This is a genomic window from Sphingomonas sp. TDK1 (genome assembly GCF_001650735.1).
Lineage (GTDB): Bacteria > Pseudomonadota > Alphaproteobacteria > Sphingomonadales > Sphingomonadaceae > Sphingomonas.
This window is the reverse complement of sequence record NZ_LXVY01000005.1, coordinates 1-56592: the sequence shown is the minus strand read 5'-3', so window position 1 is coordinate 56592 and position 56592 is coordinate 1. Positions and strand designations below refer to the sequence as shown.

Below are 56592 nucleotides of genomic sequence, written 5' to 3'. Positions count from 1 at the left end.
GACCTGTCGATTTCGCACTCACGGTCGCCTGCATGGCGGCAACGCAGTCCGCAGCGGAACCCGGCGCGACATTGAGGGCAACGCCGCCGACGTCGCTTTTGTGCAGGATGTCGGCCGATACGACCTTGATGGCGACCGGGCCGTTGATCCTGCGCGCGGCGTCGTGCGCGCCGGCTGCATCGGCGACCAGATATTCGGTGGGCGATGCAATGCCGATGGCAGCCAGCAATGCCTTGCCATCGGCTTCGGAGAAACGTGCGCCGGCTTCGATGCGGGGGCTGCGCCCCTGCGCGCTTCGCGGGGGCAGGGGCGTGGCCCATGCGGCGTGGAACTGCGCGAGTGCCGCCAATGCCTTGATGGCCCGGGCAGGCTCCCGATAGCAAAGATAGCCGGCCTCTTGATAGGCATTCACGATCGCGTCGGGGGCGGTCACCGAAACAGCCATGGGAAGGTCCGCAAAGCGCTGCGCAGCTTCCGTCAGCCCGTGCAGCAAGGGCTTTTCAATGAACGGGAGACCGGCGATCAGGCCGACATTGCAATAGGCCATGTCGAACTCGCCTGATCCCAGCACGGCGTCGATCGCGCGCGCGAACATCGGAGGGTCGTTGGCAACCTGGCCGGTCAGATCGATCGGATTGAACGGCGCGCCATTGGGCGAAATCGCCACCAGTTCGCGCTGCACCTCGGGGGAAACCGCCGCTACCTCCAACTGCTCGTCCGCAGCGAAGTCCGCCGCCTGAACGCCGATCCCGCCGGAGTTGGTGAGAATGGCGAGACGCTTGCCGTGGGGGAACCGTCCGCGGCTTGCGGCATAGGCCACGTCGAGCATCTCTTCTGTCGTGCGGGCGCGGTACACGCCGAAACGCGCGAATACCGCGTCGTAGACTGCGTCCGAACCGACAAGCGAGGCAGTGTGCGACGCGGCCGCCCGCGCACCCTGATCGGTTCTGCCGACCTTGAGGACGATGACCGGCTTGCGGCGCGCATGCGCTGCGGCGAGCGCCTCGTAAAAGGCGGCCGGATCGCGAACGCCCTCGATATAGCCGACCACGACGTCGACGTCCTTGCTGGTCGCGAGATATCCCAGTGCTTCGCCCAGTCCGATGTCGGCCTCGTTGCCGGTCGTGATCCAGACGCCGAACGCCAGCCCGACATCGCCGGCGGATTTGACGACTTCCCCAGCATAGCCACCGCTTTGGCTGACGAGCCCGAGGCGGCCTGCCGTCCCCGCCACATCGTCGCAGATCCCGGAGAAAGAAAGGAAGCTGCGCGCATGAAGATTATAGGCGCCCAGGCAATTGGGGCCGAGCAGGCGCATCCCATGGGCACGGGCATCGGCGACGATCTGCTGTTGGAGCCGTTCGCCTTCGGCACCCAGTTCGGCAAAGCCGGAGCTGAAGATCACCGCCGCGCGCACTCCCTTGCGGGCGCAGGCCTGGATGGCGGGAAGCACCGCACCGGTGGGCAGCGCGATGATCGCACAATCCGGCGTCGTGGGTATGTCCTCGATGCGCGCCCACGCTTTCAGCCCCTGGACCTCGATTCTGGTCGGGTTCACCGGGAAGATGCCGCCCTCGAATCCCACCTGCACGAGATGACGCAGCGCCCGCCCGCCGATCCGGGTCACGTCGCCGGATGCGCCGATGACCGCCACCGATCGCGGGTGGAGCAAGGGCGTGAGGCTTTGCCGGGTGGCCATGCTACGCGTCCTTCCAGCTCCGGCCTTCGCGTGCCAGCCGTTCGAGAAGCTTGCCCGGTCCCCAGCGCGGGCCGTTGCGCCGTGCCGCCTCGAGCGCGGCCGCATAGATGCGTTCCAGGCCGACCTGTTCGCCCCAGAACATCGGTCCGCCCTTGTGGGCGGGGAAGCCATAGCCATTGACCCAGGCAACATCGATATCGCTGGCGCGCAAGGCTGTGCCGTCCTCCAGTTCCTTCGCGCCTTCATTGACCAGCGGGGCGAACAGACGGAATTCGATTTCGTCATCGGAGAAGGGGCGCCGCGTGATACCGAAGTCCTTCGAAACGGCCGCGATGATCGCGTCGGTTTCCGGGTCGAGCTGCTTGTCGCGTCCTTCGTAGCGATAGAAGCCCTTGCCTGCCTTCATGCCAAGGCGCCCTTGTTCCACCAGCCGTTCGAGGATCGGGGAAAAGCGCTCGCCTGCGGGCAGCGACGCCAAGCGCGCCTTGCGTACGAGAACGCCAACGTCGAGGCCGCTCATGTCCCGCATCGAGATGGGGCCCATCGGCATGCCGAACCGTTCCGCCACCCGATCGATCTGTTCGGGCGTCGCGCCTTGTTCCATCAGGAATTCGGCTTCGCCGGTGTAATATTGCAGCATCCGGTTGCCGATGAAGCCGTCGCAGTTCCCGGCGAGCACGACGTTCTTGCCGAGCGTCTTGCCCAGCGCCATGACCGTGGCGATCGTTTCGTCCGACGTCGCCGCGCCGCGGATATTCTCCTGCAGCTTCATGACATTGGCCGGAGAGAAGAAATGCACGCCGACAACGTCCTGCGGACGGGTGGTGGCGGCGGCGATGTCGTCGATGTTCAGCGACGAGGTGTTGGTGGCGAGGATCGCGCCGGGACGCATCACCACATCGAGCTTCGCGAAGATCTCCCGTTTGATGTCCATCCGCTCGAACGCGGCCTCGACGACCAGATCGGCATGCGCGAAGGTCGCATAATCGGTCGTCGAGCGGATGCGCGACAAGGCGCGTTCCATCGCCGATGGCGCGAGGGAGCCCCGACCGACCGAGGTCTCATAGGTACGACGGATCGTCGCCATTCCCTTCGCGATCGCGACATCGCTGATATCGGCAAGCCAGACGTCTATACCGGCATTGGCGAAGACCATGGCGATCCCGGCGCCCATCGTGCCGGCGCCGATCACGGCGGCGGTGCGCACCGGTTTCGGTTGCGCGTCGATGCCGGGAACCTTGCGCGCTTCGCGCTCTGCGAAGAAATAGTACATCAGTGCCTTGCGCTGATCGCTTGCGAACAGTTCCTGGAACTTGCGCGTTTCCAGCGCCAGTGCGTCACCGGCGGGCATGGTGCAGGCTGCTTCGATGCAATCGATCGCCACCAGCGGGGCAATCTTGCCGCGGGCCTTTTTTGCCACCTTGTTGCGGGCTTCGGCGAACAGTTCGGCCCCTATGCCCGTCACCTTGCCGTCCCGCGCGATGACGGGAAGGGTGGGCCGGCCCGACGCCACCATGGCGCGCGCGAACGCGACGGCACCGGCGCGAAGATCATCGACAACGGCATCGAGAATGCCGAGTTCGCGCGCCTGCTCCGCCGTCAACTGCTTGCCGGTGGTGATGATCTCGATGGCCGCTTCGACCCCGGCGAGCCGCGGCAGGCGCTGCGTTCCGCCTGCGCCGGGCAGAATCCCGAGATTGACCTCGGGCAGCCCGACCTTCGCGCCCGCGACGGCGACGCGTGCGGTGGCGGCCAGCGCCAGTTCGAGGCCGCCACCGAGGGCGGTGCCGTGGATCGCCGCGACCACGGGCTTGCGAAACGAATCGAGGCTGGCCTGGATGTCGGTAAGCTTGGGCCGGACCTGCGACTTGTCGGTACCCAGTTCGGTGATGTCCGCGCCGGCGACGAACGTCTTGCCGCTCCCGAGGAGGACGATGGCGTCGACGGCCGGGTCCGCAGCCGCGCGTTCCAGCGCGTGGCCCAGATCGACCCGTACCGCTGCGCTCAGGGCGTTCACGGGGGGATAGTCGACCGACAGTACGGCTACCGAGCCTTCGACATCATATTGGACCGTAGCCATCGTCTCTCCCTGCTCTGCTGCCGGGGTGCGCGCGATGCGCGTCCCGGCGTCTTTAGAACGGCGCCCCCAACTGCGATGGGCTCCCGCGACACGGATGTGATGCATGCGTCACACCGGCTTCGCTCCGCCGCCGTTGCCGCCAAGGAACGGGCCCGTTGCTTCGGCGGAAGCGACGAACATGCACTTTATATCTATCGAACGGCAGAAAATGCAATTAGATCTCGCATCGTGGATCAGGGCGCTTGGGCGCCGGAGGGGAAAATCAACGTGCGGGCGATCGACGATAGGGTAGAAGGCTGTACGCATCTCCCCGGCCTCGGCTCGGCAGGCGTGTCGCCGCCGGGGAGCGGAGGCGCCTGATGTCGATCGTGATGCCGGTACCAGACGCAACGGCCTTGAAGAATCGGGACGCGATCGCGGCGGCGCTGCGCGCCATCGTCCCCGGGGATGGCGTGATCGACGATCCCGACGCGCTGCGGCCCTATGAATCCGATGGACTGACCGCCTATCGGCAACCGCCGCTGGTGGTGGTGCTGCCGGACTCCGTCGAGCAGGTTTCGGCGATTTTGCGCTGGTGCCATGCGCAAGGCGTAAAGGTGGTGCCGCGCGGGGCCGGCACGTCCCTGTCGGGAGGTGCCTTGCCGCTCGCCGACGCGGTGCTGCTCGGCATGGGCAAGTTCAAGAAGGTGCTCGACATCGACTATGACGAGCGCATCGCAGTCGTCCAGCCGGGGGTGACCAACCTTGCGATAACACAAGCGGTGGAGGGCGCCGGATTCTATTACGCACCCGATCCGTCCAGTCAGATCGCCTGCTCGATCGGCGGTAATGTCGCCGAGAATTCGGGAGGTGTGCACTGCCTGAAATATGGCCTCACGACCAACAACGTGCTGGGCGTCGAGCTGGTGCTGATGGACGGCGAGATCGTACGCCTGGGCGGGCGCCATCTCGACCCCGCAGGCCTGGATCTTCTGGGGGTTGTCGTCGGATCGGAAGGGCTGTTGGGCGTCGTCACCGAAGTCACCGTCCGCATCCTGCCCAAGCCGGAACGGGCACGGGCGATCCTGCTGGGGTTTCCCGATGCCGAACAGGCCGGCGCGTGCGTGGCGCAGGTTATCGCCGAGGGCATCATCCCCGCGGGCATGGAAATGATGGACAAGCCGGCGATTCATGCGGCGGAAGCGTTCGTCAACGTCGGCTATCCGCTCGACGTCGGCGCCTTGCTGATCGTCGAAGTGGACGGTCCCGCAGCGGAATGCGACCATCTGATCGTCGAGATCGACCGCATTGCCGACGAGAACGGCGCCGTCACCCGTCGGATCTCCAACAGCGAGGTGGAGCGGCTCGCATTCTGGGCGGGGCGCAAGGCGGCCTTTCCGGCGGTGGGGCGACTGGCGCCGGATTATTACTGCATGGACGGCACGATTCCGCGCCGCCGCTTGCCCGACGTCCTGCGTCGCATGGAGGAACTCTCCGCGCATTATGGCCTGGGTGTCGCCAACGTGTTCCATGCCGGCGACGGCAATCTCCACCCGCTGATCTTGTACGATGCCAATCGGCCCGGCGAACTGGCCAAGGCCGAGGCATTCGGAAACGACATTCTGCGCCTCTGCGTCGAAATGGGCGGGGTCCTGACGGGCGAGCATGGGGTGGGCGTGGAAAAGCGCGATCTGATGCCCGCGATGTTCAGCGAGATCGACCTCCAGCAGCAACAGCGGCTGAAGTGTGCCTTCGATCCGCAGCTTCTGCTCAACCCCGGCAAGGTCTTTCCGCGCCTCCATCGCTGCGCCGAACTCGGCCGCGTTCATGTTCATGGCGGCCGGCACGCCTTTCCCGACATTCCGCGGTTCTGATGAATCAGGTTCAGCCCGACAGCGCCGAGCAACTGTGCGACGCGATCGCCGACGCGAAGCGCGACGGCGTGCGCGTCGAGATCCGTGGCGGCGGCAGCAAGGCGCGGATCGGTGCGCCGCGCGAGGCGCGCATCGTTCGCACCACCGGATTGTCGGGGGTGGTCGCTTATGATCCCGCCGAACTGGTGCTCACGGTGCGGGCTGGAACCCCGTTGGCCGAGGTGGAGGCACTGGTCGCTGCGGAGCGGCAGATGCTGGCGTTCGAACCGTTCGACCACGGGCCGTTGTTCGGCGCGCCTGCCGGTGCCGCGACCATCGGTGGCGTGATCGCTGCCGGGGTGGCGGGATCGGGGCGGGTGACTGCCGGTAGCGCGCGCGATCATCTTCTGGGGTTCACGGCGGTATCCGGACGATCAGAGGTCTTCGTCGCGGGCGGCAAGGTGGTGAAGAACGTCACCGGCTTCGATCTGTCCAAGCTCGTCGCGGGAAGCTGGGGGCGCCTCGTCGCGCTGACCGAACTGACGCTCAAGGTCCTGCCCCGTCCAAGGGTGTCGGTCACCTTGCGATTGGATGGGCTCGGCCCTGCGGCTTCGTGCACTGCGATGATGCGCGCGCTGGGCAGCCATGCGGAAGTCTCGGCTGCCGCCCGCCACCCCGATGGAGCGACGCTTTTCCGCGTCGCCGGCTTCGAGCCTTCGGTCGTCGCGCGCTGCGCCCTGCTTTCGCAAATGCTGCGTGAGTTCGGTCCCCTGCAGCGATTGGAAGAAGACATGGCGAATGCGTTGTGGCGGCAGGCCGGGACCGGATCCGGTCTCGATGGCGCGATGCTTTGGTGCATCCATGTCGGTCCGCGGTGCGCACCGGAGGTTGCGGCGAGACTTGCCCCCCATGCGCGGCGCCTCGCGCTGGACTGGGGCGGGGGGCGGATCTGGGCGAGCCTGGACGATCCTGTCGTGCCGGTCCGCTCGATCGCACGCGCGGCGGATGGAGAGGCGCTGTTGCTTCGTGCACCCCATGCCGTGCGGGCGACGATTCCCGCGCAGCATCCGCGCGCACCGGGCGTCGCGGCGCTGGAAGCGCGGGTTCGCCGGGCGTTCGATCCCGACGGCGTGTTCGAGACGGGCCGTTTCCTGGACGGGGAGCCGGCGCATGCAGACTAACTTCTCGCCGGCGAGCCTCGCCGATCCGGCGATGCGCGCATCCGAATCGATCGTCCGCAAATGCGTGCATTGCGGCTTCTGCACCGCGACCTGCCCGACCTACACGCTGCTGGGCGATGAGCTGGATTCGCCGCGCGGGCGCATCTATCTGATGAAGGATATGCTCGAAAACGAGCGGGAGCCCACCGAAAAGGTCGTCAAGCACATCGATCGCTGCCTGTCCTGCCTGTCGTGCATGACGACCTGCCCCTCGGGGGTGCACTATATGCACCTGGTGGATCATGCGCGGGCCTATATCGAGGCGCGCTATCGACGCCCCTTGTCGCAGCGGCTCTATCGAAGCCTGCTGGCACTCGTTCTGCCCAGTCCGCGCCGCTTCCGCGCTGCGTTGCGGCTCGCGGCCTTGGCAAGGCCGCTTCGCTCCGTTCTTGCGCGCTTCAACGCCTTCGCACCCATGGTAGCGATGCTCGATCTGGCCCCGCGAACGACACCGCCCGCCTCGTTGGCGCAGTCCTCGCCGGTGCCGCGCGCGCGGGGGCGTGTCGCCCTGCTCCAGGGCTGTGCCGAACCCTCGCTCCGCCCCGAGATTCGCGCGGCAACGGTACGGCTTCTCAACCGGTGCGGCTATGACGTGACCTTCGCATCGGGCGAGGTCTGCTGCGGCGCGCTTGTCCATCACATGGGACGGGAGGCGGCAGCCCTCGACGCGGCACGCAGGAATGTCGACGCCTGGACGCGCGAGATCGAGGCAGGCGGGCTGCGCGCGATCATCGTGACCACCTCGGGCTGCGGCACGACGATCAAGGATTATGGCTTCATGCTGCGCAACGACGCAGCCTATGCGGCGAAGGCCGAGCGGGTCTCCGCACTGGCGCGCGACGTCACGGAGTTCTTGGCCGAGATCGGCCTGCCGTCGGCACAGCCACGCGACATGGCGGTTGCCTATCACGCCGCCTGCTCGCTGCAGCACGGCCAGAAAGTCACGGACGCCCCCAAGGCGCTGCTGACGCAAGCCGGCTTCACCGTCGTGACACCGGCCGAAGCGCATCTGTGCTGCGGCTCGGCCGGCACCTACAATATCCTGCAGGCCGAGATCGCCGGCCAGTTGGGCGCGCGGAAGGTCGCCCAACTCGAACGGCTCGGCGCGCCGGTCATCGCCGCCGGGAACATCGGCTGCGCGATGCAGATCGGAACCCGGACCAAAACCCCGGTCGTCCATACAATCGAACTGCTCGACTGGGCGACAGGCGGTCCGGTGCCGCCCGCGCTCGATGCGATGAACCAGAACGGGAAAGACCGATGAGCCATATATCCCTTGATCAGGCGACCACGATCATTGCGGGCGCCTTCGCCAAGGCGCGCGAACTTGCGCTGAAACCCCTGGGCGTCGTTGTCCTGGACGCCGGTGGCCATGTGATCGCCTATCAGCGGCAGGATGGCGCCTCGACGGGGCGCTTTCAGTTGGCGCTCGGCAAGGCGGCGGGGGCGTTGTTCCTCGGCATGTCGTCGCGGAAGATCGGCGACATGGCGGGGGAGCGGCCGACGTTCCTCGCCTCGCTGGGGCCGATCGCCCCCAGCGGCGTCGTTCCTGCCGCGGGCGGCGTTCTCCTGGTCGACGGGGCGGGACACACGATCGGCGCCGTGGGCATTTCGGGGGACTTGTCCGATAGGGACGAGGCCTGCGCGCTCGCCGGCATCGAAGCGGCCGCCTTGCGCACACAAGGCTGACGCGGCCGACGATCCTGCGCGCTACCAGATCGCGTCGCCGCGCAGGATCGCTTCGGTTCCGCGGTCGGCGAAGATGCATTGTCCGATCAGCAGGCTGTTTTCTTCGGAAGCGAGGAAGCGCGCCAGAACGCCGATTTCCGTCGCCTTGGAGAGTGTCTGCTCCGCTTGCGGATGCATGGCCTGCAACCATGTTGCTATCGCGGGCGCTGCCAGGCCCTTTTGGGTGCGCGGGGTCTCGATCAGGCCGGGGGCGATCGCATTGATCCGGATCCCCGCGTCGTTCCACCGGGGATGGATGGCGGCGCGGCGCATCCACCGCGCTACTGCGGTCTTGGCGGCGATATAATATTGTTGCGGCGTCGTTTCGTCACCATAGCGGGCGACGATCTCGGTCTCGTCGCCGGACAAAAGCAATCCCACCAGCGTGGCATCGCTTGGCTCGAGCGACATGCGGGACGTGGTTACCACCACGCGGGGTGCTTTCGACATCGCGAGCAGCGGGTGCAGCCCATCGATGATATCGATGGTCCCGAAGTAATTGACCCGGAGAAGGTCCAGTGTCGGGCCGCCGCCTCCGGCCCATGTCACCACCGCATCTACCCCGTGCGGAGCACGTTCCTCGACTCTGCGGACGACTTCCTGCCGCCCTTCCGCCTGCGCCAAATCTGCATTGATATCGCATCCGGACAGGTCGACGCGCAGAACGCGGTCTCCGTCCGCTTCTAGTGCTAGGCAGGTCGCCTCGCCAAGGCCGCTGTTCGCGCCGGTTACCACCGCTATCCTGTTCATGCCGGAAACGTCCTGCGACTGTGAAGAGCATCGCGCGTCGGCGGAAAGTGCGGGTTCGAATACCGCATGTCGACGCTTGGCCAAGGTAGAGCCGAATGATCGTATCGCGCAATGCAATCTATCAACTGATTGATTTTTTGTGATGGGGTGTAAGATGGACGACACCAAGGGTGATCGCGACGATGGGCGATTGCGAACCTGTCCCTCTTTTTGTGCGCCCCGGAGGTCACGGCAATCACGCTGGTGATTTTGTCACGCTGGTGATTTTGTTCGGCGGCTAGTCGCCGATTGACCTCCGGCTGCCCTATAGACCCGCCGGCGAACGACGCACGCCGGTGCGCGCTGTGCAGGCGCTCTCGATTTGCATGCGACGCCCGCGGCGCACGGGGAGGGGGCGGCTGCCATCGGAGCAGAAGGTGCCCGATCCACCGGTGAAGCAATGCGCGCAGGTCTGCGCGGGAGGAGGATGGATGACGAAAGATATCTTCATTTTGGCGGGCGCCCGCACGGCGATTGGCGACTTTGGTGGCGGTCTGAAGGACATTGCCCCGGCCGAACTGGGCGCGACGGTCATGGGCGAGGCGATCCACCGCGCCGCGCTTGCGCCTGCGGATGTCGAGCACGTCGTCATGGGGCAGGTGATCCCGACGCTCCCTTCCGATGCCTATCTGGCGCGCGTGGCGGCGGTGCGGGCCGGCATTCCGCACGGGGCGCCTGCACTTACCCTCAACCGGCTCTGCGGCTCGGGGCTGCAGGCGGTGATTTCGGCGGCGCAGATGATTGCGCTTGGCGAAATCGGCGTGGCAGTGGCCGGTGGCGCCGAAAGCATGAGCCGAGCGCCTTATCTCGCCACGGGTGTCCGCTGGGGCACCAAGATGGGCGATACTGCCATGCTCGACATGATGGTGGGGGCGCTGTCCGACCCGTTCGACGCCGTTCATATGGGCGTCACGGCGGAGAACGTCGCCGAGCGCTTCGACGTCTCACGTGAAGCCCAGGACGCGCTCGCCGCCGAAAGTCATGCCCGCGCCGCCCGCGCCATCGCCGAGGGCCGGTTCGCGGCGCAGATCGTCCCGGTCGAGGTAAAGACCCGCAAGGGTATCACCGCCTTTGCCACCGACGAGCATGTCCGCGCCGAGACGACGGCGGAAAGCCTTGCGGCGCTGCGTCCGGCCTTTCGACGCGACGGATCGGTGACGGCGGGCAATGCCTCGGGCCTAAACGACGGTGCCGCGGCGCTGGTACTAGCCTCTGCGCGCGCGGCCGAGGCGCGCGGATTGCAGCCGATGGCCCGGATCCTCGGTTGGGGTCATGCCGGCGTCGACCCGCAGATCATGGGGATCGGCCCGGTCGAAGCGGTGCCGATCGCGCTGCGCCGCGCGGGCGTGACGCTCGATCAGATCGACGTGATCGAAGCCAACGAAGCCTTCGCCGCGCAAGCCTGTGCCGTCGCGGCGCAACTGGGTTTCGATCCGGCCAAGGTCAATCCCAACGGCAGCGGCATCGCGCTCGGCCACCCGATCGGCGCTACCGGCGCGATCATCTTGGTGAAGGCACTGTACGAGCTGCAGCGGACCGGCGGGCGCTATGGCCTCGTCACGATGTGCATCGGTGGCGGCCAGGGCATCGCCATGGTCATCGAACGCATGGAGGCGCACGCATGAAGGTCCTGGTACCGGTCAAGCGCGTGCTTGACTATAACGTGAAGCCCCGCGTCAAAGCGGACGGGACGGGCGTCGATCTGGCGAACGTCAAGATGAGCATGAACCCCTTCGACGAGATCGCGATCGAGGAAGCGGTCCGGCTGAAGGAGAAGGGCGCGGCGACCGAGATCGTCGTCGTCACGATCGGCGTCGCCAAGGCGGAAACCGATGTGCTGCTCACCGCGCGCGCGATGGGTGCCGATCGCGGCATCCTGATCCAGACCGACGAGGAGGTGGAGCCGCTGGCGGTTGCCAAGCTGCTCGCCAAGGTGGCGCAAGAGGAGCAGCCCGGGCTGATCATCCTCGGCAAGCAGGCGATCGACGACGATTCGAACCAGACCGGCCAGATGCTTGGCCAGCTGCTCGGCTGGGCGCAGGGCACCTTCGCCTCGAAGGTCGAGATCGACGGCGAGCGCGTGAAGGTCACCCGCGAGATCGACGGCGGTCTCGAGACCGTCGACCTCAAGCTGCCGGCGATCGTCACCACCGACCTTCGCCTCAACGAGCCGCGCTATGCGACGCTGCCGAACATCATGAAGGCGAAGACCAAGCCGGTCGCGAAGAAGACCGTCGCCGATTACGGCGTCGACGTCACCCCGCGCCTCAAGACGCTCAAGGTCGTCGAGCCGGCCAAGCGCCAGGCGGGCATCAAGGTGGGTTCGGTCGACGAACTGGTCGAGAAGCTCAAGGGCATGGGAGTCGCGTGATGAAGACGCTGGTTTGGGTCGAACACGACCATCAGAGCGTCAAGGACGCGACGCTCTCCACCGTCACCGCAGCTGCCAAGCTGGGGGAAGTCCATCTGCTCGTCGCCGGCAAGGGCGTTTCGGGTGTGGCCGAGGCCGCGGCGCAGATCGCCGGCGTGGGCAAGGTCCATGTCGCAGACGATGCCGCGTACGAGCATTTCCTCGCCGAGAATATCGCGCCGCTGATCGTCCAGTTGATGGGCGACCATGACGCGGTGCTGTTCCCGGCGACCACCACGGGCAAGAATGTGGCCCCGCGCGTCGCCGCCGCGCTCGACGTGATGCAGATCTCGGACATCCTCTCGGTCGAGGGTGCGGACACCTTCACCCGGCCGATCTATGCCGGCAACGCGATCGCCACCGTGCAGACCAGCGACAAGAAGCTGGTGATCACCGTGCGCGGCACCGCGTTCGACAAGGCGGCGACGACCGGCGGCAGCGGCACGGTGGAAGCCGTGGCCGCGGCGGGCGACAAGGGCCTCTCCACCTTCGTCGGCGCCGAGATCGCCGCGTCGGAGCGTCCGGAGCTGACCAGCGCCAAGGTGGTCGTCTCGGGCGGCCGCGCGCTCGGCTCGCAGGAGCAGTTCCACGCGCTGATCGATCCGCTGGCGGACAAGCTGGGTGCCGCGGTCGGCGCCAGCCGCGCGGCGGTCGACGCAGGCTACGCGCCCAACGACTATCAGGTCGGCCAGACCGGCAAGATCGTCGCGCCCCAGGTCTATGTCGCGGTCGGCATCTCCGGGGCGATCCAGCACCTTGCCGGCATGAAGGATTCGAAGACGATCGTCGCGATCAACAAGGACGAGGACGCCCCCATCTTCCAGGTGGCGGATATCGGCCTGGTCGGCGACCTGTTCACGCTGGTGCCAGAGCTGACCGGCAAGCTCTGATTGGGGTAGGGCATCATGGAAACCGTTCTCCTCCATCGCGAAGGGCCCGTCGCGCGGCTTACGCTCAACCGCCCCGAGGTCGGCAACGCGATCGATCCCGCGCTTGCTGCAGCGCTCGCCAAGGCTGCGCGTATCGTGGCAGCGGACCCGACCGTCCGATGTGTCGTGCTGACGGGCGCCGGGCGGCTCTTTTGCGCGGGCGGCGATCTCGCCGGAATCGCGGCGGCAGGCGATGGCGCCTCGCGCTTCCTGCACGATCTGGCGGACATGCTGCATGATGCGGTGTTTACGCTGGCCACTATGGCGAAGCCCCTTCTCGTTGTCGCGAACGGTCCGGCGGCGGGTGCCGGGCTCAGTCTGGTCCTGCTCGGCGATGTGGCGCTTGCCGCCCGAACGGCGCATTTCACCGCCGCCTATGCAGGCGTTGGGCTGACGCCGGACGGCGGCATGAGCTGGTTGCTGCCGCGTCTGGTCGGGCTGCGGCAGGCCCAGGCCATGCTGCTCACCAACCGTCGCGTCGATGCCGAGGCGGCCGAACGGCTGGGCATTGTTACCCAGACGGTCGAGGATGATGCACTGGACGCCGAGGCACATCGCCTCGCGGCGCGACTGGTGCGGTCGCCATCGGGTGCGATTGGCGCGGCGCGTGGTCTGTTGCTGGAAGGTGCAGTGTCAGCGCTCCGCTCGCATCTCGATCGTGAAGCCGCCACCATTGCAGCGGCGGCCGGAACGGCAGAGGGGCAGGAAGGCATTGCTGCCTTCCTCGACCGACGCACGCCGGATTTCTTGCCGGGCTGAACGCCGCCCAAATCTGTGCGCTGCCATCCGCTGCCGCCGCACGGATCACGGCCGGCTTCGGGCGCGACATCTCCCCTGTTCCGGAAATCGGAGAATGCCTTTGGCTGGCAGCAGAGGAATCCAGCGAAATCGAAGCTTAAGCGCAATGGACATTTCGCATTAGGGTCATGCCCCATTGATGTGAGCGTCGCGATCTGATTCAGGCTCCGCGAGGAGACTGGAATGAGCTACCTGTTTTGGCTGACGGACGGGCAGATGGATCGGCTGCGTCCGTTCTTTCCCAAGAGTCACGGCAAGCCTCGGATGGATGATCGCCGGGTGTTGAGCGGCATCGTGTTCGTCAACCCTGATGGGCTGCGGTGGCGTGATGCGCCGAGCGCCTGCGGCCCGTACAAGACGCTCTGCAACCGGTGGAAACGGTGGGCGCAGCTGGGGTGTTCACGCGGATGATGGAGGGTCTCGCTGCGGCCGACGCGGAACCGAAGACGGCGATGATTGATGCGACCTACCTGAAGGCGCACCGTACGGCCTCAAGCCTGCGGGTTAAAAGAGGGGATCTTGGCCGCCTTATCGGGCGCACCAAAGGTGGCATGAACACCAAACTCCACGCCATCGCCGACGCGAACGGTCGTCCGTTGAGCTTCTTCAGGACCGCCGGCCAGGTTAGCGACTACACTGGCGCAGCAGCGCTGTTGGACGATCCGCGCTAGCCGATCTGAACCGGAGCGAGCCCATCAGCGCCCATCAGCGCCGTTCCGTTTTCGGCGCCCGTCACCGAGTCTGAACCTGCCCGAGCCGGTCCTGTCCGGCGGGCGGGAGCCTCGACGTGACACCCACCAAATTGCTCATCGGCCAGATCGTTGTCGTCTTCGCGATCGTCATCGTGGGGGGCCGGGCGGCGACGTGGGCGGCGGCGATTCTAGCCTACCAGCCCGAGCTTGGGCTACCCTGGTTCCGGCTCGGCAATGTGCCGATCTACCATCCCTGGGCGCTGTTTGGCTGGCGGTATCACTATGATGCCTATGCCCCGACCGTTTTCGACAAGGCGGGCATGCTGGCCGGTGCCAGCGGGTTCCTCGGCTGCGCGGCGGCGATCTTCGGTTCGCCGTGGCGCGCGCGTCAGTCGAGCAACGTCACCACCTATGGTTCGGCGCGGTGGGCGAGCCCTCGCGAGATCGAGCGCGCCGGGCTGCATCGCGAAGCAGGCGTCATGCTCGGCACGCTCGGCGGCCGCTATCTGGGCCATGACGGGCCCGAGCACATCATGGCGTTTGCGCCGACACGGAGCGGCAAGGGCGTGGGCCTCGTCGTGCCGACCTTGCTGTCCTGGACCGGTTCGACGGTCGTTCACGATATCAAGGGTGAGAACTGGACGCTGACGGCCGGCTGGCGCGGGCGCTTCTCGCATTCCCTCTTGTTCAATGCCACCGACGCGGCATCGGCGTATTACAATCCACTGCTCGAGGTCCGTCGCGGCATTGAAGAGGTGCGCGACGTCCAGAACATCGCTGACATCCTGTCCGATCCGCAGCGCAGCTTCGTCGCCACGCTCCGCCGGATGATGACCACCAATCACCTCGGTGACGACAACAACCCCAGGTTTCATCCCGTCGTCGCCTCCGCGGCGCGCGAATTGCTGAACAAGAGCGAGAATGACGTCAATGCGCACCTGCTGAGCCCTCCAGCGTCACCGAACATGCTGTCCGCCGGCAGCGTCATCGCCGCCAGTCTGATCATCGGACTCAGGTCCGATCTCCCCGGGCTCGTCATCCCCCAAGGTGCGCGGCTGATCGGCAGCTACGACAGTGTCGTCGCTTTCGGGCAGAAGCGCGCGCTGGTCGTTCACCGTGACCTCATCCTTGCGCCATGGCGCGGCATTGGAGGCTGACATGGCAGAGCTGAAGCTTGGGAAGCTTCCGGATCGAACGCCGGTCAAGCTCTCGATTACGATAACGCCGGATCTGCAGACTGACCTGCAATCATACGCCACGATGTACGCTGAGACGTACGGCGTTGAAGAGCCGATTGCAGAACTGGTTCCCGCGATGCTCGTGTCGTTTCTCGAGGGCGACCGTAGCTTCGTCAGAGCGCGTGAAGCACGGCGGCGGGGGCAGAAATGATCGAGCGCGCCTGGGAGCAGAAGATCGAGCCGCTAACCGTGCGCGTATCGACGGCGGCGCGGATAACCGGTCTCAGCCGGTCGCGCGTCTACGAGCTGATTCAGTCAGGCGATCTCGAGACGGTGAAGGTCGGGCGGGCGACACTCATCCAATATGGCAGTCTCAAGGCCCTTGTGGGATCCTGCCAGCGATCGGGTTGAGGACCCGGCCCGGGCATCGATCGCCTCGGACCCTGCGGGTATCGGCTGGGCCCATACCCGGCAGGATGCAGGCAGCTTATCGCGCTAGCAGGCTGTGAGGGCGGCCGGCCGTCGATTTCTGGGCCTTCGCTTTGCCGGAAGCGGCTTTCCCAGGCCTTGGCGCCTCCGTTGAGTCTCGCAAGTCGTCGAGATAATCGGACCAGTGCTGCATCATGGCGACGCGCTCGTCCCAATATTCGCCGCGCGCATAGGCGCGGCGGACGGACGACATCTCCTGATGCGCGAGCTGCCGCTCGATGGCGTCGGGGTGCCAGCAGCCCATCTCGTTGAGCAATGTCGCGGCCATTGCCCGGAACCCGTGCGCGGTCATTTCGCCGCTTTGATATCCAAGCCGCCGCAGCGCCTGATTGACGCCATTCTCGGACATTGGCTTCCTCGGGCGCCCCATGCATGGGAACAGATGCTGGCGGTGCCCGGTGATCTCGCGTAGCTCCTCGAGCATCTCCAGCACCTGCCGGGACAGCGGGACCTTGTGCGGTCGCCGCATCTTCATCCGCTCGGCGGGAATCGACCAGATAGCTTTATCGACATCGATCTCGCTCCACTCGGCCTGGCGCAACTCGCCCGGCCGGACGAAGAGGTGAGGCGATAGCCGCATGGCGATTCGCGTAACCGCCTGACCGGTGTAGGTCTCCATTGTCTTCAGGAGGATGCCGACTTCTCGAGGATCCGTGATTGCCGCGTGATGCGTGGTCCTGGGGGTGGTCAGTGCGCCGCGCAGGTCGGCCGCCACGTCGCGGTCGCAGCGCGCGGTTGCGATGCCGTAGCGAAATATCCGGCTGAGCACGCTGCGCATGCGGCGCGCGCTCTCGTAGCGGCCTTTCGTCTCCATCTTGCGGAGGACGGCGAGCGTCTCGGCGGGCGTGATGGAGTTTATCGGAAGCGTGCCGATCAGCGGATACGCCATGCCGAGCAGCCAGCGAATCTTGTCCAGGGTGACGTCCGCGCGGCCCTCTCGTTCGCATTTCGCGATCCATTCGAGCGCCACCTCCTTGAAGGTCGTGGCTACCGCGAACTTGGCGGTGATCTTTGCACGCTTTTTCTCAAGGACCGGGTCGAGCCCGGCGGCCATCGCCTTTCGCGCCTCGCGGCATTTCTCGCGTGCGTCGACGAGCGAGATGGTCGGCCATGGACCGAGGTGGAGCGTCTTCTGCACGCCGCCATATCGATAGCGGAAGCGCCAGAGCTTCGAGCCGGTCGTTTGAACGATCAGCACCAAGCCTTGGCCATCGGCGAGATTGTAGGGTTTCCCCATGGGCTTTGCGGAGGTGATCTTGAGCTGTGTCAGCATCATCGTGTTCCCGGATTTTCCGGGTTCACCCAGCAGTCACACAATGAGCCTCTTTTTGTGACTCTTTTGCTGGATTTTGCTGGATCAACCCGGACGGTTGCCAGCGAGCGTCGATGAAATTTTGCTTTGAAACCAGCCTCTTGCTGGACGTCTCTGGACGAATCCAGAGACGGAAAATGGTGCCCAGAAGAGGACTCGAACCTCCACGACCTTGCGATCGCCAGCACCTGAAGCTGGTGCGTCTACCAATTCCGCCATCTGGGCACGGGGTAGGCCGGCGCCTCTAGTGGAGGTTCGCGGGGGGTGTCAAACACTTTTTGCTAAAAATATTGGACTTCGCGTCGCGCTTGCCGTTTAGCCCTTCGCACGGCATTGGGGCCGCAGGTTCGCGCAGGCAGTGAGGCGGAAGATGAAGGACAGGCTGGTAACCCTGATCGGCGGTGGGGGCTTTCTGGGCCGCTACGTGGCGCAGGAGCTGCTGAGTGCCGGTGCGCGCGTCCGCGTCGTCGAGCGCAAGCCGCGCGACGCCTGGTTCCTCAAGACCCAGGGCAATCTCGGCCAGACCCAGCTCGTCGTCGGCGACATCACCAAGCCCGAGACGCTTGCCCGCGCGCTGCAGGGCAGCGACGCGGTGGTGAACTTCGTTGGCATCCTCACGGGCGATTTCGACAAGGTGCACGTGCAGGGCGCCCGCAACGTGGCGGAGGCGGCCAAGGCTGCCGGTGTCGCGGCGCTGGTGCATATCTCGGCGCTCGGCGCCGATGCCGCGTCGCCCTCCGCTTATGGTCGCAGCAAGGCGGCCGGCGAGCAGGCGGTGCTGGGCGCATTTCCGGGTGCCACCATCCTGCGCCCTTCGATCGTGTTCGGTCGTGAGGATGCGTTCGTGAACCGCTTCGCCGGCATGATCGCCGGTGCCCCGCTGAACATCGTGCCCATCGTGCGCGGCGAGACCAGGTTCCAGCCGGTGTTCGTGTCGGACGTTGCGCAGGCCGTAACGGCCGCCCTGGCGGATCCGTCGGCGCATGGCGGCAAGACCTACACGCTGGGCGGGCCGGACGTGCTGAGCATGTCGGCGCTGCTCCACTGGATCGCCGGCGCGATCGGCCGCAAGCCGCACTTCGTCGCGCTGCCCGATTCGCTTGCGGGCCTGATCGCGTCGCTGCCCGGCACGCCGATCACGCGCGACCAGTTCGCGATGCTCCAGGCCGACAACGTCGTGCCGGCGGGTGCCGAGAGCCTCGCCGCGCTGGGCGTGTCGCCGACGCCGTTGGCGACGGTGGCGCCGAGCTGGCTGGTGCGCTTTCGTCAGGCCGGTCGCTTCAGCCGCTTCCGCCCGGCCGCCTGATCCTATTCTCCCTGCCGGGCGGCGCCTTGCAGGGGGTCGCCCGGCACGACCCCTGAAGGAGCCTTTCCATGACCACGTTGCTGGTGGCGATTCTCCTCGGCATCGTCGAAGGTGTTACCGAATTCCTGCCGGTCTCCTCGACCGGGCACCTGATTCTCGCCAGCGAGCTGATGGGCTATGATTCGGCGCGGTGGGCGATGTTCAACGTCGTCATCCAGCTGGGTGCGATCCTGGCGGTGGTGGTGCTCTACTGGCGCACCTTCTGGGCGGTGCTGGACGGGCTGCTCAAGCTCAACCCCGTGTCGTTGCGCTTCGTGCGCAACTTGCTGATCGCCTTCATTCCCGCCGCGCTGATCGGCCTCGCGCTCCACAAGCATATCGAGGCCCTGCTCGGCGCGCCCAAGGTGGTCGCCTGGGCGCTGATCATCGGCGGCGTCGCGATCCTCGTCATCGAGCGGCTGGTCAAGTCGGCGACGATCCACGGCATCGCCGAGATCCCGGTGGTGCGCGTGCTCGGCATCGGCTTCGTCCAGTGTCTGGCGATGGTGCCCGGCGTGAGCCGTTCGGGCGCGACGATCATGGGCGCGCTGTCGCTCGGCGTCGAGCGCCGCACGGCGGCGGAGTTCAGCTTCTTCCTCGCCATCCCGACGATGCTCGGCGCGACCGCGCTCGAACTGCTCAAGAACCGCGAGATGCTGGCAACCAGCGGCGTGGGCTGGGGCGAGATAGGGGTTGGTTTCGTTGTGGCCTTCGTCGTGGCGCTGGCCGTGATCAAGTGGTTCGTCGGTATCGTGAGCAAACATGGCTTCACGCCCTTTGCGCTCTATCGTATTGTTGCTGGAACTGCCGCACTGATTTGGCTTTCCGTGCGTTAGGTCCGAAGCGGGCCTTTGTGGCTTATATTTTTGCTCCCTAAAGGCCGAATTTCGGGTTTCGAGCCCACATAGGTAAGTATTGCTGTCTTTATTGGTCTGCCGCTCTCCTGTACGGGGGCGGCATGGCTGACGATCCCATGCTCAAATTCGTCGGACGCCCACAGGCGTATCCGGCAAAGCGCCCCGCCCAGCTGCGTGCGGAAGACTTTCGCGAGATCGCGGAACGCTATGCGGTGCCCGATGCGGAATCGCAGGCCGGCCGCTGCAGCCAGTGCGGCGTACCCTATTGTTCGGTGCACTGCCCGCTGCACAACCATATCCCGGACTGGCTGCGCCTGACCGCCGAGGGACGACTGCAGGAGGCCTACCAGCTCTCCAACAGCACCTCGACCATGCCGGAGATCTGCGGCCGCATTTGCCCGCAGGACCGGCTGTGCGAAGGCAATTGCGTGATCGAGTTTTCCGGCCACGGATCGGTGACGATCGGTTCGGTCGAGAAGTTCATCACCGATACCGCCTGGGCCGAGGGCTGGGTGGAGCCGGTGCAGGTCGGCCGCGACCGCGGCCAGTCGGTCGGCATCATCGGTGCGGGTCCGGCAGGCCTTGCCGCCGCCGAATATCTGCGCGGCTATGGCTATGCCGTGCACGTCTATGATCGCTACGATCGTTCGGGCGGGCTGCTCACCTACGGCATCCCCGGCTTCAAGCTGGAGAAGGACGTGGTGATGCGCCGCGTTGACCGGCTGGAGCAGGCAGGCATCGTCTTCCACCGCAATTTCGAGGTCGGTCGCGACGCGACGCTGGGCGAGCTCCGCCAGCGCCACGATTCGATCCTGGTCGCCACCGGCGTCTACAAGGCGCGGGCGATCAAGGCGCCGGGCGTCGGCGCCAGGGGCGTGGTCGACGCGCTCGACTATCTCACCGCGTCGAACCGCAAGAATTTCGGCGACGCGGTGCCCGCCTATGACGACGGCAGCCTCAACGCGGTCGGAAAGCATGTCGTGGTCGTCGGCGGCGGCGACACCGCGATGGACTGCGTGCGCACCGCGATCCGCCAGGGCGCGGCGTCGGTGAAGTGCCTCTATCGCCGCGACCGGGCGAACATGCCGGGCTCGCAGCGCGAAGTCGCCAACGCCGAGGAGGAAGGCGTCGAGTTCGTCTGGCTCTCCGCCCCGGAGGCGTTCGAGGGCACCGAGCAGGTCAGCGGCGTCCGCGCCTCCAAGATGCGGTTGGGCGCGCCCGACGCTTCGGGCCGTCGCGCGCCGGAAGTTGATCCGGGTGGGGCGCTGCACATGCCGGCCGACCTCGTCATCAAGGCGCTGGGCTTCGAGCCGGAGGATTTGCCCAAACTGTTCGGCGCCGAGGAGCTGGGCGTCACCCGCTGGGGCACGCTGCGCACCGACGGCAAGACGATGATGACCAGCATGGACGGCGTGTTCGCCGCCGGCGACATCGTCCGCGGCGCGAGCCTCGTCGTCTGGGCGATCCGCGATGGCCGCGACGTGGCGGCGCACATGCACGCCTGGATGAAAGCGCACGCCAAGGCACCGGTTTCGGCCAAGCGCGAAGCGAGCGTCGCATGAGGGCGCTGGCTGCCGCGCTGCTGATCGCCGTCACCGCACCCGGTGCCGCGATGGCGCAGACCGCTCCCGCCGTGCAGGCTCCCGAGCCTGCCCGGTTAGCTGCCGCCACGGCGCTGATTGCCAAGATCATGCCGCCCCAGCGGATCGACACGCTGATCGACCAGATGATGCGGCCGATGATGGATAACCTCCGCAACGCGATGGCACAGTCGCCGCAGATGCAGGCCGCGTTCGCGAAGGACCCGAAGGCCAAGGCGATGCTCGACGGGTTCGTCAGCGATGAGCTCCAGCACTCGATGGCGCTGACGAAAGCGTCGATGCCGACGATGCTGGACGCGATGGCACGCGCCTATGCGCGCCGATTCACCGTCGCGCAGATGCGCGATGTCAGCGCCTTTTTCGATACGCCTTCGGGCAAAATCTACGCCGAACAGGCGCCGACCGTCATGGCGGATCCCGATGTTCTCGCCGCGCAGCGCGCCGTGATGGAAAAGTCGATCCGCGGTACGATGGAGCGCGCACAGGCGATGGTGGCGAAGTTCGCCGCAGAACAGGACAAGAAGTGATGGCCAAGACCCCGGAATCCGAGCGCGAGCGCCTTGCCCGCGAGGGCATGTACCGCCCCGAATATGAAGGCGATGCCTGCGGCGTGGGCATGGTCGCGGCGACCGACGGCCAGTCGTCGCGCCGCGTCGTCCAGTCGGCGATCGATGCGCTGAAGGCCGTTTGGCACCGCGGCGCGGTCGATGCCGACGGCAAGACCGGCGACGGCGCCGGCATCCATGTAGACCTGCCCTTGCGTTTCTTCGACGAGCAGATCGTCGGCAGCGGCCACCGCGTGCTGCCGAACCGCCTCGCGGTCGGCATGATCTTCCTGCCGCGCACCGATCTCGGCGCGCAGGAGACCTGCCGCACCATCGTCGAGAGCGAGATCATCGAGGCGGGCTACACCATCTATGGCTGGCGCCAGGTGCCGGTCGACGTGTCGGTCATCGGCATGAAGGCGCAGGCGACGCGCCCCGAGATCGAGCAGATCATGATCGCCGGGCCGCAGCCCGATGCGATGGATGCCGCCGAGTTTGAGCGCCAGCTCTACCTGATCCGCCGCCGTATCGAGAAGCGGGTGATCGCAGCCCAGGTCGGCGGTTTCTACATCTGCTCGCTGTCGTGCCGCTCGATCATCTACAAGGGGCTGTTCCTCGCCGAATCGCTGTCCGACTTCTATCCGGACCTCAAGGATTCGCGCTTCGAGAGCCGCGTCGCGATCTTCCACCAGCGCTATTCCACCAACACCTTCCCGCAATGGTGGCTGGCCCAGCCGTTCCGCTGCCTGGCGCATAACGGCGAGATCAACACGATCCGCGGCAACCAGAACTGGATGCGCAGCCACGAGATCAAGATGGCGAGCATCGCGTTCGGCGAGCAGAGCGAGGACATCAAGCCGGTGATCCCGGCGGGTGCGTCGGACACCGCCGCGCTCGACGCCGTGTTCGAGGCGATCTGCCGCTCGGGCCGCGACGCGCCCACGGCCAAGCTGATGCTGGTACCCGAGGCGTGGCAGCAGGACGAGGACACCCCGCCGTCGCACGCCGCGATGTACCAGTATCTCGCCTCCGTGATGGAGCCGTGGGACGGCCCTGCGGCGCTGGCGATGACCGACGGCCGCTGGGCGGTCGCCGGCATGGACCGCAACGCGCTGCGCCCTCTGCGCTACACCCAGACCTCGGACGGGCTGCTGATCGTCGGCTCGGAAACCGGCATGGTGCCGGTGCCCGAGGCGAACGTCGTCGCCAAAGGTCGGCTCGGGCCGGGCGAGATGATCGCGGTCGATCTCGACCAGGGCAAGCTGCTTCATGACCGCGCGATCAAGGACCAGATCGCCGGCGAGGCGGACTATGCCTCGATGGTGCAGGGTTTCCTGTCGATCGACGATCTGCCCGCAGCACCGGCCGAAAGCTATTATGAGCGCGCCGAGCTGTCGCGCCGCCAGGTCGCCGCCGGCCAGACGCTGGAGGATATGGAACTGATCCTCGCGCCGATGGTCGAGACCGCCAAGGAAGCGATCGGCTCGATGGGCGACGATACGCCGCTGGCTGTGATCTCGTCCAAGTCGCGGCTGATCAGCCAGTTCTTCCGGCAGAATTTCAGCCAGGTCACCAACCCGCCGATCGATCCGTTGCGCGAGCGCTATGTGATGTCGCTCAAGACGCGGTTCGGCAACCTCGCCAACATCCTCGACACCGAGGGGGCGGGGAGCCCGGTGCTGGTGCTGGAGAGCCCGGTGCTCACCAATGCCGACTGGCACCGCCTTCGCGCGCATTTCGGGGCGAGTGCGGCGGAGATCGACTGCACCTTCGCGGCGGACGGTGATCCGGAATCGCTCAAGCTCGCGATCAAGCGCATCCGCCACGAGGCCGAGCAGGCGGTCCGCGCCGGCTGCACCGAGCTGTTCCTCACCGACGAGCATAGCGGGCCGGACAAGGCCGCTATCGCCGGCGTGTTGGCGGCGGCGGCGGTGCACACGCACCTCGTGCGACGGGGGCTACGCTCCTACGCCAGCGTCAATGTCCGCACGGCGGAGTGCCTCGACACCCATTATTTCGCGGTGCTGATCGGCGTTGGCGCGACCACGGTAAACGCCTATCTGGCCGAAGCTGCGATCGCCGATCGCCATGCCCGCGGCCTGTTCGGCGACATCAGCCTCGCCGATTGCCTCAAGCGCCACCGCAAGGCGATCGACGAGGGGCTGCTCAAGATCCTGTCGAAGATGGGTATCGCGGTAATCAGCTCCTATCGCGGCGGCTATAATTTCGAAGCGGTGGGCCTCAGCCGCGCCTTGGTGAACGACCTGTTCCCCGGCATGCCGGCCAAGATCTCGGGCGAGGGCTATGCCTCGCTCCACCTCTCGGCGATGATGCGCCACGATGCCGCGTACGATGCGGGCGTCGCGACGCTGCCGGTCGGCGGCTTCTACCGCCAGCGCGCGGGCGGCGAGGCGCATGCCTATTCGGCGCAGCTGATGCACCAGTTGCAGACCGCGGTCTCGAACGACAGCTATTCGAGCTACCTCGCGTTCGCGCGCGGGGTGCGCGACCTGCCGCCGGTCTATCTGCGCGACCTGCTCGAGTTCAACTTCCCCGAAAGCGGCGTGCCGATCGACCAGGTCGAGGCGATCACCGAGATCCGCAAGCGCTTCGTCACGCCTGGCATGTCGCTGGGCGCGCTCAGCCCCGAGGCGCACGAGACGCTGGCGATCGCGATGAACCGGATCGGCGCGCGCGCCGTCTCGGGCGAGGGCGGCGAGGATTCGACGCGCTACAAGCCCTATGAGAATGGCGATAACGCCAACTCGTCGATCAAGCAGGTCGCCTCGGGCCGGTTCGGCGTGACCGCGGAATATCTCAACGCCTGCGACGAGATCGAGATCAAGGTGGCACAGGGCGCCAAGCCCGGCGAGGGCGGGCAGTTGCCCGGCTTCAAGGTCACCGAGTTCATCGCCAAGCTGCGCCATGCGACGCCGGGCGTGACGCTGATCTCGCCGCCGCCGCACCACGACATCTATTCGATCGAGGATCTGGCGCAGCTGATCTACGATCTGAAGCAGATCAACCCGCGCGCGCGGGTGTGCGTGAAGCTGGTCAGCTCGGCGGGCATCGGCACCGTCGCGGCGGGCGTGGCGAAGGCGCATGCGGATGTGATCCTGGTCGCCGGCCACAATGGCGGCACCGGCGCGTCGCCGTTCACATCGATCAAGTACGCGGGCACGCCCTGGGAAATGGGCCTGTCCGAAGTAAACCAGACGCTCACCCTCAACGGTCTGCGCGGTCGCATCAAGCTGCGCACCGATGGCGGGCTGAAGACTGGGCGCGACATCGTCATCGCCGCGATCCTCGGCGCGGAGGAGTTCGGCATCGGCACGCTCAGCCTGGTGGCGATGGGCTGCATCATGGTCCGCCAGTGCCATTCGAACACCTGCCCGGTGGGCGTCTGCACCCAGGACGAGAAGCTGCGCGCCAAGTTCGTCGGCACGCCGGAAAAGGTCATCAACCTGATGACCTTCATTGCCGAGGAAGTGCGCGAGATCCTCGCCAAGCTCGGCTTCAAGAGCCTGGACGAAGTGATCGGCCGCACCGAGCTGCTCCGCCAGGTCAGCCGCGGCGCCGAGCATCTCGACGATCTGGACCTCAACCCGATCCTCGCCAAGGTGGATGCGGACGATGCCGAGCGGCGCTTCAGCCTCAGCACCTTCCGCAACGACGTGCCGGACAGCCTCGACGCGCAGATGATCAAGGACGCCGCCCCGGTGTTCGCGCGCGGCGAGAAGATGCAGTTGACCTATTCGGTGCGCAACACCCACCGCGCGGTGGGCACGCGGCTCTCGTCGGAGGTGACCAACACGTTCGGTATGTCGACGCTTGCCGACGGGCACGTCCATGTCCGGCTGCGCGGCTCGGCCGGCCAGTCGCTGGGTGCCTTCCTGTGCAAGGGCATCACGCTCGAAGTGTTCGGCGACGCCAACGACTATGTCGGCAAGGGCCTGTCCGGCGGCGTGATCGTCGTGCGGCCGATGGTCAGCTCGCCGATCGAATCGTGGAACAACACGATCATCGGCAACACGGTGCTATACGGCGCGACCTCGGGCCGGCTGTTCGCCGCGGGCCAGGCGGGCGAGCGCTTCGCGGTGCGCAATTCGGGTGCCGACGTCGTGGTCGAGGGCTGCGGCGCGAACGGGTGCGAGTATATGACCGGCGGCACCGCGGTGGTGCTCGGCCGCGTCGGCATGAACTTCGGCGCCGGCATGACCGGCGGCATGGCGTTCGTCTACGACGTCGACGGCAGCTTCGAACGCCACGCCAATCCGGAGAACATCACCTGGCAGCGGCTGGCGTCGAGCCATTGGGAAGCCAAGCTGCGTGCGCTGGTCGAGGCGCATGCCGAGGCGACCGACAGCAAATGGTCGAACGGCCTGCTGGAGGACTGGGACCGCGAGGTCGGCAAGTTCTGGCAAGTGGTGCCGAAGGAAATGCGCACCCGCCTGGCCCATCCGCTCAACGACACGGTCGAGGCGGTGGCGGCGGAGTAAGGCTCAATCAAGGGCGACGATCACGTCGGTATGGCGGAAGTCGTCGCCCTTGAAGAGCAGCGGGCAGTCCGCCAGCGCGGCAACCGCATAGGCCATGCAGTCGCCATAGTTGAGACGGGCGGGGCGTCCGCCGAAGCGGATGAGCGCCTCGATCGCGATCCGCCCATGCTCTTCCGTCCAAGGCACGATCTCGATCGTCGGCAGGCGCAGCAGCCGCTCGGCGGCTGGCAGGAAGGCCGGCCCTTTCTGCCGCAGCACCACCAGCCGGAACTCGAAGGCGGTCGGCGCGCCGAGCAGCACGCGGTCCGGCGTGGCCATGGCACGGAGGAATGTCTCGGCTTCGGCTTCCTCCTGCAGGATCGCCATCAGCGCCGAGGTATCGACCGCGATCACTTGGGCAGGCCGTCCTTGTCGTACAGCATCGCGTCGGGATCACGGGGATCGAGCGTCGGCATCGCGGCATAGGCCTGACGCACCTCTCGCGCCACGGCGCGATAGTCGGCGAAGCGCTGCTCCACATCCGGATCGGCGACCGGTTCGCCACTCCGGCGCAAGGCATCGCTCACCGCCAGCTTGATCGCGGTGGTATAGCTCACCCCCTTGGCGCGCGCGTAGCGGCGGACCAGCCGGTCGGTCTCTTCGTCCTTGATGCTGAGCGCCATGGTGCGGCTCCGTTCTAGAATGCTGCTCAAAATATAGAATTGCGGCCCGCGCTACAACGAGTCTTCCCCGGCCCATTTCCGCTGCTTATGGCTTTCCCCATGTGGCAGCTCCTTCAATTCCCGCTCTGTCCCTTCTCGCGCAAGGTCCGGCTCCTGCTGGGCGAGAAGGGCATCGCCTATGAGCCGGTGCGCGAATCGCCCTGGCAGCGGCGCGACGAGTTTCTCGACCTCAACCCCACCGGCCAGACCCCGGTGATGATCGATGCCGAGCGCCATGTGACGCTGATCGACTCGACCGTGATCTGCGAGTTCTTCGAGGAGACGGTGGGCAAGAACGCGCTGCTCAACGGCTCGGCGGTCGATCGTGCCGAGATCCGCCGGCTGGTGGTATGGTTCGACAACAACTTCTACAGCGACATCACCGCGCCGCTGCTCCACGAGCGGATGATCAAGCGGATCGTCTATCGCCAGCCGCCGGATGCCAAGGTGCTGCGCGATGCGATGAAGGCGGCGGTCGGCCATCTCGATTACATCGATTACCTGCTCGACCACCGCACCTGGCTGGCCGGTGCGACGATGAGCCTTGCCGACATCACCGCGGCGGCGCAGATCTCGGTCGCCGATTATCTGGGCGGCATCGACTGGAAGAGCCACGAACTCGCCAAGCGCTGGTATATCGGGATGAAGAGCCGCCCGAGCTTCCGCCAACTGCTCGCCGAGCGGATGGAAGGAATCACGCCGCCGGCCGATTACGAGAAGCTCGATCTCTAACGCGGGATAATCATGGGGTCCGGCGCGTTTGGCTGCCAAACGGGAGAGACCGCGATGCTCGAACACATACCGCACTGGCTGGGAAGCGCGCTGAAGGGCCTGCGCGCCGGCGCCAACAAGCTGGCGATCGTCCAGCCCGAACTCGGCAGTTTCGAAGTGTTGCATCTCGCCAGCCCAGCCTTCGCGAATGGCGGACGTCTGCCGGAGCGGTTCACCGCCGATGGCGACGGCGTCTCGCCGCCGCTGTTCTGGACGGGCGTGCCGGAGGGCACGGCGTGCTTGGCGCTGATCGTAGAGGATCCCGACGCGCCCGCGCCGCAGCCTCTTGTGCATGCGGTCGTCTGGGGCCTGCCGGTGGACGGTGACCTCAAGGAGGGTGCGATCCACGCCGATGGCGCGGGGGATGCCGAGGGCAAGGATGTCGGCCGCAACAGCTATCTCGGCGAAGGCTGGCTGCCGCCGGATCCGCCGACCGGCCACGGCCCGCACAACTATGCCTTCCAGCTGTTCGCGCTAAGCGGCGGTTGCGAGATCGGCGACAATCCTGGCCGCAGCGCGCTGGTCAAGGCAATGGCGGGACATGTGCTCGCCGCCGGGCTGCTCACCGGTGTCTATTCGCGCGGGGAGGAAGCGCCGACGGGGCTGGTTGGCGAGACCGCGCCGGTCTGAGACCGGCGCGGCGCGCGTTCAGCCGTTGACGACAGTGCCGCCATTCGGGTGGAGCACCTGCCCTGACATGTAGCTCGAATCCTCGCAGGCGAGGAACAGGAAGGCGGGGGCGACTTCGTTGGGCTGGCCTGGCCGGCCCATCGGCACGCTCTCGCCGAAATGCTCGAGCTTCTCCGGGCTCGCCCCGCCGCTGGGGTTGAGCGGGGTCCAGATCGGGCCCGGGGCGACGGCGTTCACGCGGATGCCCTTGTCGATCAGGTTCATCGACAGGCTGCGGGTGAAAGCGGTGATCGCACCCTTGGTGGCGCTATAGTCGAGCAGTTCGGGCTCGCCCTGGTACATCGTCACCGAGGTGCAGTTCACGATCGTGGCGCCCTCCTTGAGATGCGGCGACGCGGCCTGGACCAGGAAGAACATCCCGAAGATGTTGGTCTGGAAGGTGCGGCGCAGCTGCTGCTCGGTGATGTCGGTGATGTCCTTGTCCGGATGCTGCTCGCCGGCATTGTTGACGAGGATGTCGAGGCGGCCGAACTCGGCGATCACCTTGGCAACGGCGTCTTCGCAGAATGCCTTGTCGCCGACATCGCCGGCAATGGTGATCGCGCGGCGGCCTTCGGCGCGGACGGCCTCGGCGGTGTCCTCGGCATCCCGGTGTTCGTTGAGATAGACGATGGCGACATCGGCGCCTTCGCGGGCGTAGAGCGCGGCGACCGCGCGGCCGATCCCGCTGTCGGCGCCGGTGACGATGGCCACCTTGTCCTTCAGGCGATCCGATCCGCGATAGCGCGGCTGCCATTCAGGCTTGGGATCGAGGGAGCGCTCCTCACCGGGGAGCGCATCCTCGCGGACTCGATCGATTACAGGGGTTTCGGACATTGGCACGGCTCCTGGGATCTGGGGAGGGTGCCGAAAGAACCGGGCGCTAGGGCCCCGAGTTCCAGAGAAAGGGGCCGCCGGGGCGGCCGGCAGGGTCAGCCGAAGAGGCTGGAGCCCTGCAGGCCACTGCCGAGGATCATCACGCTGGTGATGCCGAACGACACGGTGCCGATAAGGAAGCTGCGGAACATGCTGATCTTCTCCATCTGCGCGAGGGTATTCATGCGATCGGGATAACGGGCGTGGAGAAGAGGACCAGCGCTGCAGTGAGCAGGACGGCGGCGCTGACGGCAACGGTCTGGTGCAGCGAAACGAGGCGAGCGGTCATGGTAGTACTCCCTGATATTTCGGCTGGCGGACCATCCGGCGGCCGATGCCAGTTCTTTTGCAGGGAGCGTGCCAAATCTTCTAAGTCATTAGAATACAACAATGTTCGATAGAATGGCCTCAAAATCTGGCAATTTGTGCGCGAAGTAGCGGCAAATTTTGCCAGTTATCGGCGAAATTCGCTATAGCTGGCGCTGCCGGTCTTGATCTGGTTCCTGCCCTCGTGCTTGGCGAGGTAGAGAAGCCGGTCGGCACGGTGAAACGCCGTCTGGTGCATCTCGCCGGTTTCCACCGGCGTCAGTCCGGCGGAGAAGGTGATTTCGCCAAGCGGTGCGTCGTTGTCGCGCAGCTTGTAGCGCTTGGTCTGCACGGTGCCACGGGCATGGTCCAGCACGGTACGCGCCTTTTCGAGCGATACATCGGTGAACAGGATGGCGAACTCTTCGCCACCATAGCGGGTCACCAGATGGCCGCGGCAACACTGGCTCAGCGCATCGGCGATCACGCGCAGCACCCGATCGCCGACCGCATGACCAAAGCGGTCATTGACCGACTTGAAGTGATCGATGTCGCAAACAGCGATGCACATGCTGCCACCGGTCGCCTCCTGCGCGGCAAAGGCTTCCTCGAACGCGCGGCGATTGGGCAACTGGGTCAATGGGTCGCGGCGGGCGTTGTCCCGTGCTTCCTCCAGCTTTTCGCGCAGGTCGTTCGCCTCGCGCGTGGTGCTTTCCAGTTTCTCTTCCGCGACGCGGATGCGATCGAGCATCGCTGCGGTGATTCGCGCGACATCGTCGTTCGCCTGCGGCGTATCGCTGGCGATCGACATGGCTTCGGCGCTGGCGGCGAGGTCGCGGCCGAAATCCGCCGTTTCCGCGCGCATCGCCGTTACCATGTCGGCAAAGCCTTCCACCTGCATCTGCGTGCGGGCGACCAGACCCTCGGTCCGAGCCTTCAGCGCTTCGTCGCATTCCGGCGCTTCTTCGGTGCCGTGATCGGCGGTCAACGTCTGGATATCGCGGGGCGTGATCCGTACCCCGCGTTCGGTGATCAGTTCGACGGCGCGAGCAAGCGCATGATCGGGTTCGGTGAACAGCCGGTGGACGAAAGCGTAGTTGGTCGGAGTCGGCGCTAGCCGCTGGTCGACAAGAAACGCTCCGATACGCTCGAACAGCGCTCGGCCGTCTCCCCCTTCTGCTTCTGATCGAACGGCACGCGCGATGCGCATACGCTCCTAACCCCCGTGCAAGTCACGGCATGACGGCCGCTATGTTGCGCAGGAGGAATAAGCGTAGAGTGCTAATATCTAGTTGCCGGGTAGTTCATGCTGAACGATCCTGCGGCGCAGGGGTGCCGAGGATCTACACATTGTAGCAGGATTTCAGTGGCTTCGGCAGAAACCGACAAAGATTGCTCCGATCCGGAGGATTAATGCCTCCGGATCGGAGCGTCTGGAAGGCGCAACTATCGGGTGCGACTCGGCCTCACTTGCGGTGGGTCTGGCGGTATTTCTGCACGGCGGCGAGCGTGAGTCGGATATGATCCGCGGGGTTGGGATCGGAGTGCACGAACAGTACCTTGCCATCGGGCGCGATGACATAGCTGGTGCGGCTGGTGAATTTTGCTACCGTGCCGTCCGGCTTCTTGGCCGCCACGTCATAGCCCTGCGCGACGTCCGGCGTCGCAGCGGCTACGGCGAACTTGCCGGCGCAATATTGGCTGCTGAATTGTTCTAGCTGGTCGACGTTACCGGCGGTCATGCCGATCACGGTCGCGCCGGCCTTGGTAAAATCGGGCAGTGCCTCGGCAAAGGCATGGGCCTCGGCATTGCAGCCCGAGGTGAAGGCTGCCGGGAAGAAGTACAGCACGACCGGCCCCTTCTTCAGCGCCGCCTTCAGGTCAACGGTGATCGGCTTGCCGGCTACTGCGCCCTTGGCGGTGAAGACGGGCGCCTTGGCGCCGGTGGTCAGCGACGCGTTCGCCGGCATCATGGCGAAGGGCAGGGCAAGGGCGGCTAGGGCGAGCTTCAGGCGCATATCGATCTCCCTGGATGGTTGTTGCGTGTCTACGCCAGCATCGTCGCGGCGGCTAGCGGGTGAAGGCGATACCGATCCGCGCATGCGTGTCGTTGACGTTGTAGCGGTCTAGTGCCTCACCATAGCCGGTGAATGCCTGGCCGAAGACGTAGATGCCCAGGCCCCCGCCCAGACGGCGCAACGGGTAGGAGACGAACGCTTCGGCTGCGCCGTGCCCCGTCCTCACATTGCCGCGGGCGGTAAGCGCAAGCTTGATTCCGTCCTTCTGCTGAATCGACGCGGCCAGCCCGGTATAGCCAAAATAGTCCTTCATGTCGTGGAAGGTGCCGCTGTTTCCGACATACACCCAAGCCTGCGGGGCGACATCCAGCCGCCATTCACTGCCGAGATCAAAGGTCTTCTCGCCGCGCACGAAGATGCGGTTGATGTCGACGGAGTCTGTGACGCCGCGCCCGTTCGAATCGTGTCGCCAGCCGAGCGCGACCCGCGTCGTCTCGTCGACAGGCACGTCGGCATAGAGTTCGGGCGCATAGTTGGTCGAGCGGAACGGGCCCGAGGGTTCGTTCAGTGCCCAGAACATCGTCTGGGTATAGGCGAAGCGCAGATTGCCGAGCTGGAGCGGCGCATCTTCGGCGAAGGGGCGCACCGCGAAGCTGACCTGAAGCTTGCCGCCGGCATCGTTCAGGCCGAAGGTGCCGTAGACCGGCTCGTGCGGCTCGAACCGATCGAGCAGGCCGCTGGAGCTGCCGGTGGCGCTCTGCACGACCGTTTCCTGCGCGGGCATTTCCGCGGCGCGATGCTGCGCAGCAGGCGGCACTGCCGTGCCCGCGACCCCCACCGGCACGTAGCGCGCCTTGGCGAAGCCATGGGGGGCGATGGTGGGCGTGGGGCCGGGGGTGCGTTCCAGCAGCAGCCGGGTGCCGTCGGTCGCGGTGACTTCGATCTGGCGCGGGCCGGCATCCGCGATCGGCGCCCCGCCCTCGTTGACCAGGAACACCTCGACGCCGCGCAGCGCCGCCTGTTCGGAGGCGGGCTGGGCCGGCACCGCGCGCACCTGCGCCAGCGCAGGCGCGGCGACAAGGCAGAGGCCGAGCAGGGGGAGAGCGGCGATACCACGCATAAACCGCGAAGTGGCAGGCGTTTGTGACCTTGGCGAGTCAAATTCGGCCCGGTAGGGCTGGAACATGGCCGTTTCCCAAACCGACATCGCGCTTGCCGCCCGCCTCGCCGACGCCGCCGGCGCCGCGATCCGCCCCTATTTCCGCGCCGAGCACGGTGTCGAGGCGAAGGAGGACCAGTCGCCCGTTACCCTCGCCGATCGCGCGGGCGAAGAAGCGATGCGCAAGCTGCTGATTGCCGAGCGGCCGATGGACGGCATCATCGGCGAGGAATTCGGTGTGCGCGAGGGTAACAGTGGCCGGCAGTGGGTGCTCGATCCGATCGACGGCACCCGCGCCTTCATCGCCGGGCGACCGGTGTTCGGCACGCTGATCGCGCTGGTCGACAATGGCTGGCCGGTGCTGGGCGTGATCGACCAGCCGATCATCAACGAGCGTTGGCTGGGCGTTACCGGCCGCCAGACGCTGTTCAATGGCAAGCCTGCAAGCACGCGCATCTGTCGCGAGCTGAATCAGGCGATCCTCGGTACCACGTCGCCCGCGCTGTTCGACGACGGCCAGCTTCACGCCTTCGAGCATCTCGACGCCAAGGTGATGAGCACGGTGCTCGGCGGTGACTGCTACAATTATGGCTGCGTCGCGAGCGGCTGGCTCGACATCGTCGTCGAGGCCGGCCTGAAGCTGCACGACTTCGCCGCGCTGGTGCCGGTGATCGAAGGCGCGGGCGGGCGGATGTGCGACTGGCAGGGCGATCCGCTCCATGCCGGCAGCATCGGCGAAGTGATCGCCGCGGGCGACCCGGCGCGGATCGACGACATCCTCGAAGCGATGGACTGCCGCGGACACTGAGGACGGTCACCGCCCGTCCCAGAAGGCGGGATGTGCGCGGATGGCGGCGACCAGCCAGTCGGCGATGCGCCGCTGCTCGTCCACCCCGTAATGACCATGGCAGGCGGTGGCGGGGAAGTTGCTGGCAGGGAAGGGCAGGAACAGCAGATCGCGGACACCCGCGGCGCGCGCGGTGGCGCTGATCTGCAACTCCGCCTCGCGCAGCATCGCCGACTGGTCTGGCGGTGCCCCCTGGGTGTCGAACCACCAGAGGATGAACACGGCGCTGGGGTATCGGCGGTGGAGTTGTGCCAGGAATCTCCCGTAGCTCGCGGCGTAGTCCGCCACCAGCGTTGCCAAGTTAGGCCAACGGGCGTCAGGGCGCAGCCCGACAAAATCCGCCTGCAACTTCAGCATGACGATCTGTGGCTGCCAGGCCGGATCGACAAAGGGCGAAGATTCCGCAGGAATGCGACGCGACCAGAGCTGGGTCATCGCGCCCCCCGGCGCGCTGCCGCCCGCGTTGCGTATCAATCCTCGGCCGGAAATCGCATTGATTTGATAGTCGGCTCCCTCCTGCTGCGCGGCGAGCGCCGCAAAGGCGTCGGGCGTGTCGGTCGTGGCTCGAACCTGTTCGGGCGTGCAGTCGAGACGATAGGCACGCGCGCCATAGCCCGTCATCGAAGAATCGCCGATGAACTCGATCTGGCGCCTATGGGTGCGCGGCGCGGGCAGGCCATTGCCCGTGCCAACGAAGAAGCCGCCGAATATCGTGGGGGCGGCGCTTTCCGTGACCTTGTCCAGACGAATGCGGTGCGCCCCGCCGCCGACCCCGTCGATCGTCACATCGGCTTTCCCGGGCCGGTCGATCGAGAGTGGCGGCTTGTCATCCACGCTGACGCGCCACTCGTTGACGGGGTCGTCGAAGCGGAGCGTGACGCGGTCTCCCCGGAATGCCGACTCAAAGTATATGCCAGGCCATTGGTGGCGGAAGCCCGCTGTGGTGCGCTCTACCCTGCCACCGACATGCACCGGCAGGGCTTCTCCGGGAGCCGCGGATGGCGCAGCGTGAGTTACCCGCTGCGGCGGGCGCGCATCGCCTGCCATGGCCAGTGCGGCGGAGAGAATAAGAAAGCGCAGCATGGGCGTTGATCCTGCGCCTGCTTCCAAGCCGTACGCAAGCCGCTAGAAGATGCCGAGGAACTTCTTCCGCTGGCGCTTGGATTCGTCCGGGTTCGCCTTGCCGCTTTCGGACGTGGCGGTCGTGCCGCGGCCGACATCGTCGCGGAGGCGACCCTTGACGTCGCGCTGGCTGGCAGCCGTGGCGCCGGAAAGCACCGGGCCGCAGTCTGCTGCCTTGGCGTCGCCGAAATCGACGAACGCCAGTACGGCGGCCAGCGGCGAGGCGGCGACGCCCAGCCCCAGCCCGACGCCGGCACGGCCGACCAGCTCGGGACTGATCACGCTGATCCCCGGCTTGGCGAAATAGCCGCCGATACCCACCGGAGACTGGCCCGAGAACAGGCTGAACCGCTTCGAATCGGCGCGGAAGGCGAGGTCGATCGTCTCGTTCTTGAAGCTGAACCCACCGCGGCCGAGCATCACGTTTTTCTGCGTGTCGATCAGGATCGGGTCGGCGGCCGCAATTCCGTCGCGCACGGTGAATCCGATCAGCCCGCAATTGATCTGCACCGGCTCCTTCAGCTTCTTCTCGAACATCTTCTGGACAAAGGTGCCGATGTCGAACTCGGCGAGCTCGGTGTTGCGCGTCCAGAAATCGCCCTTGGGCAGGATCACCGCGATGCGGCCGTTCGCGCTGGCCAGCGAATCGCGCACGCTGTTGCCGCTGCCGCGCATCTGGATGCGCGCCTTGAGCATGCCCGTGGTGCCCGATTGCTCGGCGCCGAAGCCGGCGAGCAGCACCCCCATCGGCGTCGGCGACAGGCGGATGTCGTAGGTGGTGAACACCGGTGTCTTGCGCGCGTCGATGCTGATGTCCGAGGTCACCGTGCCGCGCGCGAGGCTGAAGTTGAGCGGGCTCAGCTTGAGCAGCCGGTCGTCGAGATCGAGGCCCAGCTCGATGTTCGACACCGGCAGGTTGGGCGCGCGGACGGTGCGCACCTGCCACTGCACCCTGGCATCGAAATTCTTGAGCGCGTCGATCCGCAGCGGCGCGTCCGGCAGCAGCCGCGGTGTGCCGGAAACCTGCGTGACCGCGGCCTGCGCGCCCTGCGCCGCCAGCGCATTGGGGTTATAGCCGATGAACGGGCCGGCATCGAAGATGTCGAGCACATGGGTGAACAGGTCGGCGGTCAGCAGCATGCGCGGCTCGCCGAGCTTCACCGTGAACTTGCCGGCGAGATCGCTGTCGCCGAACCGGCCCTTCATGCCGGTGAAGCGCCACTCGTCGCCCGCCTTGGTAACGACCGAGGTCAGCCGATAGGTGCGCGTATCGGGCACGGCGATGCCGGCGAGCAGGAAGACGTCGGCAAGGTTCTGCCCGCGCAGGTCCATGTGGAGCTTGGCGCCCTCCAGCACCGTCGCGCCGGGCAGCGTGCCGGCGATATCGACCTGGCTGCGCACGCCCTCGGCATGCAGCCGCAGTCGGTTCTCGCCGCCCGCCAGCGTCTTGTTGGAGGAAAGCAGGGCACCCGCGAGCGTGAAGCGGGCGCCGCGTGCGGTGCCATTGCCGTCGAAGCGGATCGTGTCGGCGAATCGATTATCCTCGGCCGCGACGGTGTCGACGCGAATCGCCGCATCGAGCTGATGGCGCGGATCGAGATAGCGGATCTGCGTGCCGGCGATTCGCGCGCGCTGGATCAGCGGCATCCGCAGCGGCTCGCCCCCGCCGCCGCCGAAGGTCCACGTATTCTGCTTGCCGTCGCGATCCCATTGCAGGTCGATTCGCCCGTCGGTGAGGCCGAGCCACTGAAACCGCTTCTGGGCGGCGAGCAATGAGAAGGTGGCAATACGCGCATCGATTCGCGTCGCGCTGAAAAAGGGGCTGGTTCCCGCCCAGTCCGGGTTCTCGACGCTCAATCCCTCGGCGACGAACTTCAGGTTGAAGGGCGCGAAATAGAGCTGGAAGTCGCCCGCCACGCGCACCTTGCGGTCTGCGCTGCTGCTCGCGATCGATTCGAACGCGCCCTTGAGGAACCGCCCCTTGGTGACGAACAGCACCGCCCAGGCCAGCACCACCAGTCCGATCAGGCTGGTGGCGACGGCGATGGTTGCGGCAAGGGGCGTGCCCATCGCGCGGCGGGGCCGGAGCGGGGAAGGCGCCGGATCGGCGACGAGCAGGGGTGCGTCCGGTTCAGCCATGCGCTTCCAAATCCTCGCCGGCGCTGCGGTTCCCCGGTGGTTGCATATCGCCCAGCCATCGGCTAAGGGCCCCGCTTTCCGCGATCGAGGGACCGTCCGGCTAATAGGGCTGCCGCGGCTGTCTGCAATCGTCGAACCAAAAGGAGACGAAAATGCCCAAGCTCAAGACCAAGAGCGGTGTGAAGAAGCGCTTCAAGTTCACCGCCACGGGCAAGGTGAAGCACGGCGTCGCCGGCAAGCGCCACCGCCTGATTTCGCACAATTCGAAGTATATCCGTACCAACCGCGGCACCAGCGTGCTGGCCGACGCCGACGTGGCACACGTCAAGGCGTGGGCGCCGTACGGCCTGAAGTAAGGGAGTCCTGAAAAATGGCACGAGTGAAGCGTGGTACGACCACCAAGGCGAAGCATAAGCGGATTTTGGATCAGGCGAAGGGCTATTATGGCCGTCGCAAGAACACCATCCGCATCGCGCGCCAGGCCGTCGAAAAGGCCGGCCAGTACGCCTATCGCGACCGCAAGGTAAAGAAGCGCAGCTTCCGCGCCCTGTGGATCCAGCGCATCAACGCCGGCGTCCGCGCCGAAGGCCTGACCTATTCGCAGTTCATGCACGGCCTCAAGCTGGCCGGTATCGAACTCGACCGGAAGGTCCTGGCCGACATCGCAATGCACGAGGGTGAGGCTTTCACGGCCATCATCGCGCAGGCGAAGGCGGCGCTGCCTCAGGCTGCGTAAGCAGCTGTAAGCGCAAGTGAATCGGGGCGTCGAGGCAGCAGCTTCGGCGCCCTTTTTCTTGGCCTCCAGCCAGCGAGGAACGCGATGGCGATGAAGACCTGGTGGCTCTACGTCACCGCCGTATTCTTCGTGTCGATGACGCCGGGACCGAACATGCTGCACGTGATGGTGCAGAGCATCCGCGAGGGCGCGGGCCGCGTGCTGCCGACCACGGCCGGGTTGATGAGCGCGAACCTCTTCTGCCTGATCGCTTCGGCTGCGGGGCTGGGGGCGCTGCTCAAGGCATCGCCGTCGCTGTACGATGTGCTGCGCTATGCCGGCGTCGGCTATCTCGTCTGGCTGGGCATTAAAGCCTGGCGCGCGCCGGTGGCGGCGGCGCAGGCCGATGCCCTGCCGCCCGCACGCCCATCGGTCCGGACCCGCTACTTCACCGGGCTCGGCACGGGACTGTCCAATCCCAAGCTGATCGTCTTCGCCGCAGCGCTTTTTCCGCAGTTCCTTGATGTGAACCGCCCATTCCTGCCGCAGCTGGCGATTCTGATCCTCACCTTCGCGGTGATCGAGGCCTTCTGGTTTTCGGTCTACGCGATGGGCGGTCGCTCGCTGGCGGTATGGCTGGCCCCGGCGGGGCGGCAGCGGCTGTTCAATCGGGTGACGGGCGGCGTGTTCATTGCCTTCGGTGCGGCGCTGCTGGGGAGCCGGGTATAAGGGCGTGTCCCATCATAGTTAGCCAAATCGCAAGCCTTTGCCGCTAGGCCTTGAGCCTTCCTAGGGGACTGAAGGTTCAATGAGCGCATTTGGGCGTCGCAGCGGCATGGGGAGCGGAACCGGGGGACGTCCGGCCTTCGGTGTCGCACGGCCGATGCAGGGTGGCGGGCCCCCGCGCCCCGAGCCCTTGCCACTGGGCGGCGACCAGTTCCCGCCGCTCGACGCGGTCCCGCTACCCGGCCAGACGCTAACCGATCCGATGCTGGAGCGCGATCCCTTGGGTCCCAGCGCCGCCAGTGCGGACGCGATGCAGCGCCTCGCCGATCGCCAGGCCGCACCTGCCGATCAGGGCAGCTCGCGCAACGAGGGCTTTGAAGCCTCGATCCACCGCATCAAGGAACAGGTGCTACCGCGCCTTTTGGAGCGTGTGGATCCCGAAGCTGCGGCGACGCTGAGCAAGGACGAACTGGCCGAGGAATTCCGGCCGATCATCGGCGAGGTTCTTGCCGAGCTGAAACTCACGTTGAACCGGCGCGAGCAGTTCGCGCTGGAGAAGGTCCTTGTCGACGAGTTGCTGGGGCTAGGGCCGCTCGAGGAACTGCTCGCCGACGCCGCGATCAGCGACATCATGGTCAATGGCCCCGAGCAGACCTATGTCGAGCGCAAGGGCCGGCTCGAGCTCGCCAATATCCAGTTCCGCGACGAGGAGCATCTGTTCCAGATCGCCCAGCGGATCTGCAACTCGGTCGGCCGGCGCGTCGACCAGACAACGCCGCTCGCCGATGCCCGCCTCAAGGACGGGAGCCGTGTCAACGTGATCGTGCCGCCGCTGTCGCTGCGCGGCACCGCCATCTCGATCCGCAAATTCTCCGCCAAGCCGATTACGCTGGATATGATGGCCAAGGGCGGGTCGATGTCGGAGAAGATGGCGACGGCGCTGAAGATCGCAGGCGCCAGCCGATTCAACATCGTCATCTCGGGCGGCACCGGCTCGGGCAAGACGACGATGCTCAACGCGATCTCGAAGATGATCGACCCTGGCGAGCGTGTGCTGACGATCGAGGATGCCGCCGAACTCCGCCTGCAGCAGCCACACTGGCTGCCGCTGGAAACCCGCCCCGCCAATCTGGAAGGCCAGGGCGAGATCACGATCCGCGATCTGGTGAAGAACGCGCTGCGCATGCGCCCGGATCGCATCATCCTGGGCGAAATCCGCGGCGCCGAATGTTTCGACATGCTCGCCGCGATGAATACCGGTCACGACGGCTCGATGTGCACGCTCCACTCGAACAGCCCCCGCGAGGCGCTGGCGCGTATGGAGAACATGGTGATGATGTCGGACATCAAGGTGCCGAAGGAGGCGATCAGCCGCCAGATCGCCGATTCGGTCGACCTGATCATTCAGGTGAAGCGGCTGCGCGATGGTAGCCGCCGCGTGACCAACGTCACCGAGGTGATCGGCATGGAGGGCCCGGTGATCGTCACCCAGGAGCTGTTCAAGTTCGAGTATCTGGACGAGAGCACGGACGGCAAGATCATCGGCGAATATCGGTCGATGGGGCTGCGGCCCTATACGCTCGACAAGGCCAAGCAGTTCGGGTTCGACCAGGCGCTGCTGGAAGCCTGCCTGTAACCGACTAGCCCGCGTGCAGCGCCACGCTCACCAGCACCAGCGCCGCGAACAGTCCGGCCATCTGGATGGCCATCCACGGCACCCAGCCCACCCGTTCCAGATCGCGTCGCTTGCGACGGCGATGCTCGGCCAGCCCGGCGACAATCGCGACCAGCAGCGCAACGCCGGCGCCGATCCAGAATTCTAGTTGCATCGTCACCTTGTTGCTTCAAAGTCGCGCCCGGATAGCAGGGAGCCATTGCCAATGCGCCATCGTCTTATCGGCATCGCCGTCGTTACTACCATCGCCGCCGTCGCTAGCGTCGCTGCGCAGCAGCCCGCCTCGCTGCGCCAGGCGATCGGGAACGCCGTCGCGGCCCCCAGCCGCACGCCCGCCAATACCGCACGCGACAAATATCGCCACCCTGCCGATACGCTTGCCTTTTTCGGGGTGAAGCCGAACGACACGGTGGTCGAGATCTGGCCGAGCGGCGGCTGGTATACCGAGATCCTCGCGCCGTTGACACGCGGCAAGGGCACTCTCTATGCTGCGGTCCCGAGCGGCAACGCCAAGGGCATCGAGGCGCTGAAGGCGAAGGACCCAGCCCTGTACGGCCCGATCCGCGTCGTCAGCTTCCCAGCTGCCGCGGGGCAGGCAAAGGTACCGAACGGCACAGCCGATGTCGTGCTCACCTTCCGCAACGTCCACAATTGGCGGATGGGTGGACAGGACGGCAAGGATTACGCGCCCGAGGCGTTCAAGCAGATGTACGCGATGCTCAAGAAGGGGGGCACGCTCGGCATCGAGGACCATCGTCTTCCCGAGAGCGCCGGCGACGATCGCGAGACCAAGAGCGGCTATCTCAAGGTGTCGACGGTGCGCCGGTTGGCCGAGGCGGCAGGTTTCAAATTCGTCGGTGCATCGGAAGTGAATGCCAACAAGGCCGATACTGCCGACTGGCCGAACGGCGTGTGGACGCTGCCGCCCACCTACGCGCTGAAGGATCAGGACCGCGCCAAATATGCCGCGATCGGCGAGAGCGACCGCATGACGCTCAAATTCCGCAAGCCATAGGGATGTTGCCGCGCCATCCGCCCGCGGCGGGTGGCGCAGCGGCCTTTTTAAGGCTGCTTCCTCGGGCTTACGGTAACCTTCCCGAAGGTCATGTAGATCAGCGTCGGCCCGGAGTTCCCGCGATACGTACCGGTTGCACCCGCCAGGTACGAAGCGACCGCGGTGAATTGCCACGCTTCTGTTTCGCTGCAGGACACTTTCCGCGTCGTGTATCGGGAAAGTCCGTGCACCTCGCCGAATTGCCGCGCCAGCTTCGCATCGGCCCGTCGGCTCTCCGGGATGGATGGATGGTCCCATCCCCACAGGAAGGTACCGTCGCGCCTGTTGTAGGTACCGATAACCTGCACCGGCGCAGTGGCGACATAGCTGGCAGCGGTGAACATGATCACGCCCAGGTCGAGGTCCACGCTCCAGTCGAATGCCTCTTCCCCCACCATGTGCTGGAAGATGTCGGTCTTGCGGGCAATGTCCTCCTCGGCCTTGGCGAAGACCAATTCCTCGGACTGGTGAACGCGCTCCTGGGGATCCTCCGGCATGCTCGGGGATCCGAGCAGGAGGGATACCAGCACACCGAGCCATAGCGTCATGTCCGCTGCTCCGGATCGCGGCGGGTGCGGGCCGGTGCGCGCTGCGCCCGGTCCGCAATGCCCTTATTTGCCCAGCTTTTCGATCTTTTCCTGAAGCCGCGCGAGTTCTGCCTTCAGCGCCGAGACATCGCCATCGCCGGTGCCCGCCTCGGTAGGGGCGGGTGCAGCAGCCGGTGCTGCGCCTGGCGTCGGGTTCGCCGCACCCCCCGGCTGGAAGGCGCTCGCGGCGGCTTCGAACATCGCCATGTTGCGCTTGGCGATCTCCGCGAAGGGCGAGTTGGCGAACGCGCCCTCCACCGCCGACTTAAACTGTTCCTGGTTGCGGCGGAAGCTGTCCATCGACGCTTCGAGATAGCCCGGCACCATCGCCTGCATCGAGTCGCCATAAAGCGCGATCAGCTGGCGCAGGAAGTTCACAGGCAGCATGGTCTGGCCGCGCGCTTCCTCCTCCATGATGATCTGGGTGAGGACGTTATGGGTAATATCCTCCTCGGTCTTGGCATCCACGACCTTGAAGTCGCGGCCTTCGCGCGTCATCGCTGCGAGATGCTCGAGCGTGATGTAAGACGAGGTCTCGGTATTATAGAGCCGGCGGTTCGCATATTTCTTAATGATGACCGGACCGCTTCCGGGTGCAGCTTTCTTCATGGGAACCCCCGCACGTGACAGATGCGCACCTAACTACAGTTTCTGACGCGCCGCAACACGGACCGCGTCCTTTGCCGCTTTTTCTCGCAATGCTGCGCAACGAAACGGCAGCATCGGCCGAAAAACGCGCCGCGGCACTTGCGGGCTTGGCCGCATATCAGAACGCCCCGCGCCCGGCCCCGCGCCCGGAAAAGCCGATCGTCGCGCGTGCCGGCCGCGCAGTGCTGCGCGATTATGGTGGGCATGGCCTACCGGTCGTGTTCGTGCCCTCGCTGATCAATCCGCCGGTCGTGCTCGATCTTGCCCGAGGCAACTCGCTGCTGCGCTGGCTGTCACGGCAAGGGGTGCGGCCTTTGCTGGTCGACTGGGGCAGCCCGCCGCCCGACGCCGCCGGGCTGGACGTGAACGGCCATGTCGAACGGCTGCTGCTGCCCTTGCTCCGCCAGTTGCGGCGACCGCCGGTGCTGGCCGGCTATTGTCTGGGCGGCACCATGGCGATTGCCGCCGCGCAGGCGATCGAGACCGCAGGGCTGGTCTCGATCGCGGCGCCGTGGCGCTTTGCCGGCTATGGCGCGGCGCTCGAATCCTTCGCGGCGCTGTGGGACCAGGCCTATCCCACCTGCGAGCGGCTGGGCGTGGTACCGATGGAAGTGCTGCAGGCCGGCTTCTGGCAGCTCGACCCGCGGCGCACGATCCTGAAATATGAGCGATTCGGTCGCCTTCGTCCGAAGGATCCGGAGGCCCGCGCTTTTGTGGTGCTCGAGGACTGGGCGAATGCCGGTGCGCCGCTTACCTTCGGGGCGGGGCGGCAGTTGTTTGACGATTTCCTATCCGCCGATCTTCCCGGCAGCGGCCGCTGGCAGGTTGCGGGAATCACGGCCCATCCGGAAGCGCTGGAAATCCCGGCGCTTTCCTTCGTCTCTACCACCGACCGCATCGTTCCCGCCGCCAGCGCTGCGCGGCTGGGTGAGGTGCGTGAGATGGCGCTCGGCCATGTCGGCATGATCGTCGGCAGGCGCGCGCGGAAGGCGGTATGGGAACCGCTGGCCCACTGGCTAACCACGCTGCGCCGCATTAGATAACGCCCAAACACACTCCCAGGAGACCAGCATGACCGACGTCGTGATTACCGCTGCCAAGCGCACCCCGGTGGGCAGCTTCCTCGGCGCCTTCGCCGCCACGCCCGCGCACGAGCTCGGCCGAATCGCGATCGAAGCCGCCCTTGCCGAAGCCGGTGTGAAGGGCGAAGAGGTCTCCGAGGTGATCCTCGGCCAAGTGCTGACGGCCGCCCAGGGCCAGAACCCCGCCCGCCAGGCATCGATGCATGCCGGCGTCCCCAAGGAAGTCCCGGCGTGGAGCGTGCAGCAGGTCTGCGGCTCGGGCCTGCGCGCGGTGGCGCTCGGCTTCCAGTCGATCCGTAACGGCGACGCTGCGATCATCGTCGCGGGCGGCCAGGAATCGATGTCGATGAGCACCCACGCCCAGTCGCTGCGTCCGGGCACCAAGATGGGCGACCTGAGCCTGGTCGACACGATGATCAAGGACGGCCTGACCGACGTCTTCAACGGCTATCACATGGGCATCACCGCAGAGAATCTCGCCGAGCAGTATCAGGTGACCCGCGGCGAGCAGGACGAATTCGCGGTGCGCTCGCAGAACCTCGCCGAGAAGGCCCGCGCAGAGGGACGCTTCAAGGACGAGATCGCGCCGGTGACCGTGAAGACCCGCAAGGGCGAGACGATCGTCGCCGACGACGAATATATCCGGGCCGGCGCGACGGTGGACAGCGTCGCCGGCCTGCGCCCGGCCTTCAAGAAGGACGGCACCGTCACCGCCGCCAACGCCTCGGGCCTCAACGACGGCGCCGCGGCGCTGGTGCTGATGACGCGTGAGGAGGCCGAGAAGCGCGGCGCGCCGATCCTGGCGACGATCCGCAGTTGGGCGAGCACGGGTGTCGATCCGTCGGTGATGGGCATTGGACCGGTTACCGCCAGCCGCAAGGCCTTGGAGAAGGCGGGCTGGACCATCGCCGACCTCGACCTGATCGAGGCGAACGAGGCGTTCGCGGCACAGTCCTTGTCGGTCGGCAAGGAACTGGGCTGGGATGCGGACAAGGTGAACGTGAACGGCGGCGCGATCGCCATCGGCCACCCGATCGGCGCCTCGGGCGCGCGCATCCTTACCACGCTGATTCACGAAATGGGCAAGCGCGACGCGAAAAAGGGCCTGGCGACGCTGTGCATCGGCGGCGGCATGGGCATCGCGATGTGCGTCGAGCGCGACTGACGTTCGACCTAGCGGAAGGAATGGGCCGGGGCGGTAGCCTCGGCCTTTTTCTTGGTGCGCGATGTCAACAAATCGCATAGCTGCACGGCCGCAAAGATTTGTAACAAAAATGCGTCAGAATATTGCTTGCTGGCAACAATGCGCCCAACTCTGTGACTCTTCTGCAACAGGGTGCAACAAAGTTGTAAAATTAGTTACCAAAAGCTTGTAAGAATCGTGCGAGCTAGGATCAGAGGCCCTCAGGCATCCCGCCTGTGAGGGGCAACTCATGAAATTTTCCAAGCTATTAGGTGCTACGGCACTGATGGGCAGCACGATGCTGTGCCCCGCCCTTGCGCTGGCGCAGACCGCGCAGAGCGATACCGCGACCGAAACCCAGGACCAGGATTCGATCGTCGTCACCGGATCGCGCCTACGTACGGCCAATCAGGATTCGCCGGTTCCGATCACCACCGTTACCGCCGATCAGATCGCCAATAGCGGCCGCATCTCGGTGGGTGACGTGCTGAACACGATGCCGCAGCTGCGCAGCTCGGTCGGCTCGCAGAACTCGACGTCGGGTCTCGGCCGGCGCGGTCAGAACTTCCTCGACCTTCGCGGCCTCGGCATCTCGCGCACGCTGACGCTGATCAACGGCCGTCGCCAGGTCACCAGCGACATCATCAACAACGGCAACGCGGTAGACGTCAACACGATCCCGCTCGACCTGATCGAGCGGGTCGATATCGTCACGGGCGGCAAGTCGGCAGTCTATGGCTCCGACGCGATCTCGGGCGTGGTCAACTTCATCCTGAAGGATCACTTCGACGGCCTGCAGCTGAACGGACGTGCCGGCGTCAGCAAATATGGCGATGCGGGCAACCAGACGATTTCGCTGCTGGCGGGCAAGAATTTCGCGGAAGGCCGCGGCAATGTCGTCCTTGCGGCGGAATATTCCAATCAGTCCGACTATTATGCCTCGGATCGCCCGTCGCTCCGCCGCAACGACGGCTTCGTCATCGTCGATACGGACGTGGGCGCCTCCTCGGACGACGTGCCGGATCGGCTGTTCTATCGTGACATCCGCAGCACCACGATCTCGCTGGGCGGTCAGCTCGGCTTCCGCTACGGCAGCAACGGAACGCGCCCTTGCGGTACCGACGCGGTGGGCAGCGCCTTCACCTGCGCCTATTTGTTCCAGCCGGGCGGTGCGCTTACCCCGCAGACCGGTCTGCGCGTCGGCCTTGGTCCCAATGGCAGCTTCGTCGGTGGCAACGGTTCGACCGGCCGTGAGGGCAAGTTGGTGGTGCTCTCGCCAAATGTGAAGCGCTACGCCTTCAACGCGCTGGGCCATTTCGAAGTCTCGGAAGCCTTTGTTCCGTTCTTCGAAGCCAAATATGTCCGCACCGAAGCGTTCGGCTCGCAGAGCGGCCCGTTCTTCTCGCAGGGGCAGACGCTCAGCGATCAGATCACGGGCACCGGTCTTACCGATCTGTCCTATTACGTCAGCGGCGCTGCGATCGGTCGCGTGAACCGCGAAGGCATCCGCGTCGACAACCCGTATCTCAACGGCGCGGCGCGCAACACGATCACCGCGCAGCTGCAGGCGGCGATCGCCTCGGGCGTCAACCCGAACACCGGCGCGGCGATCACGGCGGCGCAGCAGGCGGCATCGCTCGCCCAGGTCGCGGCGGGGACCTATCGCTTCTCGCTGCGTCGCAACTGGGTCGATCTCGGGGTGCGCGATGAAAACATCAAGCGCGAGGTATATCGCTTCGTCGGCGGTGCCCGTGGCGATTTCGGCGGCAGCTGGCACTATGAAGTGTCCGCGGAGTACAGCGAGCATCGCGAAACCAACGTGATCAGCGGCAATGTCAATCGCCAGCGCTTCCTGCTCGCGAACGACACCACCCGCGACGCCAACGGCAACATCGTCTGCCGTTCGCAGATCAATCCGGCCTATTCCGGTGTTGATCGCGGCGGCAACCCGTCGGTGCTGGCAGCGGACATCGCCGCCTGTGTGCCGCTGAACCCGTTCGGCGAAGGCTCAGTGAGCGATGCCGCGCGCAACTATCTGCTGATGAAGACCACCGCCACCGGCAGCGCGACGCAGTTCGTCGGCAACGGCTATGTTTCGGGCAATCTGTTCGAGCTGCCCGGCGGCCCGATGAGCGTTGCGGTCGGCGGCGAATATCGTCGCGAGACGCTGCGATACGACCTCGATCCGCTGACCCAGGCGGGCTACGCGTTCTACAACGCCATTCCGACCTTCCGTTCGCCCGCCTTCGAAGTGAAGGAAGCGTTCGGCGAGCTTTCGGTGCCGTTGCTGAAGGATGTTCCCTTCTTCAAGGAGCTGACCGTCAGCGGCTCTGGCCGTGTCGCGGATTATCGCGGCTCGACCGGCACGGTGTTCGCCTATAGCGGCGATGCGGTCTGGCGTCCGGTGCGCGACTTCGGCTTCCGCGGCAGCTACTCCCGTGCAGTGCGCGCTCCCTATGTGGGCGATCTCTATGCGGTTGCGGGCCAGAACTTCACGCCCGCACCTTCGGACCCCTGCTCGGCGCGTAACATCAACACCGGCTCGGCGAATCGCAAGGCGAACTGCGCTGCCGCCGGCATCCCTGCGTCGTACGACTATGTCTACACCTCGTCGCTGCAGATCCTGAGCGGCGGCAATCCGAACCTCAAGGAAGAGAGCTCGCGCTCCTGGACGCTGGGTGCCGTGTTCGAACCGCACTGGGTGCCGGGTCTGTCCTTCTCGGTCGACTATTACGACATCACCGTGAAGAACGTGATCACCTCCCCGTCGGTGCAGAGCGCACTGAATGCCTGCTATGACGCGCCGTCGCTGAACAACCAGTTCTGCGGCCTCTTCAAGCGCGCGGACGCCTCGGGTGGTCCGAACGGCGAACAGGCGTTCCGCATCATCGAAGGTTCGTACCAGGACGCGCCGCAGAACTATGCGCGTTACAAGGCACGTGGGATCGATACCAACATCACCTTCAATCACCGGTTCGACTGGGGCCTGGTGCGCGTGAAGGGCGATTGGACGCATGTGATCCAGCGCGACAACTACACCGACCCGTCGCGCCCGAACTACAAGAACGTCATCACCGGCGAGCTGAACGATCCGCAGGACCGCTTCACCATCGATACGGACCTGACGTTCGGCAAGTTCTCGATCGGGCACACGCTGCGCTACATCAGCGGCATGTATCTCAACACGTGGGAAGACTATAACAGCGTCAACGGTGAGCCGCCGCAGAACCCGGACTATGCCGAAATCCGCATGTATCCGTCGGTCTTCTACAACGACGTCCGTGCGGCGATCGAGGTGAACAAGAGCTTCAACCTCTATGGCGGCGTCAACAATATCGGGAACAAGAACCCGCCCTACGGCCTGACCGGCGTGGGCACCGGCTCGGGTATCTACGACAACCGTGGCCGTTTCTTCTACATGGGCTTCCGCGCGAACTTCTGATCGCCGGAACCGATCATTCGGGCCGGGAGGAGCGATCCTCCCGGCCTTTTTTTTTACCCGCCTGCCGGGATAGAGGCATTCCATGCACAGCGATCCCGTCGAGCACGCCCTGTCCCTCGCCAATGCGGGCAAGATCGAAGAAGCCAGGGCGCTGCTTGCCCAAGCCGGTGGCCAAGGAAGCGCGGAAGCGTGGATGCAGTTGGCGGTGTGGTACCTGATCGGCGCGCCGCTGGGCCGCGACATCGATCAGGCGCGGACCTGCCTGTCGCGGGCGGTGGCGATCGGGCATGTCGACGGGGCGCTGATGGAGATCGCGCTCCTGGCCAATGGCAATGGCGGTCGCGATGCGCCTGACTGGGCGGCGGCGATGCGTGCGCTGGAGGTCGCAGCGCATGGCGACCCTGTGGCAGCTGCGCATCTGGCGCTGCTGACCAGGATGGCATTGAAGGACGATGGCAGCCCGCTGGTGGCACCCAAAGGGGACGTCTTTCACGAGACGCCCCGCCTCGTCCGGTTTCCGCATCTGCTTTCGGCCGAGGAATGCGCCCATCTGGCGACATCGGCGCAGCCGCTGCTGCAGCCTTCTTTCGTCCTCGATCCCCGCAGCGGCCGGCCGATGCCGCATCCGATCCGCACGTCGGACGGTGGGGCGATCGGGCCGACCGGCGAGGACCTCGTCATTCGCGCCATCAACCTGCGCATCGCCGCCGCAACCGGAACCGATGTGGCCAATGGCGAGCCCCTGACCGTGCTGCGCTACAGTCCTGGCCAACAATATCGCCGCCACCTGGATACCATTGCAGGCGCTGCGAACCAGCGCGTTGCGACCTTCATCGTCTATCTCAACCAGGGCTTTGTCGGCGGTGAAACCGATTTTCCGGCGCTGGGGGTGACCGTGCGACCAAGCGCGGGCGACGCTATCCTGTTCGAGACACTATTACCCGACGGCTCTCCCGACCCACGGCTGTTGCACACCGGAGAACCGGTTCGCGCCGGCGCGAAATGGATCGCGACCCGATGGATCCGACAGGGGCCGGTAGACCCCTGGACGATTGCCTCGGGTTGATCAGGCCCACACCCGATCGAAGCGTGCGCCGAGCCCGGTGAGGAGCTCGTATTGCGACAGCCCGCTTCGCGCCGCCGTTTCCGGCAGGGCATAGTCCATCGCAACCCAGTCGCCTTCGCCGAGATCGGGCGCGGCATCCACGCAAAGTGCGGTCAGGTCCATCGACACCCGACCGACCACCGGGAGGATCGCCCCCCCGGCATGCGCGACTCCCTTGTCCGAGAAGCAGCGCAGATAGCCGTCGGCATAGCCGAGATTGAGGATCGCTACTTCCATGTCATGCGGCGCGGTGAAGGTCGCGTTGTAGCCGATCGTCTCGCCCGCGGTCACACGCCGGCGCTGGAGAATCTGCGCTTCCGGCGTCACCACCTGACGGATGCCGGCGTGTGCGTCCCGCTGGCGCCCGCCGTACAGCGCGATGCCTGGGCGGGTCAGGTCGAAATGGTAATCCTTGCCCAATGCGATCCCGGCGCTGTTGGCAAGGCTCATCCGCCGTGCCGAAGTGCGGCCGGCGAGGGCGGCGAAGGCGTCACGTTGGCGACCGTTCAGCGGTACCGCCTCGTCGGCGGAGACCAGGTGGCTCATCAGCGTCTCGATGGCGAGACCGTCAAGCAGTCCGTCCGCGACATTCTGGGCGGAGATGCCGAGCCGGTTCATGCCGGTATCGACCATCACGTCGCAGGGGCCGCCGCCGGCCTCGCGCCAGCGGCGCACCTGCTCGACGCTGGCCAGCACCGGCCGGGCCGTCCGGGGGCGATCGGCGAGATCCTCGGCGCGGACGCCGTGCAGCACCGATAGGGTCACGTCCAAATCCGCGAGCGCACGTGCCTCCGCCCAGGTGGCGACGAAAAAGTCGCGGCAGCCCGTCGCGGCCAGCCGCTCCACCACTCCGCGGGCGCCGAGCCCGTAGCCATTCGCTTTCACCGCCGCACCGCAGGCAGCCTTGCCGCCGAGCCGCGCGAGCAGCGTCCAGTTGGCGGTGAGGGCAGCGGCGTTGAGGCGGAGGCGGAGGGGGGAGTCGGTCATCCCCCGTCGGTTAGCGCCGCTGCCCGCGAAGCGCCACCGTCTCGCGCAGCCCCATGGCCGTCACCACCAGCGCCATCAACACCACGGCAAAGGTGTACCATAGCCCGGCATAGGGGTTGCCGGTGCGGGCGACGATGTAATGGCTGATGAACGGCAGGAACCCGCCGAAATAGCCGGTGCCGATATGATAGGGAATCGACATCGACGAATAGCGGATACGCGTGGGGAACATCTCGCTCAGCAGCGCGGCGACCGGCCCGTAGGTGGCGCCGCACAGCGCCATCAGCACCGTCATCGCCACCAGGATCATCGCGATATCGATGGGCTCCGGGATGATCCGGTCGAAGCGATAGCCGGCTTCTTTCAGCGCCGCTTCCACCAACGCCGGATCGTTCTGCGGCACGACCTGGCCGCCGATCGTGACGACCACGCTGGGTGCCTTCGCTGTCTTGTAGCTGACGCCCAGTCGCGACAGGTGATCGAGCATCCGCCAGCACTCGTCGCCCTGGGTGGTCGCGAAGGGGTCGTACGCGCAGTGCGGTCCGGCGACGACCACCGGCTCGCGGAGCGCCGCCTTGGCGAGCCCTGGGTTCGCAGCGCTGCCGATCACGTAGAAACAGGGGAAGAGCAGCACCAGCGTCAGCGCATAGCCCACCACGATCGGCGGCTTGCGACCGACGCGGTCCGACAGCTTGCCGAACCAGATGAAGAACCCGACACCGATCACGGCGCCCGCGCCGGTGATCAGCTGGGCGGCGGTCTGGTCCAGCCGCATCGGGCCGGAGAGGAAGGCGAGCACCGAGAACATCGCCGTGTACCACACGACGGTAAGGCCGCCAGCGATGCCGAACAGCGCGACGAACAGCCGCTTCTTGTTCCCCGGATAGGTGAAGCTCTCGACAAAGGGGTTGCGCGCGGTTTCGCCGGCTTCCTTCATCGCGCGGAACACAGGGCTTTCGGACAGGCGGAAGCGCATCCACAAGGAGATGGCGAGCAACACGAGCGAGAAGAGGAAAGGCAGCCGCCAGCCCCAGCTCTCCCACAGATCCCCGGCGGAGAACTTGAACAGCAACACCACGGCGAGGCTGAGGATGAAGCCGCCCACCACGCTGGCCTGGATGAAGCTGGTATGATAGCCGGCCCGGCCTTCGGGCGAATGCTCGGCCACGAAGATCGCTGCACCGCCATATTCGCCGCCGAGTGCCAGCCCCTGTGCCACGCGGAGCGCCAGGATGATGATCGGCGCGGTGGCGCCGATCTCGGCATAGCCGGGGATCAGCCCGATGCCGGCGGTGGCCAGGCCCATGACGGTGATCGTGACCAGGAAGGTGTATTTACGGCCCATCCGGTCGCCCAGGAAGCCGAACACCACGGCGCCGAGCGGGCGGAAGCCGAAGCCAACGGCGAAGGTGCCCCAGGAGAGCAGCGTCGCCAGATTCTCGTTGCCCGAAGGGAAGAAGGTGCGGCCGAGAATGCCCGTGGCCGTCAGCGTGCCCCAGATGAAGAAATCATACCATTCGAACACGGTGCCCAGCGAGGATGCGCCGATCACCATGCGCATCTCGCGGGCGCTCGGCTCGCAAACCTCGTCCGTCATTCCGTCCCTCCCCGTCTTGCGCCCGGTCTTGCAGAAAACGATCGGACCGTCGAGCGGGAGCGTGCGATCAGACGTGGCGACCGAGTGTCTTGAACATCAGCGTGATCCGCGATGCGTCCGGCGCGCCGCCGTAGATCGGGCGCGCGGCATGTGGAATCGTGCCGGGGAAGATCACCAGCCGATCGGGCTTGGGCATCACCGCCTTCAGCACCTCGCTGGCCTGCCGGTTGAAGAACAGCGTCTCGCCGCCATGATCCGCGCACCATGCCGCCTGGGGATAATAGATGGCGGTGAGATGGTCCTTGCAGTCGGAATCGAGGTGCACCCCGCCGCCCACGCCGGACGGCATGCAGTTCGCATAGCAACGCGAGAGCTGCTGTCCGCGCAACGGCTTGCGCAGTAGGTCGTGCCATACTTCCGCGATGAGTGGCGCCATCATCTCCAGCTCGGCGGCGATGGCGGTGGGGTTGCGGTCTTCCTGCGCGCTTCTCTGATAGCCGGCGAAATGCTTGTAGAAATAGCGCGGGGCGTCCGGCGCCGCGGACGAATAGGCGCCATGCTTCCAGCCTGGCTGATCGAGGAAGTCCCAGACCCGCTGGCGCCGCTCGTCGCCTAGGAAATGGTCGAGGATGACGATGCTACTCAAGGAAAGAATCCCTCCGACACGCCGGCAAAAGGCAGGCTGCGGTGTAGCCCGGCGGGGTTAAGGCGCGGTTAGCCACGCTGCCGCCGACGATATTGCGCGGCGATGACCGCGACCACGGGATCGCCGCAGTATCGGGCGCCTGCGTGGGCAATCGCTTCGCATTCTTTCCACACCGCTGGCACGGCGATCAGAGCGTGAGCGTGGCCTTCAGATAATCGACGAAGGAGCGCACGCGCAGCGCCAGCCGCGCGTGCCCGACGAACAGCGCGTGGATGTCCTCGCCGTCCCCCGGATTGAAGGCCGGCAGAACCTCGATCAGCCGCCCGGCCGCAAGATCGGCGGCAACATGAAAGCGGCCAAGCCGCGCGATGCCGCCCCCGGCTACCGCCATCAACCGCACCGCCTCGCCCGAATTGCCGAGGAACGGCCCGTCCATCGTCCGATGTACCACTGCGCCGTCGACGCGGAACGGCCAGCTGTCGATCGAGCGGCGGAAGTTGAAGCGCAGGCAGCTGTGGTGGTCGAGATCGTGCGGATGCTGCGGTGTACCGGCGCGTGCCAGATAGTCGGGGCTGGCGACCACCGCCATCGTGCTTCGGCCGAGCTTCAATGCCTTGATGCTGGTGTCGCGCAAAGGGCCCACGCGGAGTGCGACATCGGCGCGCTCTTCCACCAGTTCCACCAACGTGTCGGACAGGGTGAGGTTCACCGTCACCCCCGGATGCGCGCGCAGATACGCCGGCAGGATCGGGATCAGGAACAGCGTGCCGAGCGGTACCGAGGCATTCACGCGCAGCGGGCCGCGCGGCACCTGGTCGCGCTCGAAGCTGTGTTCGATCGCATCGATCTCGGCCATCAGCCCTGCCACGCGGGCATGATAGGCTTGCCCTTCGGGTGTCAGCGCCAGCGCCCGCGTCGTGCGGGTCGCCAGCTGCACGCCAAGCCGCGCCTCCAGCCGGGCCATGCCGCGGCTGACGGTCGACGGCGTGACGCGGAGGGCCTTCGCGGCGCCGGCAAGGCTCCCATGCGCCGCGATCGCCAGGAACATCTCCATCTCCCCCAGCCGATTATCCATTCGTGAATCCGAGGCATTTCTGTGGTGCTTCCAGGCAATCTAATCAGCAATTGGCTGCATGCCTATTTCCGTTTCGAATTTGGAAGGAAACACCACCATGGATCTGCAACTTACCGGCAAGACTGCCCTCGTCACCGGCTCGACCGCCGGAATCGGCCTCGCCATCGCCGAACGACTGACGCAGGAAGGCGTGGCAGTGACGATCACGGGCCGCAGCCAGACCAAGCTGGACGAAGCGGCGGCACGATTGGGCAAGCTCGGCAAGGTGACGGCGGTGCTCGCCGATCCTGCCACCGCTGAAGGCGCGGCGACCCTCATCGCGGCGGTCCCGGATACCGATATCCTCGTCAACAATCTTGGCATCTACGAGGCCAAGCCGTTCACCGAGATCAGCGACGCGGACTGGCATCACCTGTTCGAGGTGAATGTCGTGAGCGGTGCCCGCCTCGCTCGGCACTATTTCCCGCGCATGCTGGCGCGTAACTGGGGGCGGGTGCTGTTCATCGCCAGCGAGAGCGGGCTCGTGATCCCCAGCGAGATGATCCACTATGGCACCACCAAGACCGCCCAGCTGGCGATCGCCCGTGGCCTCGCCGAGCAAACTCGCGGCACCGGCGTGACCGTCAATTCGGTGCTGCCGGGGCCGACGCGCTCGGAAGGGATTGTCGCGTTCATCCGCTCGGTAGTGGACAACAAGGATGCGCCGGAAGCCGAGCGCGAAGCCGAGTTCTTCGCCAAGATGCGCCCGCTTTCGCTGATTCGCCGTCTGATCGAGGCCGAGGAAATCGCCGCGCAGGTCGCGTTGCTCGCGAGCCCGCTGGGCGCCATCACCAACGGCGCGGCGATCCGTGTCGAAGGCGGGATCGTGCCGACGATCGCCTGATCGGACGGCGAGGCCGGGGAAGGGCGCCAGACGCGAAAGCGTCTTTCCTCCGGTTGCCGGCGCGGCTTCAAACGGGCCTGCACTCGATGCGCGCGGCAAACGAATTTGCATTCTCGGCACGTCGAACAGCGGCAAGTCCACGCTGGCGGCTGCGATCCGTCGAAGTCCGGGCTACCTGCATTTCATGCGGAAGATCTTGCGCTCCAGTCCCCGGACCGGGCGACTCAGCCGCCAAGCCCCTCCAGCGCCTCGCTCGCTTCCATCCACGCCACCTCGGCCGACTCGATCTTCGCGTTCACTTCGGCGCGGCGCTTCATCAGGTCGGTCATGGTCAGCTTGGTGAGCGCTGCATCGGCATTGGTCGGATCGAACATCGCCTTTTCCAGTGAAGAAAGTAATGCCTGGAGCCGGCCGAGTTCGGCTTCCGCCGCCTTGGCCGCCTTGCGTAGCGCCGTGCCCCGTTCGCGTGCCTCGGCGGCGGCGCGGCGGGCTTCCTTGCGATCGGCCTTGGACGCGCCGCCCTTGCCGCCGCTGCTCGAATCCTTCGAAAGGACGAAGGCGATGTAATCGTCGAGGCTGCCGTCGAACTCGCTGGCGGTGCCTTGGTCGACCAGGACCAGCCGATCCGCCGTCATCTCGAGCATGTGCCGGTCGTGGCTGACCACCACCACCGTGCCGCTATAGCCGTTGAGTGCCTGGATCAGCGCCTCGCGCGCGTCGACGTCCAGGTGGTTGGTAGGCTCGTCGAGGATCAGCAGATGCGGCGCGTCGCGAGTGATCAGCGCCAGCGCCAGGCGTGCGCGCTCGCCGCCCGAAAGCTTGCCGACCTTGGTCGTCGCCTTGTCGCCGGAGAAGCCGAAGCGGCCGAGCTGCGCGCGCACCGCGCCAGGGCTGGCGCCGGCCATGTTGCGCGTCATGTGCTGCAGGGGCGTGTCGTCGCGGTCGAGCTCCTCCACCTGATACTGGGTGAAGTACCCCACCTTCATCTTGCCGCTGCTGTTGATCGCGCCGTCCATCGGCGTCAGCTGCGCGGCGAGCAGCCGGGCGAGCGTGGTCTTGCCGTTGCCGTTGCGGCCGAGCAGCGCAATGCGGTCGTCGGGATCGATGCGCAGGTTGAGCCGCTGGAGGATCGGCTTCTCGCCATAGCCGACGCTGGCCATGTCGAGCGTGATCAGCGGCGGCCGCAGCTCGTCCGGATTGGGGAAGTCGAAGCTCAGCGAGGGATCGTCGACCAGCTCGGCGATCGGCTGCATCCTGGCGAGCGCCTTCTGTCGGCTCTGTGCCTGCTTGGCGGTGGAGGCGCGGGCCGAATTGCGGGCAATATAGTCCTGCAGCTTCTCGCGTTCGGCCTGCTGCTTGGCGCGCGCGGCGGCGAGCTGGGCCTGGCGCTCGGCGCGCTGGCGCTCGAACGCGTCATAGCCGCCGGGATAGAGCGTCAGCTTGCCGCGCTCCAGATGCAGGATGTGGTCGACGACATTGTTGAGGAAGTCGCGCTCGTGGCTGACGAGCAGGATCGTCGCGGGATAGGATTTGAGGAAGTCCTCCAGCCACAGCACCGCTTCGAGATCGAGGTGGTTCGAAGGCTCGTCGAGCAGCAGCAGGTCGGGCTGCGAGAAGAGCAGGCTGGCCAGCGCCACGCGCATCCGCCAGCCGCCCGAGAAGCTTTCGAGCTCGCGATGCTGCATCTCCTCGTCGAAGCCGAGGCCGACGAGGATGCGCGCGGCGCGCGAGGGCGCGGCGTGCGCATCGATGGCGATCAGCCGCTCATGGATTTCCCCCAGCCGGTCGGGATCGTGGCTGGTTTCGCTTTCATGAAGCAATGCGGCGCGCTCGACATCGGCGGCCAGCACCGTCTCGAACGGCGTCGCGGAGCCGCCGGGGGCTTCCTGCGCGATATAGCCGAGCTTTGCACCGCGCGGCATGTCGACGCTGCCGCCATCGGGTTCGAGCTGGCTGGCGATCACCTTCACCAGCGTCGACTTGCCGGCGCCGTTGCGGCCGATCAGGCCGATACGGCCGCGCGGCGGCAGCTTGGCGGTGGCGGCGTCGATGATCGTGCGCCCACCCAGGCGCACCGTGATGTCGGTCAGATTGAGCATGATTGGGCACCGCCTAGCCGATGCGGCGCCGCACTGCCAGCCATACCCACCATGTAGGGCTACGGATTGGGGACATGCCTTACGCGCCGCTAACTATTTTTCGCGGCTTAAAAATCCGATTTTTCCGCAGTGATGAAGCTTCGAAGCTAGGCGATACGTTTGCAGAGATTCGAATTTTTTTGGCCGCCCCGCAGAATCTTCCACTCGGCTTTTGCCTATAATTCCATTGTTGCGGTTGGATCCAAGGCCGCCGCTGCGAGCCAAGATGCTCGCGCCCAGAAATCGTGACGGGGTGCAAATGGGAATAGATCTTCACGTAGAATCTTCCGCCACCGTGCGTGATGCTAGGCTTCTTCAGAAGAAATGCATCGATGCGCTGGCGGGACAGGGCGACATCCATGTCGATGTCGCGGACGTGACGGATGCTGATCTTAGCTTCCTGCAGTTGATGTCTGCCCCTGTCTCTTATACACATCT

49 protein-coding genes, 1 tRNA gene and 2 pseudogenes (1 of these 52 only partly in view) are annotated in these 56592 nt (G+C 66.0%); 30 read left to right on the top strand and 22 right to left on the bottom strand.

The genetic code is table 11. The annotated features are described in order from the left end of the window. On the bottom strand, positions 1-1699 hold the 5' portion of the coding sequence (locus A7X12_RS05995) for an acetate--CoA ligase family protein (RefSeq protein ID WP_064310749.1). Its footprint begins 449 nt before the window's first position; only the first 1699 of its 2148 coding nucleotides appear in the window; the start codon lies at positions 1697-1699; its stop codon lies off the left edge, out of view. A gap of 1 nt (position 1700) precedes the next feature. Further along, a complete protein-coding gene (locus tag A7X12_RS05990) occupies positions 1701-3779 on the bottom strand; it encodes a 3-hydroxyacyl-CoA dehydrogenase NAD-binding domain-containing protein (RefSeq protein WP_064310748.1) in 2079 nt (692 codons plus the stop codon). A 359-nt stretch (positions 3780-4138) separates the two neighbouring features. Between A7X12_RS05990 and A7X12_RS05985 the strand changes: the two genes are divergently transcribed. From A7X12_RS05985 to A7X12_RS05970, 4 genes are read left to right on the top strand one after another with little or no spacing between them, the layout of a single operon-like run. Then, positions 4139-5632, top strand: coding sequence for an FAD-linked oxidase C-terminal domain-containing protein (locus A7X12_RS05985; RefSeq protein WP_064310747.1), 1494 nt, complete (start codon positions 4139-4141; stop codon positions 5630-5632). After that, the gene (locus tag A7X12_RS05980) at positions 5632-6792 is read left to right on the top strand and encodes an FAD-binding protein (protein ID WP_064310746.1); all 1161 of its coding nucleotides are present in this window, start codon (positions 5632-5634) and stop codon (positions 6790-6792) included. Before A7X12_RS05985 ends, A7X12_RS05980 begins: the two co-directional genes overlap by 1 nt. After that, positions 6782-8095, top strand: coding sequence for a glycolate oxidase subunit GlcF (glcF, locus tag A7X12_RS05975; protein WP_064310745.1), 1314 nt, complete (start codon positions 6782-6784; stop codon positions 8093-8095). Before A7X12_RS05980 ends, glcF begins: the two co-directional genes overlap by 11 nt. After that, positions 8092-8520, top strand: coding sequence for a GlcG/HbpS family heme-binding protein (locus A7X12_RS05970; protein ID WP_064310744.1), 429 nt, complete (start codon positions 8092-8094; stop codon positions 8518-8520). Before glcF ends, A7X12_RS05970 begins: the two co-directional genes overlap by 4 nt. A gap of 21 nt (positions 8521-8541) precedes the next feature. Here the strand turns inward: A7X12_RS05970 and A7X12_RS05965 are convergent, their stop codons facing one another. Further along, positions 8542-9474, bottom strand: coding sequence for an SDR family oxidoreductase (locus A7X12_RS05965; RefSeq protein ID WP_232318388.1), 933 nt, complete (start codon positions 9472-9474; stop codon positions 8542-8544). 305 nt (positions 9475-9779) lie between these two features. Here A7X12_RS05965 and bktB point away from each other — a divergent pair, with 305 nt between their 5' ends. The 8 genes and pseudogenes from bktB to A7X12_RS05920 all read left to right on the top strand — a co-directional run bounded on the left by bktB (position 9780) and on the right by A7X12_RS05920 (position 15766). Next, positions 9780-10973, top strand: coding sequence for a beta-ketothiolase BktB (gene bktB, locus A7X12_RS05960; RefSeq protein ID WP_064310742.1), 1194 nt, complete (start codon positions 9780-9782; stop codon positions 10971-10973). Continuing rightward, on the top strand, positions 10970-11719 hold the full coding sequence (locus A7X12_RS05955; RefSeq protein ID WP_064310741.1) for an electron transfer flavoprotein subunit beta/FixA family protein: 750 nt from the start codon (positions 10970-10972) through the stop codon (positions 11717-11719). Before bktB ends, A7X12_RS05955 begins: the two co-directional genes overlap by 4 nt. Further along, a complete protein-coding gene (locus A7X12_RS05950; RefSeq protein ID WP_064310740.1) occupies positions 11719-12648 on the top strand; it encodes an electron transfer flavoprotein subunit alpha/FixB family protein in 930 nt (309 codons plus the stop codon). The genes A7X12_RS05955 and A7X12_RS05950 overlap by 1 nt, the downstream gene beginning before the upstream one ends. Positions 12649-12663: 15 nt before the next feature. After that, complete coding sequence (locus A7X12_RS05945) at positions 12664-13446, top strand: enoyl-CoA hydratase/isomerase family protein (RefSeq protein WP_064310739.1); 783 nt, start codon at positions 12664-12666, stop codon at positions 13444-13446. 222 nt (positions 13447-13668) lie between these two features. Continuing rightward, positions 13669-14141: pseudogene (locus A7X12_RS05940) on the top strand (IS5 family transposase); the annotation flags it as partial. 131 nt (positions 14142-14272) lie between these two features. Then, a pseudogene (locus tag A7X12_RS05930) lies at positions 14273-15103 on the top strand (type IV secretory system conjugative DNA transfer family protein); the annotation flags it as partial. Positions 15104-15335: 232 nt separating this feature from the next. After that, on the top strand, positions 15336-15566 hold the full coding sequence (locus A7X12_RS05925) for a DUF2274 domain-containing protein (protein WP_064310737.1): 231 nt from the start codon (positions 15336-15338) through the stop codon (positions 15564-15566). Further along, positions 15563-15766, top strand: a complete 204-nt coding sequence (locus A7X12_RS05920; RefSeq protein ID WP_064310736.1) for a helix-turn-helix domain-containing protein — start codon at positions 15563-15565, stop codon at positions 15764-15766. The genes A7X12_RS05925 and A7X12_RS05920 overlap by 4 nt, the downstream gene beginning before the upstream one ends. 76 nt (positions 15767-15842) lie before the next feature. On the opposite strand, the gene A7X12_RS05915 is transcribed toward A7X12_RS05920, so the two are convergent. After that, complete coding sequence (locus tag A7X12_RS05915; protein ID WP_064310886.1) at positions 15843-17117, bottom strand: tyrosine-type recombinase/integrase; 1275 nt, start codon at positions 17115-17117, stop codon at positions 15843-15845. Positions 17118-17294: 177 nt separating this feature from the next. Then, a tRNA-Leu gene (locus tag A7X12_RS05910) sits at positions 17295-17381 on the bottom strand. Positions 17382-17526: 145 nt separating this feature from the next. On the opposite strand from A7X12_RS05910, the gene A7X12_RS05905 reads away from it, so the two are divergent. The 5 genes from A7X12_RS05905 (at position 17527) to gltB (ending at position 26003) form a co-directional block, all read left to right on the top strand. Further along, positions 17527-18462, top strand: coding sequence for a complex I NDUFA9 subunit family protein (locus A7X12_RS05905; RefSeq protein ID WP_064310735.1), 936 nt, complete (start codon positions 17527-17529; stop codon positions 18460-18462). Positions 18463-18530: 68 nt separating this feature from the next. After that, a complete protein-coding gene (locus tag A7X12_RS05900; protein WP_064310734.1) occupies positions 18531-19337 on the top strand; it encodes an undecaprenyl-diphosphate phosphatase in 807 nt (268 codons plus the stop codon). A 122-nt stretch (positions 19338-19459) separates the two neighbouring features. After that, positions 19460-20920 carry an NAD(P)-dependent oxidoreductase gene (locus A7X12_RS05895; protein ID WP_064310733.1) on the top strand — a complete coding sequence of 487 codons (1461 nt, stop codon included), beginning with the start codon at positions 19460-19462 and terminating at the stop codon, positions 20918-20920. After that, positions 20917-21486 (top strand): DUF2059 domain-containing protein, encoded by a 570-nt coding sequence (locus A7X12_RS05890; protein WP_064310732.1) that lies wholly within the window; start codon positions 20917-20919, stop codon positions 21484-21486. Before A7X12_RS05895 ends, A7X12_RS05890 begins: the two co-directional genes overlap by 4 nt. Next, positions 21486-26003: a glutamate synthase large subunit gene (gene gltB, locus A7X12_RS05885; protein WP_064310731.1), complete on the top strand. Its 4518-nt coding sequence runs from the start codon at positions 21486-21488 to the stop codon at positions 26001-26003. Before A7X12_RS05890 ends, gltB begins: the two co-directional genes overlap by 1 nt. Before the next feature lie 3 nt (positions 26004-26006). Here the strand turns inward: gltB and A7X12_RS05880 are convergent, their stop codons facing one another. Both A7X12_RS05880 and A7X12_RS05875 read right to left on the bottom strand, forming a co-directional pair. After that, on the bottom strand, positions 26007-26396 hold the full coding sequence (locus tag A7X12_RS05880; protein WP_064310730.1) for a type II toxin-antitoxin system VapC family toxin: 390 nt from the start codon (positions 26394-26396) through the stop codon (positions 26007-26009). Continuing rightward, complete coding sequence (locus A7X12_RS05875; protein ID WP_064310729.1) at positions 26393-26665, bottom strand: type II toxin-antitoxin system VapB family antitoxin; 273 nt, start codon at positions 26663-26665, stop codon at positions 26393-26395. The genes A7X12_RS05880 and A7X12_RS05875 overlap by 4 nt, the downstream gene beginning before the upstream one ends. A 99-nt stretch (positions 26666-26764) precedes the next feature. Here A7X12_RS05875 and A7X12_RS05870 point away from each other — a divergent pair, with 99 nt between their 5' ends. Further along, complete coding sequence (locus tag A7X12_RS05870) at positions 26765-27436, top strand: glutathione S-transferase family protein (protein ID WP_064310728.1); 672 nt, start codon at positions 26765-26767, stop codon at positions 27434-27436. A gap of 54 nt (positions 27437-27490) precedes the next feature. After that, positions 27491-28105 (top strand): YbhB/YbcL family Raf kinase inhibitor-like protein, encoded by a 615-nt coding sequence (locus tag A7X12_RS05865; RefSeq protein WP_064310727.1) that lies wholly within the window; start codon positions 27491-27493, stop codon positions 28103-28105. An 18-nt stretch (positions 28106-28123) separates the two neighbouring features. Here A7X12_RS05865 and A7X12_RS05860 read toward each other — a convergent pair whose 3' ends face one another. The 5 genes from A7X12_RS05860 to A7X12_RS05845 all read right to left on the bottom strand — a co-directional run bounded on the left by A7X12_RS05860 (position 28124) and on the right by A7X12_RS05845 (position 32464). Further along, positions 28124-28981 (bottom strand): glucose 1-dehydrogenase, encoded by an 858-nt coding sequence (locus tag A7X12_RS05860; RefSeq protein ID WP_064310726.1) that lies wholly within the window; start codon positions 28979-28981, stop codon positions 28124-28126. A gap of 95 nt (positions 28982-29076) precedes the next feature. Then, on the bottom strand, positions 29077-29205 hold the full coding sequence (locus A7X12_RS26570) for a hypothetical protein (protein WP_269747803.1): 129 nt from the start codon (positions 29203-29205) through the stop codon (positions 29077-29079). Between the two features lie 269 nt (positions 29206-29474). After that, positions 29475-30536, bottom strand: a complete 1062-nt coding sequence (locus A7X12_RS05855) for a GGDEF domain-containing protein (protein ID WP_064310725.1) — start codon at positions 30534-30536, stop codon at positions 29475-29477. Between the two features lie 256 nt (positions 30537-30792). Beyond that, positions 30793-31344: a peroxiredoxin gene (locus A7X12_RS05850; protein ID WP_064310724.1), complete on the bottom strand. Its 552-nt coding sequence runs from the start codon at positions 31342-31344 to the stop codon at positions 30793-30795. Between the two features lie 52 nt (positions 31345-31396). Beyond that, on the bottom strand, positions 31397-32464 hold the full coding sequence (locus A7X12_RS05845; protein ID WP_064310723.1) for a phospholipase A: 1068 nt from the start codon (positions 32462-32464) through the stop codon (positions 31397-31399). A gap of 64 nt (positions 32465-32528) precedes the next feature. Here A7X12_RS05845 and hisN point away from each other — a divergent pair, with 64 nt between their 5' ends. Next, on the top strand, positions 32529-33311 hold the full coding sequence (hisN, locus tag A7X12_RS05840; RefSeq protein WP_064310722.1) for a histidinol-phosphatase: 783 nt from the start codon (positions 32529-32531) through the stop codon (positions 33309-33311). 6 nt (positions 33312-33317) lie between these two features. On the opposite strand, the gene A7X12_RS05835 is transcribed toward hisN, so the two are convergent. Together A7X12_RS05835 and A7X12_RS05830 are read right to left on the bottom strand one after the other, a co-directional pair. Next, complete coding sequence (locus tag A7X12_RS05835; RefSeq protein WP_064310721.1) at positions 33318-34433, bottom strand: hypothetical protein; 1116 nt, start codon at positions 34431-34433, stop codon at positions 33318-33320. Between the two features lie 42 nt (positions 34434-34475). Beyond that, positions 34476-36611 (bottom strand): AsmA family protein, encoded by a 2136-nt coding sequence (locus A7X12_RS05830; protein WP_064310720.1) that lies wholly within the window; start codon positions 36609-36611, stop codon positions 34476-34478. A 152-nt stretch (positions 36612-36763) separates the two neighbouring features. On the opposite strand from A7X12_RS05830, the gene rpmI reads away from it, so the two are divergent. The 4 genes from rpmI (at position 36764) to A7X12_RS05810 (ending at position 39688) form a co-directional block, all read left to right on the top strand. Beyond that, on the top strand, positions 36764-36967 hold the full coding sequence (rpmI, locus tag A7X12_RS05825; protein ID WP_010543145.1) for a 50S ribosomal protein L35: 204 nt from the start codon (positions 36764-36766) through the stop codon (positions 36965-36967). Positions 36968-36981: 14 nt separating this feature from the next. Beyond that, positions 36982-37347 carry a 50S ribosomal protein L20 gene (gene rplT / locus A7X12_RS05820; protein WP_010543146.1) on the top strand — a complete coding sequence of 122 codons (366 nt, stop codon included), beginning with the start codon at positions 36982-36984 and terminating at the stop codon, positions 37345-37347. Positions 37348-37431: 84 nt separating this feature from the next. Continuing rightward, a complete protein-coding gene (locus tag A7X12_RS05815) occupies positions 37432-38055 on the top strand; it encodes a LysE family translocator (protein WP_064310719.1) in 624 nt (207 codons plus the stop codon). A gap of 79 nt (positions 38056-38134) precedes the next feature. Next, a complete protein-coding gene (locus A7X12_RS05810) occupies positions 38135-39688 on the top strand; it encodes a CpaF family protein (protein WP_084445125.1) in 1554 nt (517 codons plus the stop codon). 4 nt (positions 39689-39692) lie between these two features. Here the strand turns inward: A7X12_RS05810 and A7X12_RS05805 are convergent, their stop codons facing one another. Further along, complete coding sequence (locus tag A7X12_RS05805) at positions 39693-39881, bottom strand: hypothetical protein (protein WP_064310717.1); 189 nt, start codon at positions 39879-39881, stop codon at positions 39693-39695. A gap of 51 nt (positions 39882-39932) precedes the next feature. On the opposite strand from A7X12_RS05805, the gene A7X12_RS05800 reads away from it, so the two are divergent. Then, positions 39933-40742, top strand: coding sequence for a class I SAM-dependent methyltransferase (locus tag A7X12_RS05800; protein ID WP_064310716.1), 810 nt, complete (start codon positions 39933-39935; stop codon positions 40740-40742). Positions 40743-40789: 47 nt separating this feature from the next. Here the strand turns inward: A7X12_RS05800 and A7X12_RS05795 are convergent, their stop codons facing one another. Further along, on the bottom strand, positions 40790-41329 hold the full coding sequence (locus A7X12_RS05795; RefSeq protein WP_084445124.1) for a DUF6882 domain-containing protein: 540 nt from the start codon (positions 41327-41329) through the stop codon (positions 40790-40792). 63 nt (positions 41330-41392) lie between these two features. Continuing rightward, complete coding sequence (phaR, locus tag A7X12_RS05790) at positions 41393-41977, bottom strand: polyhydroxyalkanoate synthesis repressor PhaR (protein ID WP_064310715.1); 585 nt, start codon at positions 41975-41977, stop codon at positions 41393-41395. Between the two features lie 71 nt (positions 41978-42048). Here phaR and A7X12_RS05785 point away from each other — a divergent pair, with 71 nt between their 5' ends. The 4 genes from A7X12_RS05785 (at position 42049) to A7X12_RS05770 (ending at position 48789) form a co-directional block, all read left to right on the top strand. After that, positions 42049-43059 (top strand): alpha/beta fold hydrolase, encoded by a 1011-nt coding sequence (locus tag A7X12_RS05785; protein ID WP_084445122.1) that lies wholly within the window; start codon positions 42049-42051, stop codon positions 43057-43059. Positions 43060-43087: 28 nt separating this feature from the next. Further along, positions 43088-44263: an acetyl-CoA C-acetyltransferase gene (locus A7X12_RS05780; RefSeq protein ID WP_064310713.1), complete on the top strand. Its 1176-nt coding sequence runs from the start codon at positions 43088-43090 to the stop codon at positions 44261-44263. A 268-nt stretch (positions 44264-44531) separates the two neighbouring features. Continuing rightward, positions 44532-47723, top strand: a complete 3192-nt coding sequence (locus A7X12_RS05775) for a TonB-dependent receptor domain-containing protein (protein ID WP_157105504.1) — start codon at positions 44532-44534, stop codon at positions 47721-47723. A gap of 82 nt (positions 47724-47805) precedes the next feature. Further along, positions 47806-48789, top strand: a complete 984-nt coding sequence (locus tag A7X12_RS05770; RefSeq protein WP_064310712.1) for a 2OG-Fe(II) oxygenase — start codon at positions 47806-47808, stop codon at positions 48787-48789. On the opposite strand, the gene A7X12_RS05765 is transcribed toward A7X12_RS05770, so the two are convergent. The 4 genes from A7X12_RS05765 to A7X12_RS05750 all read right to left on the bottom strand — a co-directional run bounded on the left by A7X12_RS05765 (position 48790) and on the right by A7X12_RS05750 (position 53133). Then, on the bottom strand, positions 48790-49815 hold the full coding sequence (locus tag A7X12_RS05765) for an alanine racemase (RefSeq protein ID WP_064310711.1): 1026 nt from the start codon (positions 49813-49815) through the stop codon (positions 48790-48792). 10 nt (positions 49816-49825) lie between these two features. Then, the gene (locus A7X12_RS05760) at positions 49826-51412 is read right to left on the bottom strand and encodes an MFS transporter (RefSeq protein ID WP_064310710.1); all 1587 of its coding nucleotides are present in this window, start codon (positions 51410-51412) and stop codon (positions 49826-49828) included. A gap of 67 nt (positions 51413-51479) precedes the next feature. After that, positions 51480-52058 carry a 2OG-Fe(II) oxygenase gene (locus tag A7X12_RS05755; RefSeq protein ID WP_084445120.1) on the bottom strand — a complete coding sequence of 193 codons (579 nt, stop codon included), beginning with the start codon at positions 52056-52058 and terminating at the stop codon, positions 51480-51482. 187 nt (positions 52059-52245) lie between these two features. Then, on the bottom strand, positions 52246-53133 hold the full coding sequence (locus A7X12_RS05750) for a LysR family transcriptional regulator (protein ID WP_064310708.1): 888 nt from the start codon (positions 53131-53133) through the stop codon (positions 52246-52248). Positions 53134-53230: 97 nt separating this feature from the next. Between A7X12_RS05750 and A7X12_RS05745 the strand changes: the two genes are divergently transcribed. Continuing rightward, a complete protein-coding gene (locus A7X12_RS05745) occupies positions 53231-54016 on the top strand; it encodes an SDR family NAD(P)-dependent oxidoreductase (RefSeq protein ID WP_064310707.1) in 786 nt (261 codons plus the stop codon). A gap of 224 nt (positions 54017-54240) precedes the next feature. Here A7X12_RS05745 and A7X12_RS05740 read toward each other — a convergent pair whose 3' ends face one another. Further along, a complete protein-coding gene (locus tag A7X12_RS05740) occupies positions 54241-56115 on the bottom strand; it encodes an ABC-F family ATP-binding cassette domain-containing protein (protein WP_064310706.1) in 1875 nt (624 codons plus the stop codon). Positions 56116-56592 lie beyond the last annotated feature (477 nt).

Excerpts from the sequence above, each read along its gene's own strand:
- A7X12_RS05945 (WP_064310739.1), top strand. The coding sequence starts at position 12,664 with ATGGAAACCGTTCTCCTCCATCGCGAAGGGCCCGTCGCGCGGCTTACG.
- rpmI (WP_010543145.1), top strand. The coding sequence starts at position 36,764 with ATGCCCAAGCTCAAGACCAAGAGCGGTGTGAAGAAGCGCTTCAAGTTC.
- phaR (WP_064310715.1), bottom strand. The coding sequence starts at position 41,977 with ATGAAGAAAGCTGCACCCGGAAGCGGTCCGGTCATCATTAAGAAATAT.
- A7X12_RS05970 (WP_064310744.1), top strand. The coding sequence starts at position 8,092 with ATGAGCCATATATCCCTTGATCAGGCGACCACGATCATTGCGGGCGCC.
- A7X12_RS05800 (WP_064310716.1), top strand. The coding sequence starts at position 39,933 with ATGCGCCATCGTCTTATCGGCATCGCCGTCGTTACTACCATCGCCGCC.
- A7X12_RS05890 (WP_064310732.1), top strand. The coding sequence starts at position 20,917 with ATGAGGGCGCTGGCTGCCGCGCTGCTGATCGCCGTCACCGCACCCGGT.
- A7X12_RS05850 (WP_064310724.1), bottom strand. The coding sequence starts at position 31,344 with ATGCGCCTGAAGCTCGCCCTAGCCGCCCTTGCCCTGCCCTTCGCCATG.
- A7X12_RS26570 (WP_269747803.1), bottom strand. The coding sequence starts at position 29,205 with ATGAATACCCTCGCGCAGATGGAGAAGATCAGCATGTTCCGCAGCTTC.
- A7X12_RS05750 (WP_064310708.1), bottom strand. The coding sequence starts at position 53,133 with ATGGATAATCGGCTGGGGGAGATGGAGATGTTCCTGGCGATCGCGGCG.
- bktB (WP_064310742.1), top strand. The coding sequence starts at position 9,780 with ATGACGAAAGATATCTTCATTTTGGCGGGCGCCCGCACGGCGATTGGC.
- A7X12_RS05900 (WP_064310734.1), top strand. The coding sequence starts at position 18,531 with ATGACCACGTTGCTGGTGGCGATTCTCCTCGGCATCGTCGAAGGTGTT.
- A7X12_RS05845 (WP_064310723.1), bottom strand. The coding sequence starts at position 32,464 with ATGCGTGGTATCGCCGCTCTCCCCCTGCTCGGCCTCTGCCTTGTCGCC.
- A7X12_RS05985 (WP_064310747.1), top strand. The coding sequence starts at position 4,139 with ATGTCGATCGTGATGCCGGTACCAGACGCAACGGCCTTGAAGAATCGG.
- A7X12_RS05915 (WP_064310886.1), bottom strand. The coding sequence starts at position 17,117 with ATGCTGACACAGCTCAAGATCACCTCCGCAAAGCCCATGGGGAAACCC.
- A7X12_RS05905 (WP_064310735.1), top strand. The coding sequence starts at position 17,527 with ATGAAGGACAGGCTGGTAACCCTGATCGGCGGTGGGGGCTTTCTGGGC.
- A7X12_RS05805 (WP_064310717.1), bottom strand. The coding sequence starts at position 39,881 with ATGCAACTAGAATTCTGGATCGGCGCCGGCGTTGCGCTGCTGGTCGCG.
- A7X12_RS05860 (WP_064310726.1), bottom strand. The coding sequence starts at position 28,981 with ATGTCCGAAACCCCTGTAATCGATCGAGTCCGCGAGGATGCGCTCCCC.
- A7X12_RS05780 (WP_064310713.1), top strand. The coding sequence starts at position 43,088 with ATGACCGACGTCGTGATTACCGCTGCCAAGCGCACCCCGGTGGGCAGC.
- A7X12_RS05765 (WP_064310711.1), bottom strand. The coding sequence starts at position 49,815 with ATGACCGACTCCCCCCTCCGCCTCCGCCTCAACGCCGCTGCCCTCACC.
- A7X12_RS05810 (WP_084445125.1), top strand. The coding sequence starts at position 38,135 with ATGAGCGCATTTGGGCGTCGCAGCGGCATGGGGAGCGGAACCGGGGGA.
- A7X12_RS05895 (WP_064310733.1), top strand. The coding sequence starts at position 19,460 with ATGGCTGACGATCCCATGCTCAAATTCGTCGGACGCCCACAGGCGTAT.
- A7X12_RS05925 (WP_064310737.1), top strand. The coding sequence starts at position 15,336 with ATGGCAGAGCTGAAGCTTGGGAAGCTTCCGGATCGAACGCCGGTCAAG.
- A7X12_RS05815 (WP_064310719.1), top strand. The coding sequence starts at position 37,432 with ATGGCGATGAAGACCTGGTGGCTCTACGTCACCGCCGTATTCTTCGTG.
- A7X12_RS05865 (WP_064310727.1), top strand. The coding sequence starts at position 27,491 with ATGCTCGAACACATACCGCACTGGCTGGGAAGCGCGCTGAAGGGCCTG.
- A7X12_RS05830 (WP_064310720.1), bottom strand. The coding sequence starts at position 36,611 with ATGGCTGAACCGGACGCACCCCTGCTCGTCGCCGATCCGGCGCCTTCC.
- A7X12_RS05950 (WP_064310740.1), top strand. The coding sequence starts at position 11,719 with ATGAAGACGCTGGTTTGGGTCGAACACGACCATCAGAGCGTCAAGGAC.
- A7X12_RS05855 (WP_064310725.1), bottom strand. The coding sequence starts at position 30,536 with ATGCGCATCGCGCGTGCCGTTCGATCAGAAGCAGAAGGGGGAGACGGC.
- A7X12_RS05770 (WP_064310712.1), top strand. The coding sequence starts at position 47,806 with ATGCACAGCGATCCCGTCGAGCACGCCCTGTCCCTCGCCAATGCGGGC.
- A7X12_RS05870 (WP_064310728.1), top strand. The coding sequence starts at position 26,765 with ATGTGGCAGCTCCTTCAATTCCCGCTCTGTCCCTTCTCGCGCAAGGTC.
- rplT (WP_010543146.1), top strand. The coding sequence starts at position 36,982 with ATGGCACGAGTGAAGCGTGGTACGACCACCAAGGCGAAGCATAAGCGG.
- A7X12_RS05745 (WP_064310707.1), top strand. The coding sequence starts at position 53,231 with ATGGATCTGCAACTTACCGGCAAGACTGCCCTCGTCACCGGCTCGACC.
- gltB (WP_064310731.1), top strand. The coding sequence starts at position 21,486 with ATGGCCAAGACCCCGGAATCCGAGCGCGAGCGCCTTGCCCGCGAGGGC.
- A7X12_RS05835 (WP_064310721.1), bottom strand. The coding sequence starts at position 34,433 with ATGCTGCGCTTTCTTATTCTCTCCGCCGCACTGGCCATGGCAGGCGAT.
- hisN (WP_064310722.1), top strand. The coding sequence starts at position 32,529 with ATGGCCGTTTCCCAAACCGACATCGCGCTTGCCGCCCGCCTCGCCGAC.
- A7X12_RS05920 (WP_064310736.1), top strand. The coding sequence starts at position 15,563 with ATGATCGAGCGCGCCTGGGAGCAGAAGATCGAGCCGCTAACCGTGCGC.
- A7X12_RS05775 (WP_157105504.1), top strand. The coding sequence starts at position 44,532 with ATGAAATTTTCCAAGCTATTAGGTGCTACGGCACTGATGGGCAGCACG.
- A7X12_RS05990 (WP_064310748.1), bottom strand. The coding sequence starts at position 3,779 with ATGGCTACGGTCCAATATGATGTCGAAGGCTCGGTAGCCGTACTGTCG.
- A7X12_RS05760 (WP_064310710.1), bottom strand. The coding sequence starts at position 51,412 with ATGACGGACGAGGTTTGCGAGCCGAGCGCCCGCGAGATGCGCATGGTG.
- glcF (WP_064310745.1), top strand. The coding sequence starts at position 6,782 with ATGCAGACTAACTTCTCGCCGGCGAGCCTCGCCGATCCGGCGATGCGC.
- A7X12_RS05795 (WP_084445124.1), bottom strand. The coding sequence starts at position 41,329 with ATGACGCTATGGCTCGGTGTGCTGGTATCCCTCCTGCTCGGATCCCCG.
- A7X12_RS05740 (WP_064310706.1), bottom strand. The coding sequence starts at position 56,115 with ATGCTCAATCTGACCGACATCACGGTGCGCCTGGGTGGGCGCACGATC.
- A7X12_RS05955 (WP_064310741.1), top strand. The coding sequence starts at position 10,970 with ATGAAGGTCCTGGTACCGGTCAAGCGCGTGCTTGACTATAACGTGAAG.
- A7X12_RS05980 (WP_064310746.1), top strand. The coding sequence starts at position 5,632 with ATGAATCAGGTTCAGCCCGACAGCGCCGAGCAACTGTGCGACGCGATC.
- A7X12_RS05875 (WP_064310729.1), bottom strand. The coding sequence starts at position 26,665 with ATGGCGCTCAGCATCAAGGACGAAGAGACCGACCGGCTGGTCCGCCGC.